The organism is Gemmatimonas sp. (assembly GCF_021298855.1).
Classification (GTDB): Bacteria; Gemmatimonadota; Gemmatimonadetes; order Gemmatimonadales; family Gemmatimonadaceae; genus Gemmatimonas.
Window position 1 is genome coordinate 1 of the sequence record NZ_JAJTHI010000022.1, and the last position, 57671, is coordinate 57671.

At 69.3% G+C, this 57671-nt stretch carries 43 protein-coding genes; 26 read left to right on the plus strand and 17 right to left on the minus strand.

From position 1 onward, the window contains the following. Positions 1 to 277 precede the first annotated feature (277 nt). Positions 278 to 676, plus strand: coding sequence for a four helix bundle protein (locus tag LW840_RS08110; protein WP_291267634.1), 399 nt, complete (start codon positions 278 to 280; stop codon positions 674 to 676). A gap of 154 nt (positions 677 to 830) precedes the next feature. Here the strand turns inward: LW840_RS08110 and LW840_RS08115 are convergent, their stop codons facing one another. From LW840_RS08115 to LW840_RS08150, 8 genes are all read right to left on the minus strand, one after another. Next, positions 831 to 4442, minus strand: a complete 3612-nt coding sequence (locus LW840_RS08115; protein ID WP_291276782.1) for a DUF4175 family protein — start codon at positions 4440 to 4442, stop codon at positions 831 to 833. A 46-nt stretch (positions 4443 to 4488) separates the two neighbouring features. After that, positions 4489 to 6549 carry a BatA domain-containing protein gene (locus tag LW840_RS08120; protein ID WP_291269520.1) on the minus strand — a complete coding sequence of 687 codons (2061 nt, stop codon included), beginning with the start codon at positions 6547 to 6549 and terminating at the stop codon, positions 4489 to 4491. Between the two features lie 10 nt (positions 6550 to 6559). Beyond that, positions 6560 to 7459 carry a DUF58 domain-containing protein gene (locus LW840_RS08125; RefSeq protein WP_291273240.1) on the minus strand — a complete coding sequence of 300 codons (900 nt, stop codon included), beginning with the start codon at positions 7457 to 7459 and terminating at the stop codon, positions 6560 to 6562. A 10-nt stretch (positions 7460 to 7469) separates the two neighbouring features. Beyond that, positions 7470 to 8498 (minus strand): MoxR family ATPase, encoded by a 1029-nt coding sequence (locus LW840_RS08130; protein WP_291269518.1) that lies wholly within the window; start codon positions 8496 to 8498, stop codon positions 7470 to 7472. Positions 8499 to 8522: 24 nt separating this feature from the next. After that, positions 8523 to 9311: a DUF4159 domain-containing protein gene (locus LW840_RS08135; protein WP_291269517.1), complete on the minus strand. Its 789-nt coding sequence runs from the start codon at positions 9309 to 9311 to the stop codon at positions 8523 to 8525. Further along, the gene (locus LW840_RS08140; protein WP_291276783.1) at positions 9308 to 11608 is read right to left on the minus strand and encodes a tetratricopeptide repeat protein; all 2301 of its coding nucleotides are present in this window, start codon (positions 11606 to 11608) and stop codon (positions 9308 to 9310) included. The genes LW840_RS08135 and LW840_RS08140 overlap by 4 nt, the downstream gene beginning before the upstream one ends. A 65-nt stretch (positions 11609 to 11673) precedes the next feature. After that, positions 11674 to 12609 carry a hypothetical protein gene (locus LW840_RS08145; RefSeq protein ID WP_291269515.1) on the minus strand — a complete coding sequence of 312 codons (936 nt, stop codon included), beginning with the start codon at positions 12607 to 12609 and terminating at the stop codon, positions 11674 to 11676. Then, positions 12606 to 14933: a glutamine amidotransferase gene (locus tag LW840_RS08150; RefSeq protein WP_291273238.1), complete on the minus strand. Its 2328-nt coding sequence runs from the start codon at positions 14931 to 14933 to the stop codon at positions 12606 to 12608. The genes LW840_RS08145 and LW840_RS08150 overlap by 4 nt, the downstream gene beginning before the upstream one ends. 288 nt (positions 14934 to 15221) lie before the next feature. Here LW840_RS08150 and LW840_RS08155 point away from each other — a divergent pair, with 288 nt between their 5' ends. Beyond that, positions 15222 to 15920, plus strand: a complete 699-nt coding sequence (locus LW840_RS08155; RefSeq protein WP_291269513.1) for a Spy/CpxP family protein refolding chaperone — start codon at positions 15222 to 15224, stop codon at positions 15918 to 15920. Positions 15921 to 16012: 92 nt separating this feature from the next. Here the strand turns inward: LW840_RS08155 and LW840_RS08160 are convergent, their stop codons facing one another. Both LW840_RS08160 and LW840_RS08165 read right to left on the minus strand, forming a co-directional pair. Continuing rightward, positions 16013 to 16681: a nucleotidyltransferase family protein gene (locus LW840_RS08160; RefSeq protein ID WP_291273237.1), complete on the minus strand. Its 669-nt coding sequence runs from the start codon at positions 16679 to 16681 to the stop codon at positions 16013 to 16015. Positions 16682 to 16692: 11 nt separating this feature from the next. Next, a complete protein-coding gene (locus LW840_RS08165; protein WP_291273236.1) occupies positions 16693 to 17925 on the minus strand; it encodes an XdhC/CoxI family protein in 1233 nt (410 codons plus the stop codon). Between the two features lie 238 nt (positions 17926 to 18163). Here LW840_RS08165 and LW840_RS08170 point away from each other — a divergent pair, with 238 nt between their 5' ends. From LW840_RS08170 to LW840_RS08190, 5 genes are read left to right on the plus strand one after another with little or no spacing between them, the layout of a single operon-like run. Continuing rightward, positions 18164 to 18817 (plus strand): TetR/AcrR family transcriptional regulator, encoded by a 654-nt coding sequence (locus tag LW840_RS08170; protein WP_291260371.1) that lies wholly within the window; start codon positions 18164 to 18166, stop codon positions 18815 to 18817. Continuing rightward, positions 18814 to 20370, plus strand: a complete 1557-nt coding sequence (locus LW840_RS08175) for a TolC family protein (RefSeq protein ID WP_291273235.1) — start codon at positions 18814 to 18816, stop codon at positions 20368 to 20370. Before LW840_RS08170 ends, LW840_RS08175 begins: the two co-directional genes overlap by 4 nt. Further along, positions 20367 to 21554, plus strand: a complete 1188-nt coding sequence (locus LW840_RS08180; RefSeq protein ID WP_291273234.1) for an efflux RND transporter periplasmic adaptor subunit — start codon at positions 20367 to 20369, stop codon at positions 21552 to 21554. The genes LW840_RS08175 and LW840_RS08180 overlap by 4 nt, the downstream gene beginning before the upstream one ends. A gap of 40 nt (positions 21555 to 21594) precedes the next feature. After that, positions 21595 to 24759: an efflux RND transporter permease subunit gene (locus tag LW840_RS08185; protein WP_291269508.1), complete on the plus strand. Its 3165-nt coding sequence runs from the start codon at positions 21595 to 21597 to the stop codon at positions 24757 to 24759. A gap of 60 nt (positions 24760 to 24819) precedes the next feature. Further along, positions 24820 to 25467, plus strand: coding sequence for a DedA family protein (locus LW840_RS08190; RefSeq protein ID WP_291260367.1), 648 nt, complete (start codon positions 24820 to 24822; stop codon positions 25465 to 25467). Between the two features lie 12 nt (positions 25468 to 25479). On the opposite strand, the gene LW840_RS08195 is transcribed toward LW840_RS08190, so the two are convergent. The 3 genes from LW840_RS08195 to LW840_RS08205 form a co-directional block, all read right to left on the minus strand. Then, positions 25480 to 26937 carry a pyridoxal-dependent decarboxylase gene (locus LW840_RS08195; protein ID WP_291276784.1) on the minus strand — a complete coding sequence of 486 codons (1458 nt, stop codon included), beginning with the start codon at positions 26935 to 26937 and terminating at the stop codon, positions 25480 to 25482. A gap of 252 nt (positions 26938 to 27189) precedes the next feature. Then, positions 27190 to 28521: an amidohydrolase gene (locus LW840_RS08200; RefSeq protein WP_291276785.1), complete on the minus strand. Its 1332-nt coding sequence runs from the start codon at positions 28519 to 28521 to the stop codon at positions 27190 to 27192. Continuing rightward, the gene (locus tag LW840_RS08205) at positions 28521 to 30089 is read right to left on the minus strand and encodes an amidohydrolase (protein WP_343213644.1); all 1569 of its coding nucleotides are present in this window, start codon (positions 30087 to 30089) and stop codon (positions 28521 to 28523) included. The genes LW840_RS08200 and LW840_RS08205 overlap by 1 nt, the downstream gene beginning before the upstream one ends. A gap of 253 nt (positions 30090 to 30342) precedes the next feature. Here LW840_RS08205 and LW840_RS08210 point away from each other — a divergent pair, with 253 nt between their 5' ends. Continuing rightward, positions 30343 to 33000: a hypothetical protein gene (locus tag LW840_RS08210; protein ID WP_291276786.1), complete on the plus strand. Its 2658-nt coding sequence runs from the start codon at positions 30343 to 30345 to the stop codon at positions 32998 to 33000. 55 nt (positions 33001 to 33055) lie between these two features. Here the strand turns inward: LW840_RS08210 and gltB are convergent, their stop codons facing one another. Further along, positions 33056 to 37633 carry a glutamate synthase large subunit gene (gene gltB, locus LW840_RS08215; RefSeq protein ID WP_291267019.1) on the minus strand — a complete coding sequence of 1526 codons (4578 nt, stop codon included), beginning with the start codon at positions 37631 to 37633 and terminating at the stop codon, positions 33056 to 33058. A 119-nt stretch (positions 37634 to 37752) separates the two neighbouring features. Here gltB and LW840_RS08220 point away from each other — a divergent pair, with 119 nt between their 5' ends. After that, positions 37753 to 39009 carry a GGDEF domain-containing protein gene (locus LW840_RS08220; RefSeq protein ID WP_291276787.1) on the plus strand — a complete coding sequence of 419 codons (1257 nt, stop codon included), beginning with the start codon at positions 37753 to 37755 and terminating at the stop codon, positions 39007 to 39009. 85 nt (positions 39010 to 39094) lie between these two features. Here the strand turns inward: LW840_RS08220 and LW840_RS08225 are convergent, their stop codons facing one another. Both LW840_RS08225 and pruA read right to left on the minus strand, forming a co-directional pair. Then, the gene (locus tag LW840_RS08225) at positions 39095 to 40051 is read right to left on the minus strand and encodes a PhzF family phenazine biosynthesis protein (protein WP_291260360.1); all 957 of its coding nucleotides are present in this window, start codon (positions 40049 to 40051) and stop codon (positions 39095 to 39097) included. Positions 40052 to 40232: 181 nt separating this feature from the next. Next, complete coding sequence (gene pruA, locus LW840_RS08230; protein ID WP_291276788.1) at positions 40233 to 41864, minus strand: L-glutamate gamma-semialdehyde dehydrogenase; 1632 nt, start codon at positions 41862 to 41864, stop codon at positions 40233 to 40235. 127 nt (positions 41865 to 41991) lie between these two features. On the opposite strand from pruA, the gene LW840_RS08235 reads away from it, so the two are divergent. From LW840_RS08235 to LW840_RS08260, 6 genes are all read left to right on the plus strand, one after another. Then, positions 41992 to 43020: a hypothetical protein gene (locus tag LW840_RS08235; RefSeq protein ID WP_291267021.1), complete on the plus strand. Its 1029-nt coding sequence runs from the start codon at positions 41992 to 41994 to the stop codon at positions 43018 to 43020. A gap of 44 nt (positions 43021 to 43064) precedes the next feature. Continuing rightward, on the plus strand, positions 43065 to 43964 hold the full coding sequence (locus LW840_RS08240; RefSeq protein ID WP_291267022.1) for a deoxyribonuclease IV: 900 nt from the start codon (positions 43065 to 43067) through the stop codon (positions 43962 to 43964). 11 nt (positions 43965 to 43975) lie between these two features. Beyond that, the gene (locus LW840_RS08245) at positions 43976 to 44941 is read left to right on the plus strand and encodes an alpha/beta fold hydrolase (RefSeq protein WP_291276789.1); all 966 of its coding nucleotides are present in this window, start codon (positions 43976 to 43978) and stop codon (positions 44939 to 44941) included. 264 nt (positions 44942 to 45205) lie between these two features. Further along, on the plus strand, positions 45206 to 45640 hold the full coding sequence (locus LW840_RS08250) for an SWIB/MDM2 domain-containing protein (protein ID WP_291260355.1): 435 nt from the start codon (positions 45206 to 45208) through the stop codon (positions 45638 to 45640). 125 nt (positions 45641 to 45765) lie between these two features. Then, positions 45766 to 46575, plus strand: coding sequence for a signal peptidase I (gene lepB / locus LW840_RS08255; protein ID WP_291260354.1), 810 nt, complete (start codon positions 45766 to 45768; stop codon positions 46573 to 46575). A gap of 7 nt (positions 46576 to 46582) precedes the next feature. After that, the gene (locus tag LW840_RS08260; protein WP_291267024.1) at positions 46583 to 47587 is read left to right on the plus strand and encodes an alpha/beta hydrolase family protein; all 1005 of its coding nucleotides are present in this window, start codon (positions 46583 to 46585) and stop codon (positions 47585 to 47587) included. 27 nt (positions 47588 to 47614) lie between these two features. Here LW840_RS08260 and LW840_RS08265 read toward each other — a convergent pair whose 3' ends face one another. Further along, positions 47615 to 47896 carry a hypothetical protein gene (locus tag LW840_RS08265; RefSeq protein ID WP_291276790.1) on the minus strand — a complete coding sequence of 94 codons (282 nt, stop codon included), beginning with the start codon at positions 47894 to 47896 and terminating at the stop codon, positions 47615 to 47617. A 119-nt stretch (positions 47897 to 48015) separates the two neighbouring features. Between LW840_RS08265 and LW840_RS08270 the strand changes: the two genes are divergently transcribed. The 11 genes from LW840_RS08270 to LW840_RS08320 all read left to right on the plus strand — a co-directional run bounded on the left by LW840_RS08270 (position 48016) and on the right by LW840_RS08320 (position 57620). After that, entirely contained in the window at positions 48016 to 48504 is a 489-nt protein-coding gene (locus LW840_RS08270; RefSeq protein WP_291267026.1) for a hypothetical protein, read from the plus strand. 51 nt (positions 48505 to 48555) lie between these two features. Beyond that, on the plus strand, positions 48556 to 49989 hold the full coding sequence (locus LW840_RS08275) for a M24 family metallopeptidase (RefSeq protein ID WP_291260350.1): 1434 nt from the start codon (positions 48556 to 48558) through the stop codon (positions 49987 to 49989). An 84-nt stretch (positions 49990 to 50073) separates the two neighbouring features. After that, positions 50074 to 51090, plus strand: a complete 1017-nt coding sequence (locus LW840_RS08280) for an SPFH domain-containing protein (protein WP_291270107.1) — start codon at positions 50074 to 50076, stop codon at positions 51088 to 51090. 33 nt (positions 51091 to 51123) lie between these two features. Then, complete coding sequence (locus LW840_RS08285) at positions 51124 to 51546, plus strand: S-adenosylmethionine decarboxylase (protein WP_291260348.1); 423 nt, start codon at positions 51124 to 51126, stop codon at positions 51544 to 51546. Next, positions 51543 to 52187: a DUF4178 domain-containing protein gene (locus LW840_RS08290; protein WP_291276791.1), complete on the plus strand. Its 645-nt coding sequence runs from the start codon at positions 51543 to 51545 to the stop codon at positions 52185 to 52187. The genes LW840_RS08285 and LW840_RS08290 overlap by 4 nt, the downstream gene beginning before the upstream one ends. 10 nt (positions 52188 to 52197) lie before the next feature. Then, a complete protein-coding gene (locus LW840_RS08295) occupies positions 52198 to 53520 on the plus strand; it encodes a DUF4178 domain-containing protein (RefSeq protein ID WP_291273229.1) in 1323 nt (440 codons plus the stop codon). A 2-nt stretch (positions 53521 to 53522) separates the two neighbouring features. Next, positions 53523 to 53708 (plus strand): hypothetical protein, encoded by a 186-nt coding sequence (locus LW840_RS08300; RefSeq protein ID WP_291267872.1) that lies wholly within the window; start codon positions 53523 to 53525, stop codon positions 53706 to 53708. Positions 53709 to 53732: 24 nt separating this feature from the next. Continuing rightward, positions 53733 to 53945 (plus strand): DUF350 domain-containing protein, encoded by a 213-nt coding sequence (locus tag LW840_RS08305; protein ID WP_291267873.1) that lies wholly within the window; start codon positions 53733 to 53735, stop codon positions 53943 to 53945. Then, the gene (locus LW840_RS08310) at positions 53942 to 55498 is read left to right on the plus strand and encodes a polyamine aminopropyltransferase (RefSeq protein WP_291276842.1); all 1557 of its coding nucleotides are present in this window, start codon (positions 53942 to 53944) and stop codon (positions 55496 to 55498) included. Before LW840_RS08305 ends, LW840_RS08310 begins: the two co-directional genes overlap by 4 nt. A gap of 21 nt (positions 55499 to 55519) precedes the next feature. Next, entirely contained in the window at positions 55520 to 57196 is a 1677-nt protein-coding gene (locus LW840_RS08315; RefSeq protein ID WP_291276792.1) for an NAD(P)-binding protein, read from the plus strand. Between the two features lie 40 nt (positions 57197 to 57236). Further along, complete coding sequence (locus LW840_RS08320; RefSeq protein WP_291267875.1) at positions 57237 to 57620, plus strand: protein kinase; 384 nt, start codon at positions 57237 to 57239, stop codon at positions 57618 to 57620. Positions 57621 to 57671: the final 51 nt, after the last annotated feature.

Here is a 57671-nt window from a genome sequence, read left to right on the forward strand (position 1 = left end):
AGACGGCGTCATGTGAGACGGCGTCATGTGAGACGGCGTCATGTGAGACGGCGTCATGTGAGACGGCGTCATGTGAGACGGCGTCAAGTGAGACGGCGTCAAGTGAGACGGCGTCAAGTGAGACGGCGTCAGGTGAGACGGCGTCAGGTGGGACGGCGTCATGGATGACGGCCGGACCGGTGACGGCGGGGAGCCACGGAAGACGGCCTGCGTTGTGGTGATGATGCGCGCGTAGGATGGATGACACCGGCCGGGAAGGGCGGGGCTATCGTGGTGCATGAGCGATCCACGAAACCTCAGGGTGCTGGAAGCGGCGCTGTACTTTGCCGACGCCGTACACCAGCGCATCGACCGTCACGACTTCACGCGGGCGCCGCGCCTCCGGGCGCAACTGCTTCGTGCCGTCGACTCGGTGCCGGCCAACATCGCCGAAGGGGCGCGTGGCACTCGCGCCCAGTTCGCCAATCACCTGCGTATTGCGCGCGGTTCGGCCGACGAGGTGGGCGTGCATCTGCGCGTCGCGCGCCACGCCGGTGCCATTGCCGAGTCGGAGTACTGGCGCTGCGAGAACAAGCGCGTGCTCGTGTGCAAGATGCTCACCCGCTTTCTCCGCACACTGGATGAGGAAGAGGCGCATGCTCACCATCGTGAGCACATGCGACGGTCCCCGCCGTAACCCGCCGTAACCCGCCGTACCCCGCCGTAACCCGCCGTTACCGGTCCGGCCGTCTTCCATGACGCCGTCCCACGTGACGCCCTTCCCATGACGCTGTTCCCGCCAGTCCCCGCCAGCCCCCGCCAGTCCCCGCCAGTCCCCGCCAGTCCCTCCCCTACCGCTTCCGCTTCCCTCCCGCCAGCGCCCGGTAGTATTCCTCCACCATCTGCCGGTATTCCGCTGGCGCCGTGGCTCGCGCCCCAACAGCCGGGCGCCCGTCGGCGCTTCCCGCGGCGGTGCGATACAGCGTGAACTCGAAGTCCTTGAGCCGGTCGAGCAGCGCCGTCTGCAGCTGCTCGAGCCCCTGCGGGTCCCCGAACGCCCCGGTGTTCTCCAGTTCTCGCATCGCCTGGATTGCGCGGTCGAGATCCTGTGTGTTCACCCCCTGCGCTGCCGCCTCGCGCCGCACCTCCTCGGCGGCCTGACGGCGCAGGCGGAACTCGCGCGCGAACTGCGTGGCCTCTCCGCGCGGTATCCCGCCACCACTGCGCGGCGCGCCTGCAGCCATTCCACCCTGTCCCGGCTCGTCGCCCGGCATACCACCGCCGCGCGCGGCGCCCTGCGCTGCGCCACCACGGTTCCCGCCTTGCTGCCCCTGCTGCCCCTGCTGCCCCTGCTGCCCCTGTTGCCCCTGTTGCCCCTGCTGCCCCTGCTGCCCCTGCTGTCCCTGCTGCCCCTGCTGTCCCTGCTGCCCCGGTCGGCCCTGTGCCCGATCTGCCACCCGGTCACGCAGCGATTCCATGCCCGCCACGAGCTCGCGCGTTCGCTCGAGCGTGCGCTCCTGCCCACGCGCCGCGCTCTCGCCCTGCAGCGCGCCACGCGCGGCGCGAAGCCGCTCCGCCACATCGCGAATGTTCTCGCCAATCTGATTCTCGAACGCGCCCGCGTACTCGCCGCTGCCGCTGCGCGCGACCTGCTTGGAAAACTCGATCTTGTCGGCCAGTCGCGTATCACGAATGGCATCGGCCGCCCCGCTCAACTGACCGGCAGCCTTGGGCTGATCCCGACGCGCCGATCGTGACAGGCGATCGGCCTCGCTCTCGAGGCGACGGACCTCGTCCGCCAGCCGGTCCTTCTGCTGCGACAGTTGCTGCAGGCGCTGCCCGCGTTCACTGGGTGAGGCCTCGGGCAACCCCTGAACCGCTTCCTGGATCTGCTGCTGCTCCTCCTCCAGCCGGCGCGCCTGGTCGGCCAACTGCTGCACGCCGCGTGAGGTACTCGAGGCCCGAGCCCCCTCCAGATTGCGCGCCGCGCGATTGAGCTCCTCGAGAGCGGCATTGCCCTGCGCCGCCGATCCGGTGGCGGCACGACGCATGTTGTCGGCCGCCTGCTGCAACTGTTCGGCCGCACGCTGCAGCTCCGGATTGCTCTGCTCGCGCGCCAGCCGCTCAAGACGGCGTGCTTCCTCCTCCGCCTGTCGCGCCAGCTCCCGCTGTGCGCCGCTTTGGCTGCTGTTGCCGTTCGCGCCGCCCGGTCGCGCGCCTCCGCTGGCGGAGCCGCCACTGGCACCGCCGGCCGCACCACCCGCGTCCGCCAACCGCTGCCGCATCGCCTCGGCCATGCGCTGCAACCGCTCGTTCTCCTGTTGCTGGCGGCTGGCGAGCTGTCGCAGCTTCTCGAGGGTCTCGTCGACCTGAGGCTGCGACGGATCCGCCGCGCGCTGCTGCTGCATGGTTTCGTACTGATTGCGCTGCTTGTCGTTCTCCAGTTCGAAGAGGTCGGCCAGATCTTCGGCACGCTGCTGTCCACCGCCGCCGCCGCCACCCCCCCCGCCGCCGCCCCCCATCTGGACCTGCACATCGCGATAGAGCGCCTCAGCGCGTTGCAGGCGCTGCAGCGCGCGCTGCTCCGGCGGCAGCGCGCCATTGCCGCGCACACGCCCGAGCTGCTCCTCGGCGGCCTTGAGTTCCACCGCGGCCTGCTGCAGTTCCCCGCGAATCTTCGCGAAGGTCGTGTCCTGCGCGGCCACGCCGCGCTCGGCCAGGCGCTTCACCAGCTGCTCCACATCCTCGCGCAAGCGCCCTTCGGCAATGGCCAGCGTCGTCATGTTCTCGCGGCGCACCTTGTCAGTGGTGCTCGCGCTGTCGCGCAGCCAGTTGAAGGTGCCGGCCACCACGTCCCGCTGGCGCGCCACGAATCCATCGGGTGAATCGCCCTGGGGCTGTCCGGCACCGCCTGGCTGCGGTGACTGCGCGCGCTGGTCCGACTGTCGGTAGTCCTTGCCGAAGGGACGCACCTCCAGGAAGTACACATCGCTGCTCCCCACCAGCCCGGCGCCGTCCCGGGCCACCGCGTGGTACGCCACCAGATCGCCAGGCTGCAGCGCGAGCTCCTCGAGGAACAGCGTGTGGGCGCCACGCGCATCCCGCGGGCGCCGTGTTCCCCCGGTCACCTGCACACGCCGTTCCTCGCCGCCGTTCACGCGGTAGCGAAGTTCCAATGCGGTCACACCCAGGTCATCGGTCGCCTGCAGGGCAATCGTGACCTCATCCGTGTTCAGGACCTTGGTGTCGCGCCCCGGCTCCTCGATGCGCACCACGGGGGCGCGATCGGGGATCGCATCCACGACATACTCCACGGCGCCGGCCACGGTCGTGCCGTCGGTCGTGGTGAGGTCCACGTGATAGAAGCCACTCCGGCGTACCGTGAACGCGCCCACGAGGGTGCTGTCGCCTTCACGCGTCATCGCCACCGTCCGTCCATCATCGAAGCGCAACGTGCCGCCACCCACCGTGCGGGTGACGCGCGCGCGAACGGTAACGGTCGTGCCCACCACCGCCGCGACATCGCCGGTGTCCTCGATCTTCTCCGGCGGCAGCCCGCTGTATGCCGGAAAGCGCAGGTCGAGCGACACACGCGACACGGCCGGCAGGTCGTTCACGGTCAGCGTAAAGACCGCCGATCGCACGTCGGCCGACTCCACGTAGTACTCGGTGCGCTGTACGATATCGAACAGGCGCGACCGGAACCGCGCCGAGTCGGCGTCGGACGCCATGGGCAGGCGTTGCCAGGCACCGGTGTCGTTGCCCGCACTATCGCTGCGGAACACGAGTTCGGCGCTCGAGGCCGCGAATCCCACCAGCCCCGCTTCCACCTCGATGGCGCCGCCGCGCGGCACACTCACGTTGCCGGGGGTAATGGCCAGCATGCGCACCGGCACGGCCGCCTGCGCCGTACCAAAGGGGACGAAGAGCACGCGGGCGCCATCCCGCACCGCCTGCGGCCCCAGCCAGAGCAGCGCCGCCGCGACGGCAACGATACCGCCGAAGGACTGCATGGCGCGCACGATGCGCGGACGCTCGAGCGCCATGCGGGACTCGAGTGGACGAATCGCTGCCACGGCCCGCTGCATCACGCGCGCCGACAGCGTGGGCGACGGACGCTGCGCTTCGGGGAGCTGCGCTTCCTGTACGGCGGCCAGCAGGGCCTGGCGCAACGACGGCTCGCGCTCTTCGACGTACAGTGCGAATCGTTCATCCGACGCGCGCCGCAGCAACGGCACGATCAGGCCGCGCACCAGCGCGACCGCGATCAGCAGGTAGCCCACCGCGCGCGCAATGGCCGGTCCCGTCTCATTGCCGGCAAAGAGCCGCAGCAGCCCCCATGCCGACACCACGGCAAGAAGCGTGGCGACCGCGAGCCACACCAGCGATTCGCACAGCACACGCAGGCGCCACTGCCTCCGCAGCGCGTGGAGTGTCACGAGCAACTGCCGGTCGGGACTCATAGGGGCTGCTCCGGAATGGGTGTCGCGGCGTGCGTTGGCTGGGCAATCACGTGGTGCGCTCCGCACCTGAGCGTGTCGACGGCTGCGCGACCACCCGTCGCGCCGTGCCGCGCCGGCCGCGCGTGGCCAGCACCGTTTCAAGCGTCAAGGCCAGCAGGGCCAGCAGCAGCAGCACGCGCCAGGGTGACTGCCGCCGCTCCAGTTCCTGGTCGGTCTGCGGACCGGCGCTGCGTTGCGCCGCGCTGTCCGAGGCTGCGGTGGCACCGCCCGCCTGCACACCAAGCAGGAGTTCGGCCGAGTCCATGGGCGTGAGCACCGATTCCGATGTCGGCACATTCACGGCCAGCAGCGCCGCCGGTTCTCCGCCCACCCGATTGGCAAACGCGCGATAAACACCGGCATCGGCCACTGGCACGGCCGCACCCAGCGAGTCGGCCGTTGGGCGGAGCAACGTACCGTCTGGTGACTCGACCACCGGGGCCGCGAGTGTGCCGGGGAGCGCCCACCGGTCTCCCGTGCCACGCCAGAGTGGCGCAGCATCGCGGCCGGACGCGTGCAGCACGAGCTGTCGCACGAACGGCAAGTAGGCGGGCTGGAGCGGGAAATCGCCGGCGGTGTTGTCGAGCGGCAGGGCGAGCAGCAGGAGACGGCCGTTGCCGACCCGCCGTTCGAGGATGGCCGGCAGGCCGTCATCGAACCGCGCGAGCACATCGGCGTCCGGTTCCGCGTCGAGTCGGGCATAGCGGAACATCCGCACCGCACCAAGCGCATCGGCATTCTCGCGGAAGGGAGCGAAGAGCGGATGTTCCGTGCGCAGGTCGCGCAGCGTTCCCCCGCGGTCGGACAGGCGATCGGCCGTGCCGGCCAACGAGGCCGGGAGGAGCGGTGACACCGACCCGCGACGCTCGGCCAGCCGACGTCCGACCACCACGATCGCGCCTCCGCCCTCCTCCAGCCACGGTGTGAGCGTGGCATCGGGGAGCATATCCCAGAAGACGCGCACCGCGGCCGGTCGCGCGGTGCCGCCGGGCATCCCGCCGGGGCGCGACACCAGCACCGACGGCGCGCGGCCAATGCCCAGCGCGCGCTCGAAGTACAGCGTTTCGCCACTACCCGACAGTTGCACCACCAGATCGTCATCACGCGGTACGACCGCGACGAGCGTGTCGTCGGCCGCGAGCGCATCGGGGCTCATGGCCACCTGTACGGCAACCGCGCCGTCCGGTGCGGGCACGGGATCGAACGTCACCACCGTTTCACCGCCCGCACTCACCTGGACCGTGCGCGTGGCGGCATCACGCCCGTTGATCACGAGGTGCACGGTGCGCTCCACGGGCGCGTCGCCGCCATGGCGGCGCACCCGCGCCTTGACCGCCAGCACCGTGCGGGCCTCCTGCACGACGCGGCGTGCGTCGAGGGCATGTACCGTGGCGTTCTCCCACGATGCCGGCCCCACGGGGATGCCGCGCACCATCACGCCCGCGGGCAGCTCCACTCCCGCCACGCCGATCGCCCCGGCCCGCTGCAGGTCGGAAACCACCAGGATCTCCGCGGCCGCGAAGGGGGCGTCGAGCAACAGCTGGCGCGCCGTACGCAACGCCGGTGCCAGCCGCGTGCCGCGACGGCGCGGCGACAGCCCGTTGAGCGACGCCAGCACCGCTGCCCGGTCCGTGGTGAGTCGCTGCCGGGTTTCCGCCTGGTCGTCGTAGGTCACCACCGCGATGCGATCACCGGCGTCCAGCCGCCCCACCACGGCGCGGACCGAGTCGAGTGCACGGGCCCAGGTGCCCTCGTACCCCATGCTCTGCGACCGGTCCAGGAGCAGCACCACGGCCCGCGAACGCGAGTCGGTCCCTGCGGCGCCCCGCGCGCGGAAGAGCGGGCGCGAGAACGCGAAGACGAGCAGCGTGAGCAGCAGCAGCCGGAGCAGCAGCAGCGGCCAATCGCTGACCCGCTGCCGTTGCTCCGTGCGGATGGTGATCTGCTCGAGAAACATGAGCGACGGGAATCGCTGCGGCCGGTCGCGATCACGGTGCCGCAAGTGCAGCACAAGCGGAACGACCAGCGAGGCGAGGCCGGCGAGAAAGGCGGGAACGAGGAAGTTCATCGCCGTCTGCTCATCGCACGCGGCCGCGCGAGAGCCGCGCGTCGAGGTACGCATGCAGGGCCCGGTCGAGTGGCTCGCTCGTGTCGAGCCTCACGTAGTCGGCGCCTGCCGCGGCCAGGCGGGTCTGCAGCGCCGCATGATGCGCCGTGACCAGTGCCTGGTACTGCTCGCGCAGCACGCGGGGCTTGAGCGGCAGCAGGGCGCCACTCTCCGCATCCTCGAAGGTCGTATCGTCGTCGCCTGGCAGGTCGCGTTCCGCCGGGTCGACCACATGGAAGACGATGCAGTCGTGGCCGTGCATGCGCAGCGCATCCACGGCGCGACCAAGGGCCGCCGGCTGCTCATAGCAGTCGGTCACCAGCACGATGATCCCGGCCCGTTGCGACAGCAGGCCGATCTTGGCCAGCGACGCCACCAGCTGACTGGGGCCGCCCGCGGTCGTGGTGGCCAGCGTATGCAGGAGGCGCTGGAGATGCCGCACCGACGGCGGGATGACCTCCTCCAGCTCCTGCGTGAAGGTGGCCAACCCCACCCGGTCTCCCTGGCCCTGCGACAGCCACGCCAGACTCGCCACGAGCATGCGGGCGTACGCGAACTTGGTCACGGCACCGCTGCCGTACTGCATGCTCCCCGACGTGTCCACGGCAAAGAGCACACTGGCGTTGGTGTCCGCGTCGTACTCCTTGATGTAGAACCGGTCGGTGCGTCCGTACACGCGCCAGTCGATGCGCCGGAGATCATCGCCGGGCTGATACGAGCGATGCTCGGCGAAGTCCAGTGACGAACCCTTGCGCAGGCTGCGATGCTGCCCGTGCATGAAGCCGTCCACGACGGTGCGCGCGAGCAGCGCGAGATCGGCGATCGTCGCGAGCAGCGCAGGGTCGAGGAATGCGGCGGGGGCGGCGGGCACGGTGCTGGGCTCAGAGGGAGGAGCGGGGCACGGACACCGAGTCGAGCAGGCGCGCCACCATGGCATCGGTGGTGAACTTCTCCGACTGCGCCTGGAAATTCACGAGCACGCGGTGCCGCAGCACGGGACGGGCCAGCGCCTTCACATCGTCGAATCCGGCACTGGCGCGCCCCTGCAGCAACGCGCGGGCCTTGGCCCCGAGGACCAGGGCCTGCGCCGCGCGCACCGACGCGCCGTAGCTCACGTACTGCTTCACGTAGTCGGGGGCGCCGCCCTCGCTGGGACGCGTGCAGCGCACCAGCTTCACGGCATAGCGCGTGACCGCATCGGCAATGGGCAGCCGGCGTACCACCCGCTGGTAGGCGAGGATTTCTTCCTTGGAGACCACCGGGTGTACCGCGTCCGGCGGCAGTGCCGTGGTCGCCTTCACCACCGCCACCTCGTCTTCCTCCGGCAGGTAATCCAGCATGACCTCCAGCATGAACCGGTCGAGCTGCGCCTCCGGCAGGGGATAGGTGCCCTCGAGCTCGATGGGGTTCTGCGTGGCGAAGACGAAGAACGGCTTGTCGAGCTCGTAGGTGCGTCCCTGCACGGTGACGCGCCGTTCCTGCATGGCTTCCAGCAGTGCCGCCTGAGTCTTGGGTGGAGTGCGATTGATCTCGTCGGCGAGCAGCACGTTGGCGAACACCGGCCCGGGCATGAAGGCCAATCGGCGCTGTCCGGTGGCCGGGTCATCCTGGATGACGTCGGTGCCGGTCACATCACTCGGCATGAGATCGGGCGTGAACTGGATGCGCGAGAACTTGAGGTCGAGCGCACGCGCCAGCGTGGAGATGAGCAGCGTCTTGGCCAGCCCAGGGACACCCACCAGCAGGCAGTTGCCGCCGGCAAACAGCGCCACGAGCGCCTGTTCCACCACGGCATCCTGCCCGACGATCACCTTGCGGAGTTCGCTGGCGATGCGCTGACCGGCACCCTGCAGACGGTCAGCGAGGGCGGCGTCGTCGAGGCGATCGAGTTCGGAAAGAGGGGCAGTCACGCAGGTCCTCGGTGGGGGGAAGAGTCAGCGGGTCAAGGCGTAGATCACGTAGTTCACGCCCAGCTTGTACGCTTCATTCGACATGTCGACAGGGAACATCCCCACGTCGGAGAACTCCCACATCTCCGACAGGTCGTTGTTGTAGTTGGCGATCGCCAGCAGCCGCTTGCGCGGATCGTTGTCCTCGAAGAATCCGTAGAACACCGCCTTGAGCCCGTAGTACGGGTGCGTGTAGTCGAGGGAGGTGATCTTGTAGAACGAATCGAAGATGGGGTGTGAGGCGTCCAGCGGGACGGCGCGCACGGTGGGGAGTACGCGCTGCATCTGGCTTTCGAAGTTGAACCAGTGCTGCCCGGCAAAGTCGTCGAAGATGATGAAGCCGCCCTTCGCGAGATAGTTGCGCAGCCCGAGCACTTCCTTGTCGTTGGGGCGCCAGAATCCCGGCTCGGCCATGTACGCCACGGGGTACTTGCCCAGCAGCGGATCATCGAGCGTGAGGATATTGCTCGCGCCCAGGCGGACGCGCGCCGTGGAGAGCTCACTCACGATCTTGGTGAAGTGACGCTCGCCCCGCGGATAGTCGTGTGACCACGGCAAGTCGCGCCCGCCGCGAAAGCCACTGCTGCTGCTGAAGTCGGGGAGAATGTACTTGACGCGGACCCAGGTAAGCCGTCCGTCGTACGGCACGTTCGGTTCGAATTCCGGCGCTCCGCGGCGCCGCTGGCCCTCGACCGCCACCAACGCCACCAGCGACAGCAGGGCGCCCGCCGTTGCGGTCCATCGGCGCCACCAGGTTGTCTCCCCTCTCCTCACGGCGTTCCTCCGCGTTTGCGCAGTTCGAGCAGCAGTTGCTGCGCGCCCTCATAGCTGGGCGCGTCCTCCAGCAGGCTCAGCAGCTCGCGTCGTGCCGCCGCCGTGTCGCCACCTGCCGCGAGCGCGCGGGCAAGTTCGAGCCGTGCGTCCATGAGATCCGGTGGCCGCAGGGCAATCACCGCGCGCCGTTCGCGAACCGCCCGCGCGTGATCTCCGGCCCGGGCGGCGAGCACCGCCAGGGCTTCATGGTCTCCCGCCGTATACGGCCAGATCCACAACAGCCTGTCGAGCGCCGCCATGGCGCCCGTCAGGTCGCCACGCCGTTCGCGCAACTCCGCTTCCAGCTTGTTGGCATCAAAGGCGGTTTCATCGCGTGTGGTGACCTGTTCCACCATGGCCAACGCTCCCGTGGTATCGTGCGCGTCGAGCGCCAGACGCGTGAGGTACCACGCGGGGCCGTCATCACCGGCGTAACTTGGAAACAGCCGGTGTGCCCGCTCGAAGAGCAGCCGCGCGGAATCGCGCTGGGTGTCCATGGCACGCACCGCCCGTTTCATGGTCTGCACGAACTCCCCGCCGCTGCTGTCCCGTCCGCCGGTCCCACCAATGGCCTGCAGCTCCGTGGCGAACCGCTGCCGCAGCCACCCATCGAACTGCGCGTCCACCTCCGGCAGGCGCAGGCCAAGCACACGTTCCATGGCGGCGGGCGTGTCCGCTCCCTCACGGAACGCCACGAGCAGCGCCGGAAGGGCGCCCGCTCCCTTGGTGCGTTCCACCCACTCGCAGAACAACGACGCCTGGTAGTAGCTGAACGAGGTCTCCTCAGGATACCGCGGACGCATGAAGCCATCATTCATCTGGCTGACCGGACGCAGGCGTCCGGCGTGGTACGCCAGAAGCCACGGCAACGTCGTGCGGGCGCCCCATCCCACATTCGCGCGCCGCTCCTCGAGCACCGAGAGCCCTTCCGACAGCCACCGGGGAACGCGATGCCCCGAGGCACCCAGCGTGAACGCGTGCGTGAGCTCGTGCCACGCCGTGCTCCCCCAGTTGAACGTCCCGCGCTCTCGTGCATTGGGGGTATCCATGGCCAGCAGGCTGCCAAAGCTCACGCCAAGCGCCCCCAGTCCCGTGAGCCCCACGGTGCGCACCGAGAAGTCGGCATGCTGCCGGAAGAACTCGAGACGCACCGGCGTGGGCGCCTGGTACCCATACCGGCGTGCGAGGGAGTCGTAGGCCTGCTCGAGCAGCGGCACGATGTACAACGCCAGCAGCGCGGCATCATCGGACGGTGCCACGACTTCGAATCGTCCCTGCCTGACGGTGCGGAACCCGCGCATCTTGTCCAGCAGGTCCAGCGTGTTCTTGTGCCACAGATTGAAAGGATCGAGCGCAAAGGCCCGCTCCACCGACAGCCGCCCGGCATCCAGCTGACCGATGCGCAGCTGATTGGTGCCCAGGACTCCGAGCGCCCGTGCCGAGAGGCTGTCGAATCGCACGGCCTGCTCCGCCAGACGCACCGCCTCCGCATAGCGGCGCTGCCGAACGGCGGCTTCGGCCAGGGCGGTGTAGAACTCGGCAGGGCGAGGCTGCAGCAGGGTGGCGGCCCGCAGGGCGCGCTGGTACGTGGCGGAGTCGCCGCGGAGCCACGCCTGTGCCCCCAGCACCGACCACGCCGACTGCAGCGTACTGTCCGCGCGCACGGCGCGTTCGGCCACGGCACGGGCCGAGTCGAACGCCTCGGCATCGAGGTGCAGGCGGGCCACGTACGACAGCACGCGCGCACTCGCGGGCGCCGCCGCGAGCGCCTGGCGTGCCGTGGCCATGGCCGTGCCCTTCCCCTCGAACTCTTCCACCATGGCAAGCCCCAGCAGCGCCTCCGCGTCGCCATCCGCGCGGGCGAGCACCGCCTCGAACGAGGCGCGCGCCTCGGGGCCGTTGTACGCGTCGAGAAAGAGCTGCCCAAGGCGCCGGCGCGCGTCGAGGTTGCCCGAATCGGCGGCCACGGCACGATCAAATGCGGCCAGCGCCGCGCGTGTCGCCGCGGCGTTCCCCGTGGCCAGCAGCGCGTACGCGCGACCGGCCTCGCTGTGGTCGGCGCTGCTGCGCGTGCCGGTCTGTTCGTAGGCGGTCGTGATGCGGCGCGCCCGGGCCATGGCGTCGGTGCGGTCACCGCGCTGCGCCGCCGCCTCGGCCGCGGCGATCTCGGCGCCGAACCGATCGGTGCGCGTTGGCACCTGTGCGCAGGCGGCGGAGAGCGGCACTTCGAGCAGCACACTCAGCAGGCTACCCGCCATCACCAGCCAGCGGGACGCCCTCCGGCGACGCACGCCTGGTTGCCTACGGAACTGCAGGCAACGGTTCACTTGCCGCCTCCCGCCGCCTTGATGGCGGCCGACTTCTCCGCCAGCGCGAGCAGCAACCGCTCGAGTTCGGCTTCGTAGGCCGCCGGTTCCATCGCCGCCTTGCGCGCCCGCAGCGCGGCCACCTGTGACTCGAGCGCCTGCCGTTCCTCCAGCAGGCGGGCCACGCGCGGATCCGTGGTGGCCGCGCGCGTGCCGAACGACATCCTGGCCGCCGCCGTGGAGTCGCTGAGCACGGCATGTTCGGTGAGCATGCGGTTGGTCGACTCGTACGACTTCGCCACCTCCGCGCGCGCAAAACGGAATGCCTCGAGCGCAGACAACCGTCCGTCCTTGTTCGCGTCGGCGTCGTCGGTGCTGAGGGCGCGGGCAAAATGCTGCAGAAACTCCGCATCGTTCTTTTCGACCGCCGAGCGCGTGGCGGTCACCACCACCCGGCCGCTGCCGGCAATGACCGGCACGAAATCCCCGCTCCCGGTGGCGGCGTTCACGAACACCACCTGTTGCGCGCCGAAGGGCGCCAGCCAGGCGGCGTACTCGCTGGCGGTGGCATCGGGGCCGGGCAGGTTGACCTTCGAGCCGGCGCCCTCACCACTCCCGTGGCCCACCAGGAGCACGAGCAGCACGTCGCCGGGGCGCGTCCGCCGCGACAGCGCGGCAAACGCGCGGGCGATATTGTCGCGGGTGGACCGCCCGTTGAAGGCCGTGGAATCCTCGGTGAGCACGATGAGACTGGAGTCGCTCACCCCCCATCGCGTCGCGGCGGCCGACCGCACGGCGCTCACGGCGCTGCCGAAGCGCGTCTTGAACGCCGGGTCCCCAGAGAGCCCCGAGACGATGAGAACGTGCGTGCTTTGTGCGGCCACGGCCCGCGGCGTTCCCGCTGCGGCCAGGCAGGCGAGCACGCCGGCCAGTCGTCGTCCCAGCGCCTTCATGCCAGTCCCCTCCAGCGACGGTAGCTCCACTCGGCCCCGAGCACGAAGGCCAGAAGAAGGAATACCGCCGGCATGTCCCACAGGTCCTTCGCCTCGCGCACGGTCACGCCGGCGTTCGTGTACACGGCGTCATCGGCGAGGGCGCCGGCCTCGGCGATCGGGTAGTAGCGCCCGCCGGTCTCGTCGGCAATGCGCCGCAGCAGCGGGGCCCGCAACTCGGCTTGCGCCACGTCGGCTCCCCGTTCGTCCACCAGCACCGTGGTGGTGACCGCCTGCACCGAATCGCGCCCCGTCACGGCCACCGCGTCCACGATGTAGCGTCCGGTGTCGCGGGGGGTGAAGCGGGCCGCGTAGCTGCCGTCGTCGCGCAGCGACCATTCGAGGGCCAGCGTCTCGCTGCCGCCTGTCGGTCCGGTCACGGTGGCCGTCACCTCCGCGTCGTTGATGTCTTCGAACTGGGGCGTGGCCACCTGCGCCCGCAGCACCACGGTCTCACCAGGGGCCACGCGGGCCGGAGTGGTGGTGACCTCGAAGGGCGACGGGGCGCCATCCACAAGCCAGCGCGTCATTTGGCGCCAGAACGTCTGGTGTGAGCGGTCTTCCACCGCGATGCTGGCGTCCATACGCCACAGCCATGAGTCCTGCGCCGTGAAGACCGCGCTCATGCCCCGCCCGTAGCGTTGCCATGCCAGCACGGGAACATCACTGCGTCCGTCTTCCGTGCGACCGGCAAGCAGCAGCGTGGCGCCGGCGCGCAGCGCGCCAACACGGTTCACCAATGTGAGCGGGGGCAGGGAGTCCCACCGCTGTCGCGAGGCGGCCAGGGTCTCCCGCAGCTGGAGGGCCGGGTGCACGTCACCGGCGCGCGTGGGGCGTACCTGCACCGAGGTGGCCGGCCCGTCCACGTTGATCTCGCCGCGCGTGAGGGTGAGGGGCAGGACGTCCGCGAGCGGCGTGCCGGCAAATCCGCCTTCACTGAGCGAGGCACGGCCACCCAGCACGAGCAGACCGCCACCACGAACGCTCACGAAGTCAGCCAGCATGCGCAGTTGTTCGCCGCTGAAGAAGGCTGCCTCGACGCTGCCGAGGATGATGGCGCGATAGCCGAAGAGCTCCTCGCGCGTGGTGGGAAATCCGTTGAGCAGGTCGAGACTGTCCCGCACACCGAGTCGCAGAAACTTGCGCTCGGCGCTGCGCATGAGTCCCACCACCTGCATGGCGCTGTCCTCGGCCACGGCGCGCCGCAGGAACGCGAATTCCGGGCGCGGTTCCCCTTCCACGTAGAGCACGCGCTCGGGGCCACTGCGCACCTCGAGACTGGTTTGCCACTCGTTGTTCTGCGTGACGACCTCGTTGGCGAGCGGACGCGCCCGCACGGCGAGGCGGTGTACGCCGGGCGGAAGCGGGGGAATGCGCATGCGCAGGGTGCCAAGATCCCCCTTGGCGGGTCGCGGCACAGTCTCCGTGGCGACCACGCGCCCGTCTGCTTCGAGCGTCACCGACACGCCGCGTTCGTCGAGGCCACGCATGCGGATGTCCGCTTCCACGACACCGGCCGCTCCGGCGAGCAGGCGCTGCGGCGCCTGCACCCGTTCCACCGCCACGTCGCGCGTGAAGCGCTCCGTGCCCACACCCACCGTGTAGACCGGCACCCGGCGGGCGCGCAGGCCGAGCAGCGCGTCGTCGAGGGAGGAGCGGCCGTTGTCGGCACCGTCGGTCACCAGCACGACGCCCGCGAGCGGCATTCCGTCGAGATCCTGTCGCACGTCGTCGAGCGTCTGCGCGAGGTCGGAGCGGGTCCCCGCTGCGCGTACCTCATCGGCGGCGCGCACCGGCGTGGCGCCGGCCGAAAAGCGGAAGCGGCGGATCGCGAAGCGGCCCCCCAGCGCGCGCATGAGCGCCGTGCTGTCATTGAAGGCGCGCTGCAGGACGGCGAGGCGCGATGCCGCGGCCGTGGTCGCGCTGTCTCCGCGCGCCATCGACGCACCGACATCGGTGATGCGCATGCTGCGCGAATCATCGAATACCACCGCGAGCACGTTGCGCTGCGGAACGGCCGCGGCAATCACCAGTCCGGGACGGAAGAGGCAGGCCAGTACCAGCAGTACGGCGGCCGTGCGCAACGCCGCGAGCAGCAGCCGATCACGCCAGGGCAGCGAGCGCAGGCGTACGTGACTGGCAACGATCAGCAGTACCAACACGATCGCGGCACCGACCAGCAGCGTGGCCGGTACGACCGGCGCCGTCACGAACTCCCCGCGGGCAAACGCGCGCGGGGAGTACTTGAAGAGCCAGGTGCCGATCGTGTCGAACCAGGATCCCACGTGAGAACGGCCGGTGAGGGACGGGAAGGGCAGGCGAACACGACATGGCACGGCACCCACACGGTGCGTCGGGCCCCCCGTGCATCCTAGGATGCACCCATGGACTCGCCCTGCACCAGCGCCACGCGGTCGTGCCGCGCGATGCATGAGCTAGACGCAACAGGGGCCCGCGACGTTGGCGCCGTCGTGACGACGCGACCAGCGCCTTAACGGTCAGGACCGACATGCGTCCAATGGGGTGAAGCGGGCGCCGGCAGGGCGACCGCCACACTCAACCGGAAGGCTTATATGACACATATCCGTTCCCGTCTGTTGCTGGCGACCGCGCTCGCCAGCCTGGCACTCGGCACCGTGGTTCAGGCACAGGCTGGTGCCGGGGCTCCCCGTCCGCGCGACGGCCAGGGGCCGGCCGGCACCATGCGTCGCGGTGGTCCGGCAGCTGGTCCCAACGCCGTGGCGGGTGACCGGCGCATGGGTCGTGCAGGACGTGGCAATCCGGCCGGCATGCTGTTGCGGATGCGGTCCGAACTGCAGCTGACCGATGAGCAGGTGAAGCGACTCGAAGCGCTGCAGGATGCGCCGGCCGTGCGGGCCAACGAGGCCGATCTGCTGCGGGCGCGTGCCGATCTGCTCGACGCCACTCAGGGCGATGGCAACCTGTCCAAGGCGCGTACCGCGCTCGATCGCATGAGTGCGCTGCGCAATGAACAGCTCATCGCCGGTCTCAAGCAGCGACAGGAGGTGCGTGGTGTGTTGACCACGCAACAGAAGACGCGCCTCGACAATCTGCGACGCGACATGCGGCAGCGCGGAGCCATGCGCGGACAGCGGGGCGCCGCGCGCGGCGGGCGAGGCATGCGGCGCGGTGCGTATGGGGGGCCGTTCCGCGGGCAGCGCGGTCCCGATGGAGCGATGCCGCCGGGGATGTACGGTGGCCGGGGACGGCGCGGCGCGCCCGAGGCACCAGTAGCGCCGGACAGCCAGTAACCGCAGCGCGCACCAGTGGGTTGCGAATGTCGCGTGCCCCCGATGCCTTAGGGTATCGGGGGCACGTGGCGGTTCGGCGTCCCGGTGGCGTGCTACGTGTTCGCCGATCGACCGCCGAGTCCCTGCGTCTGTCGCCACCGTGCCACGTCGGCAGGGGTATCCAGATCGAAGGCCCCGTCGCCGAGAGGCACGGCAATGGTGTCCTGCTGTAGCAGCGGCTTGGCACCCTGTTCACCAGACAGCATCTTCAGCCACGGCCAGTCGGCACGAGGGAGAATCGCGGGAATGCCGCGGGCAGGTGCCGTGGTTGCCGCTGCACTTGCGGCTGGCATAGACGCCCCCGCCACGTACGCCGCCGCCACGCGCTCCGTGCCAGTGAAGTGTGAGCGCAAGGCCACAAGGAACGGCGCGGTGACCGCAGGCATGTCACACGGCGCAATGAGCACGCCCTGTACGTCGTCGGTGGACGCGGTGAGGTCGATCAGCGCCCGCATCCCCGCGCCGATGGAGCTCCCCATGCCATGGGCCCATTCCGCATGCCGCACCACGTGCACCGATTCGTGCGCCAGACTGCGGGTTACCGCCTCGGCGGCGGCGCCAACAACGACGAGGAGCGGGGCGCACCCCGCATCGCGGAGCGCCCGCGCCATGCGCACGACCGCCGGAACGCCGGTCTCGTCCACCAGGAGTTGCTTGGGCTCGCCCAAGCGGCGCGACCCGCCTGCCGCCAACAGGAGCCCGGCGACGCTGCCTGGGGGCATGAGCGGGTCACTCAGCGGTCAGGAAACTCGGGGAGATCGCAGCGCAACGGCTGATCGGCCAACGCGCGCGCCGCGTCGCGAGCGAGGAGCTCGGGGGTCGGCGTGCGCGCATGAATGGGACTCTGACGCTCCCGCAGGAATCCCGCCGGGCGCGCGTGAATCACCGCCTCGATCTCGGCGATCGCCGCCAGCGCGATGGAGGCCGGCGTCTCCCCCCCAAGATCGAGGCCGATGGGCGCGTGGAGCTTGTGTCGCTGACGCGCCGTGAGCGGCGTGCCGCGCAGGGCGAGCTGCTGGGTGGCCTGCTCGGTGAGCTGCGTGGCGCGCTGCCGAGAACCCAGCACCCCCACGTAGCCGAACGGCAGCGGGAGCGTGGCGGTGAGCCACGCCACGTCGACGTCGAAGATGTGCGTCAGCAACGCAACGGCCGTGCGCTCGTCGTGCGGCAGTTGGGTCACCGCCTGCTGCACCGCCTCCATCTGTCCCACCCGACGCACCGCGACGCCCGCGGGCAGCTGCAGCCCGTCGAGCAGCGCCGGGCGGTGGTCGAGGACCGTGACCTGCCATCCCAACGTCGTGGCGATCTGCGCGAACGCCTCGGCGCCGCGCCCGGCCCCCACGCAGTGCAGCGCGACCGGTGCCACCAACGGCTCCACGAACACGGTGACGTCATCGGCGATCGCCTGCAGCACGGCCTGCCCGGTACGCCGCGTCGCCTGCACCAGCGGCGCGATCTCGGCATTTGGAACAAGCCGCGACTCATCGTGGAGGCGATGCCACCGACCATTGCTCACGTCGCCGTCGAGCAGCGCGCAGGTGGCCCCACTTCCCCGGGCATCGAGGACGGTCACCACCGCGCCCCCCTGCCGGCGGTTTCGCACCGATTCGGCTTGTACCATCCAGCGCCAATCGGGGAGTGGCTCCAGCAACAGATGCGCGATGCCGTCGCACCGGGCGCCGAAGCCCCAGATTGTCTCGAGGTCAGCCCGCAAGTCGTACCTGAGGCGCAAGGCCCGCCCGCTGGCACACACCTCGCTGGCGCGCGCCGCGACATCGCCCTCCAGACAGCCGCCGCTCACAGCCCCCGCCAGCACCCGCGCCTCGGCGTCGACCAGCAAGCGCGCCCCAGGCTGTCGGTATGACGAGCCGTCCACCTGCACGAGGGTGGCGAGCGCCAGCGGGACGTCGGGCCGTGCCAGACGCGCGGCCTGGGCGGCACGCGCAAGATCGACGAAGCCGGACACGATCGCTCCTGGGGGGAAGGCAGGGATGACGGGCTGCCGCGCACAGCGGCACGCAACGGCGTACACCGATGGGCAAAGAATAGACCGCGCAGGACGGCTTCGCCAACGCCGCGTGCGCCGTGAAACCCCCGCGTTCCGGTTTCCGTTACGTCTCTCGGGTGGAGACCTAACGCTGTTCCACAATACGGCAAGCAAGTGCCTGCTTGCACGCAAGCATGTACTTGCATAACGTGTCGGTATGACTGAAGACCATCGGCAGCGGATCCTCCAGGCAGCGGGGCGCGTCTACACCCAGCATGGCTGGCGCGGGGCAACCACGCGCCGCATCGCCGAGGAGGCAGGCGTGAACGAAGTCACGCTGTTCCGGCACTTCGGTTCCAAGGACGCGCTGCTCGAGCAGATGATGCGCGACCTCGCGGCGGCCAAGGAGCAGGAGCGGCTCCCGGACGACCCGCGGGAGCCGGAGGCCGAGCTGTACGCCTGGGCGCGCGCGCATCACTCCGAGACCTGCGGCATGCGGCCGCTCATCCGGCAGATGATGTCCGACCTCGAGGAGCGGCCCGACCTCGCGCCGTGCGCCGTCAGTGGGCCGCACGGCGCAATGATGCAGCTGCGCCGCTACGTGCACCAGCTGTACGTGGCCGGCTACATCGATCACGACAAGGTGGCCACGCCCACCGAAATCGACGCGGCCGTCACGATGTTCATGGGCGCGGTCTTCGCCGACGGCATGAACCGCGACGTGATGCCCATGATGTTCACCCAGCCGGTGGAGGACTCGCTGCGTGCGTACGTACGCCTCTTCCTCCGCGGGTTGCATGTGTTGTCTCAACCGGCCGTACGCGCGCCGCTGATGGCGCCCGAGTCGACCCTTACCGCGATCCCCGAATGATGGTGACTCTCCGTGTCCGCGCGCATCGCGCGGCACTTGCTCCCTTGGCGGTGGCCGCCCTGCTGGCTGCGGCGTCGCCGTTGTCGGCGCAGCGGCCAACAGCCGCCCCGCGACCACTCTCGCTGACTGACGCCCTGCGCCTGGCCGGGGCCACGAGCGAAGCCGTGGAACTTGCCCGTGCCGGCGCGCAGCGCGCGCGTGGCCAGCAGGCGCAGGCGCGCTCTGCCGGGTTGCCGCAAGTGAACACCACCTTGAACTGGCAGCGGCAGCTGCAGAACCAGTTCGCCGCCGTGGCCAATCGTGGTGGAGGGGGCGGGGCTGGTACCGGGGGAGGGGCCGACTCGTCGCAGGCGGACAATCCCATCACCCGCATCTTCGCGTCGCCGTACAACTTCAATTTCGGGCTCATTGCTTCGCAGCCGCTCTACACGGGCGGACGCGTCGCCGCCGGCATGCGCGGCGCGCGCTATGCACGCGAGTCGGCCGACCTTGCGATAACCAGCGCCGAAGCACAGGTACAGCTCGATGTCACGTCGGCCTACTACGATGCGCTGCTTGCCGAGCGGCTGGCCATCATTGCCGACTCGGCCTTCGTCCAGGCTGAGCGGACCCTGCGGCAGGTGCAGCTCACCCGCAATGTGGGGTCCACGTCGGAGTTCGAGCTCATTCGTGCGCGCGTGACACGCGACAACCAGCGTCCGGCGCTGCTGCAGGCGCGGACCACGCGCGAAACGGCCCTCATTCGGCTGCGGCAACTGCTCGACTTGCCTGCCGATCAGCCGCTCCAGCTCACCGACAGCATCGCGGAACTGCCCGTGCCAGCGTCCGCCCCGGCTGGCGCCATCGCGACCATCAATGTGAACGCCGACTCGGTGCTGGCCGCGGACCCGCGTGTGCAGGGCGAGGTGTCGCGGCTGGTGGCCGCCAGCGATACCGCGGCGCGCGCACGCGCCGCCGTGCGTCAGGCCGCTTACGGGGTGAATGTGGCCGAGCAGCAGTTGCGTGCCACCAAGGCGCAGCGTCTGCCGCAGCTCTCGGCCACGACCAACTACCAGCGACTGGCGCCGACGCCCACCGTCCTGCCGCGCAGCCTCTCCGACTTCCTCCCCAACTGGACCGTGGGTATCGGGCTGTCCTATCCGCTCTTCACCGGCGGCAACGTGCGCGGGCAGATCACCGCCGCAGAGGCCGGCGTGGTGGAAGCACGACAGCGCCTCAAGCAGGCCGAAGAAGGCGCCACGCTCGATGCGCGTCTGGCCGCCCTGCAGCTCACCGAAGCGGAGACCAACTGGCAGGCCAGCATCGGCACGGCGGAGCAGGCCCAGCGTGCCTACGCCATTGCCGAGGTGCGCTTCCGCGAAGGCATCTCCACGCAACTCGAACTGTCGGAAACCCGTGTGCAGCTGCAGCAGGCGCTCGCCAACCGGGCGCGGGCTGCGCGCGACCTGCAAGTGGCCCGCAAGCGCCTTGAACTTCTCCCGTATCTCCCGTTGTCGGCTGGCGGCGCGTCCGTTCCGATGTCGGCTTCCATGAACATGGGTATCTCCCGATGACCACCGCTTCGCGCCGATCGGCGCATTACACGATGCTCGCCGTCACGACGCTGTCGCTCGCTCCGCTCGCTGCCTGCGGCAGCAAGGCGGAGGCACCCGCCGACCAGGCGGCCGCCGTCCAGACCATCGGTCCCGACAACATGGCCGTGGCCATCTCCGACACGCTGAGCAGCGGCCCCAGTATCTCGGGTACGCTCGCGGCCGACCGTGAGGCGCGGCTGCGCGCCGAGGTGGCCGGCGCCGTGCTGCAGACATACGCCGACGCCGGGCAGCGCGTGAACGCGGGCACGGTGCTCGCCCGCATCGACGACTCCGCGGTGCGTGATGCCGCCCTGTCCGCGCGTTCGGGCGTGACGCAGGCCTCGGTCGCGGCGCAGCAGGCCGAACGCGAACTGCAGCGCGCCCGCACGCTCGCGGCGGCGGGAGCCATCGCCGACCGTGACGTGGAGGGCGCCGAGCGCGCCAACCTCTCGGCGCAGGCCGGGCTCGCCGAGGCACAGGCGCGGCTCTCATCGGCGGAAAAGAATCTGCGCAACACGGTTGTGCGTGCCCCCTTCGCCGGCATCGTCGCGGAGAAGGCGGTGAGCCCGGGCGACATCGTGACGCCGGGGAGCGCGATGTTCACGGTGATCGATCCGCGCAGCCTGCGCGTGGAGGCCTCGGTGCCCGCCGTATCCCTTGGCGAGGTCCGGGTGGGCGCCCCGGTCACCTTCACGGTGAACGGCGCCGATCGCGCGCTCACGGGGCGCGTCACGCGCATCGCGCCCATGGTGAACGCGCAGACCAAGCAGGTGGCCATTCAGGCCTCCGTGCCCAACAACGCCGGGGTGCTGGTGGCGGGCCTCTTCGTCGAAGGCCGCGTCTCGTCGCAGAAGCGCGTCGGGGTGCTCGTCCCGGAGCAGGCCGTGGACCAGACCGGCATCACGCCCAGCGTGATGCGCCTCAAGGGCGGCAAGGTGGAAAAGGTGGACGTACTGCTCGGCTTGCGTGACGAGGTGGCCGAGCGGGTAGAAGTGACCACCGGGCTGGCCAGCGGCGACACGGTGCTGCTGGGTGCCGCGCGCGGCATCTCGGTGGGCGTGCCCGTCACGGTGTCGGCGCCGAGCGACGCGCCGGGCCAGCGGGCGACCACCAGGGGCATCGCGCCGGCGACCGACTCGGCCCGGCCGATCTCGAAGAACTGAGCACCCTCCGCGACTCTCCGCAGCTCATCCCAAGGCACCCATGTTCATTTCCGATTTCGCGATCAAGCGGCCACTGATCACCGTGGTGGCCATGCTGGCCCTCGTGGGGTTCGGGCTGGTCGCGCTGTTCCAGCTGCAGACCGACGAGTTCCCCGAGGTGCAGCCGCCGGTCGTGCTCACGACGGTCATCTATCCCGGCGCCTCGCCGGAGCAGGTGGAACGTGAGGTCCTCGAGCCGATCGAGGAAGCCATCCAGTCCATCTCCGGCGTGAAGAAGATGGAGGGCGAGGCGCGCGACGGCTTTGCGCAGATCATCACCACCTTCGTGTACTCGAAGGATCTGCAGGAGGCCTCGCAGGAGATCCGCGACGCCATCGGCACCAAGCGACAGGACCTGCCGCAGGAAATCGAAGAACCGATCCTGCGCAAGTTCAATCCCACGGACGCTCCCATCGTGACGCTGGGGCTCTCGTCCACCACGCTGTCACCCGCGCAGCTCACGCTGCTGGCCGACCCCGGCATCACGCGGGAACTGCGCGCCATTCCCGGCGTGGCCGACGTGTCGGTGACCGGTTCGGTGAAGCGGGAACTCACCGTCAATCTCGACCCGCAGCGGCTGCTGTCGGCCGGGATCTCGGTGCCGCAGGTGGTGTTGGCGCTGCAGCAGGGAAACCTCGCGGTGCCGGTGGGACGGGTGAACGGCGCGCTGGATGAGCGCACCATCCGCCTGCGCGGTCGCCTCGATGGTCCGCAGGACTTCATGGCCCTCGTGGTCGCCGAGAAGGGCGGGCGGGTCGTGCGCCTCGGCGACGTGGCAACGGCCGAGGACGGGATCGAGGAGCAGCGGACGCTCGCGCTCTACAACGGCAAGGATGCCGTCGGCATCGAGATCAAGAAGACCAAGGGGTACAGCACCACCGCGGTCGCCGAAGCGATTCTCGCGAAGGTGGGCACCCTGGAGAAGGTCATGGCGCAGCAGGGTGCCACGCTGGCCGTGATCAAGAACAAGGGGCAGCGTGTCACCAACTCCGTGAACAACGTGCAGAGCGCCCTCATCGAAGGGGCCGTGCTCACGGTGCTCGTGGTGTTCCTGTTCCTCAACTCGTGGCGCTCCACGGTCATTACGGGGCTTGCCCTGCCGGTGTCGGTGCTGGCCAGCTTCGTGGCGGTGTGGGCCTTCGGCTTCACGCTCAACACGATGTCGCTGCTCGGGCTGTCGCTCGCCATCGGCATTCTCATCGACGACGCCATCGTCGTGCGAGAGAACATCGTGCGGCACGTGGAGATGGGGAAGGATCATTACACCGCCGCGCGGGAGGGCACCGACGAAATCGGCCTCGCGGTGGCCGCGACCACGTTCTCCATCGTGGCGGTGTTCGTCCCCATCGCCTTCCTCGAAGGAGAGTCGGGGCAATGGTTCAAGCCGTTCGCGCTCACCATCGCCTGTTCGGTGCTCGTGTCGCTCTTCGTGTCCTTCTCGCTCGACCCCATGCTGTCGGCCTACTGGCCCGATCCGCATCTCGAGGAGCACCAGAAGAGCTGGATCACGAAGCAGCTGGACAAGTTCAACCACTGGTTCAACGGTCTGGCCGCCGGCTATCGGCGCCTCATCGGCTGGGCCCTCGATCATCCCAAGAGCATGGTGTCGCTGGCGGTGGGGACCTTCCTGTTTGCCCTCGCCATGCCGGCGCTCGGTTTCGTGGGGGGCGGCTTCTTCCCGCTCGAGGACAACGCCGAACTCAACATGACGGTGGAAACCCCGCCGGGCGCCAACGTGGACTACCTGCGGCAGAAGGTCTCGGAGGCCATTCGCCTGGCCGATCCGTCCCGGCATCCGGAAGTGCTGTACAGCTTCGTGACGGCCGGCGGGGCGAGCGGCGCCGTGGACAAGGCCAGCGTGTATCTCAAGCTCCGTCCCAAGGGCGAGCGCCTCAAGGACGGACAGCTCTCGGCCGAGGCGCTGGGCGACGTGATGCGCAAGGAAGTGGCGGGGATCGGCGGTGCGTCCGTCTCGCTGTACACCAACGACTTCGCGGGCCAGCAGAAGCAGATCTCGCTGGAGCTGCGCGGCAACAACAAGGACGCGCTGCAGAAGACCGCCGATCAATACCTGGCGGTCATGAAGGGAACCCCGGGGGCGGTCGACGTGGCGCTCAGCACCAAGGGGCAGAAGCCGGAACTCACCGTGCAGGTGGATCGCGGCCTCGCCGGCGCCCTGGGCGTGAGTGTGGGGCAGGTGGCCACCGCCATTCGTCCGGCGTTCGCCGGCCTCGATGCCGGTGACTGGGTGGATCCCACCAACGAAACGCGCAAGGTCATGGTGCGGCTCGCCCCGGAAGCGCGTGCGCGTGGCGCCGATCTCGCGCAGTTGCCGATTGCCGTGGGGCAGGGGGCCAATGGGGCGCTCATTCCGCTGCAGCAGGTGGCGCGCATCAAGAGCGAACTCGGGCCGGCCATCGTGAACCACCTCAATCGCGACAACGTGATCAAGGTGGAGGCGAACATCGCCGGGCGTTCGCTCAGCGAAGTGCAGGCCGACATCGAGAAGGGGCTGGCGAACATCACCCTGCCGCCGGGCATCTCGGTGTCGAGCGGAGGCCAGGTGGAGCAGCAGCAGGAGGTCTTCAGCAGCATCTTCATCGCGCTTGGCGTGGCGGTGACGCTCATGTACCTCATTCTGGTGGTGCAGTTCGGCTCCTTTCTGGATCCGATCTCCATCCTCATTTCCCTGCCGCTCTCGCTCATCGGCGTCATGGGAGCGCTGGCGCTCACCGGCAACACGATCAACCTCATGAGCCTCATCGGGGTGATCCTGTTGTGCGGCATCGTGGCCAAGAACGCCATCCTGCTCATCGACTTCGCCAAGTGGGCGCGCGAAAAGAACGGCATGCCCCTGCGCGAGGCACTCATCGAGGCAGGCGCCATTCGGCTGCGCCCCATCCTCATGACGACCTTCGCGCTCATCGCCGGCATGGTACCGGTCGCACTGGGACGGGGAGAAGGCGCGCAATTCCGTGCCCCACTGGGGGTCGCCGTGATCGGCGGCGTGATCACCAGCACCGTGCTCACGCTGCTCGTGATCCCCACCTTCTACGAGATCTTCGATCGCTGGCGCACGCGCCTGTCGCGCATGGTCGGGCTCACGCCGCCACGCACCGGGGAGTTCCGCACCTTCGAAATGCCGGTGCCCGAAGCCGGTGACTGACTCGAGGGCCACGGCGTGACGAGAGCAGACCGGTGCGCGTTAGATTAGCAACGTATGCGCGTGCCGGTTTCTCTCCTCGTTGCTGAAGCCTCCTGGCTTTCCATGCTGACCGACGCGCCGTGGACGTACATCGTCCTCGGCGCGTCGGCGATTCTCACGGAGGAGTTGGCGCCGATCTTCGGTGGCATCGCCGTGCACGAGAAGGAACTGCGCCTCGTGCCGCTGCTCCTGGCGATCACGCTGGGCGGATGGATTGCCACCGCGCTGCTGTACACGGTCGGGCGCCTCAAGTGGGAGGCCATTCGGCGACGCTTTCCGCGCACACGCGCCACCGGTACCGTGGCACTGCGCGTGGTACGCCGCAATCCGGTCACCGCGTCGTTCCTGGTTCGCTTCGCCTTCGGGCTGCGCATCGTGCTGCCCATGGCGTGCGGGGCGGCGCGCATGCCCCTGTACCTGTATCTCCCGATATCACTGCTCGGGTCCATCGCCTGGACCGCGGTGTTCACCGCCGTGGGCTATGTGGCCGGGGAAGCGGCTGTGCAGGCCATTGGGCATCTCAGCAAGGTGGGCGAGATCGTCGGCGCGGTGATCGTGACCGTGGCCGTCTTCGCCTTCCTGCGCTGGCAGCGCCGGCGGCGAGAGCGGAAGGCCGAGCGGCGCGCCATGGTACAGCGCGCGCTCGACGCGTCCCGCCACGACGCGTAGCGCCACAGGGCGCTATGCGCCCCCTTCGATTTCCGCGGCTGCGGCCCGCAGCTCGCGCCACGCCAGCGCGATGTGCTGGCGATCGGTGCGGATGTTGCCAATGGCCAGACGCAACGTGTACTGCTCGCCAAGCTTGGTGTGTGACAGGTAGACCGCTCCGCGCGCGTTGACCCGTTCCATGATGCGGGCGTTGAGCCCGGCGATCGCCGCTTCGTCGGCACCGGGTGGCACGCGCCGAAAGCAGACCAGCGACAACGTCACCGGGGCCATCAGCTCCCAGCCACCCTCGAAGTGCACCATGCCGGCGAACTCGCGCGCCAGCTCGCACTGGTGCCGGATCCGCTCGGCGAGTCCGTCGCGGCCGTAGGCCCGCAGCACCATCCACAGCTTGAGTGAGCGGAAGCGCCGCCCCAACTGTATGCCATAGTCCATCAGGTTCACGGTCTCACTCGTCGTGGCGGTGACGAGATACTCCGGCAACAGCGCGAACGCCTGCTTGAGGGACTGTGGATCGCGCGTGTACAGCACCGAGCAGTCCATCGGGGTGAACAGCCACTTGTGCGGGTTCACCACCAGCGAGTCGGCGCCGTCCACACCGTCGAGCACATAGCGCAGCTCCGGCACGATGGCGGCCACGCCGGCGTAGGCAGCGTCCACATGCACCCAGCACCCGAAGCGCCGGGCCGTGCGTACCACCTCGGGCACCGGATCGATGCTGGTCATGCCGGTGGTCCCCACACAGGGCACCACGGCCATGGGGCGATAGCCGGCCGCCACGTCGGCCGCGAGCGCCGCCTCCAGGGCGTCGGCACGCAGGCGGAACTGTGTGTCGGTGGCGATCTTGACCAGGTTGTCGTGCCCGAGCCCCAGCGCGATGACCGCCTTGTCGATCGACGAGTGCGCGTGCTCGCTGCAGTAAACCCGCAGGCGCGGCAGGTCGGAGCGGGCCGCCATGCCTTTGCTGCGCACGTCCAGGCCGGTGCGTTCCCGGGCCGCCGCCAGTGCGTAGAAGGTGCTCACGCTCGCCGTGTCGGTGATCTCACCGAACCACCCGTCGCCCAACCCCATGAGCTGCCGCAGCCAGTCGAGTGTGACCTGCTCGAGCTCCGTGACGGCCGGACTGGTGATCCAGAGCATACCGTTGGCGTTCAGGCCGGCGGCCAGCAGTTCGCCAAGGATACCCGGGTACGCGCCCGAGTTGGCGAAGTAGGCGAAGAACGCCGGGTGATTCCAATGGGTGATACCGGGGACGATGGTGCTGATGAAGTCGCGCAGCATCGCCTCGAGTGGCTCCCCACGCACGGGAGGCGATGGGGGGAGCGCCTCCCGGATGTCGCCGGGGCGCACGCGGCTGCGCACCGGATACTGACCGCTCGATTCGAGGTACTCGGCAATCCATTCGATCGCGGCGTGGGCGGCGGTGCGAAACTCCGCGGGGGACAGGTCCCCGGTCAGTGGTGGCGTGGACATGCCTCAACTTAGCAGGAACTGCCCGGATTCATCGGAGGTCGGATGGATGCCGGAAATCGGCGTCGGGACTGCTGTCGGAGGTCCGAGGTGGGATGGCTACCCGCAAGGCCCCAACCGATGACTCGCGTGCGTCGGTAGCCCAAACACCTCCGACTTCCGATCTCGGACAACCGTCCCACGTCCGGCTTCGGGCATCGGTCCGACATCCGAACGCATCCGACATCCGAACGCATCCGACATCCGAGCCCTTGGTCAGGGGATGCGGGGGACTCCGCCTGACACCAGAAACTCCACCGCCAGCGTGCTCATGGCGCGCACGCCCACGGGCAGCGCGTTGTCGTCACCCTGGAAGAGCGGGGAATGGTTGCTTGCCACGCCGAACAGGTCCACCGAGGGCGGGGTGACGGACAAGTTGAAGAAGAACCCGGGGGCTTTCTCGGCGAAACGCGAGAAGTCCTCACCAGCCATGCTCCCCGACTTGTTCTCGAAGACCCCGGCCGGGGTCCCCACGCGCTTGAGCGTCTGCGAAAAGCGTGACACCATGGCGGTGTTGTTGATCGTGCTGCCGTAGCCCAACACCACATCCACCTGCGCGGTGGCACCGTGCGCTTCGGCGATGTTCTGCGCCAGCTGCTTCATGCGCTGCCCCACCAGCTCCCGTGCCTTGGGATCGAAGGTGCGGATGGTGCCGATCATCCACACCGAATCGGGGATGATGTTCTCGCGCAGGCCGCCGTGAATGGCCCCCACGGTCACGACGGCCGGACCAGTCGTGAGGTCGAGTGAACGCGACACAATGGTTTGCAGCGCCGACACGATCTCGGCGCTCACCACGATCGGGTCAACGGTGGTGGAGGGAAACGCACCATGTCCCTGCTTGCCGCGCACGATGATCTTCCAGCTGTCGGAGGCGGCGCTGATCGACCCGCTGCGGAAGCTCATGGCCCCCAGCGGCCCCGGCCCCACGTGCAGCCCGAAGACGCCATCGACGCCGTTCATCACGCCGGCCTCGATCATGGGCTGGGCACCGCCGCGCGGCGGCACTTCCTCGGCCGGCTGGAAGAGAAACTTCACCGTGCCCGGCAGCTGCGCCCGAAGGCCCGCAAGGACTTCGGCAGTCCCCATGAGCATGGCGGTGTGCATGTCGTGGCCGCAGGCGTGCATGACGCCGGTCTCAACGCCGTTGTACACCGTGCGCACCATGCTCTTGTACGGCACATCCACCGCCTCGGTGACCGGCAGCGCATCCATGTCGGCGCGCAGCGCCACCGTGGGGCCAGGCTTGCCACCCTTGAGGATGCCCACGACGCCGGGAATCCCGCCCACGTTCTCCTGTACCTCCATGCCCAGCGACTTGAGGTGGGCAGCCACCAGCGCCGCCGTGCGCTTTTCCTGATACCCGAGTTCGGGGTGCTGGTGAATGTCGTGCCGCCATGCCGTGACCTTGCCGGCGATGGCGGTGGTGCGACGGTCGATCTCCGCCTGCAGGGCGGCATTGAACGGGGGCTGCTGCGCCGCCGCGGCAGGGAGCGGCAGCAACAGCAGCAGGACAGCTGTCGCGGTACGCCGCGTGGTCCGACGCATCAGTTGTTCCCCTTCGGCTTGGCTTCGATGGGGCGTACCGTGGGATACTCGATCCCCAGCTGCTCGAGATAGGTTTTGTACTTGGAGGGATCGTAGTAGAACTTCTGCAGCTGCGGCTTGTACTTCGCCATGATGTCGGCGTTGAGCCAGATGGGCGGCTGGTCCGACGGGCGGATGAACGGCTGGTACTTCACCGTCTTGGTCTGCACGTTCTTGAAGTAGTCCCACGCGTCCGTCACCACCTTGGGGGTGAGCAGGATGTCGAGCAGCGTGAGCGCCTGCACCTTGGCGCCGGCCAGGGCTCCCTTGTGCGCAATGGGCGTGGCCATGGAGATGGCGTTCGCCCAGTTGTGCCCAGGCAGCGACGGAATGTTGGAGGGGAAGCGCAGCGTGACCGTGGGCACGTTCCACGCAATGTCGCCGATGTCGTCGGAGCCACCGCCCATCCAGTTCTGCGGCGTCTCCGATCCACGCAGCTGCTTGTTCACTTCGCTCGACAGGCCGAAGTCCGGCTGACCCAGTTCCCGCTGGATCCCCTTGGCGAGGGTCTGGTCCTTGTCGTCCCACACCGGCATGCCCACCGTCTGGATGTTCTGGTGCATGGCCTCCGCCACCGGCTTGCTGAAGTGCGCCGACCAGCCGGAACCCAGGATCATCACCGTGTCGAGCTTCGTGTCGGTCATCATCGCGGCGCCCTGCGCGATGCGCTTGCCCGTGTCGAACAGCTCCATCGTGCGCGGGTAGTCCTGCTCACGGAAGTAGAACCAGATGCTGGCAGTGCTCGGCACGACGTTCGGCTGATCACCGCCATCCTTGATCACGTAGTGCGAGCGCTGCTGCAGGCGCAGGTGTTCACGGCGGTACTCCCATCCCTGCGCCATGAGCATCACGGCATCCAGCGCCGACTGGCCGCGCCAGGGTGCGCCGGCCGCGTGCGCGCTGGACCCCTTGAAGCGGAACTCAGCGGAAATGAGGGCGCTCGATCCGCTCGCGCCCCACTGCACGCCGAGGTCGTTGCTCACGTGCGTGAACAGCGTGACATCGGTGTTCTTGAAGATGCCGGCGCGCACCAGGAACGCCTTGCCCGCCATCTGCTCCTCGGCAATGCCGGGCCAGAGCAACAGGGTGCCGTTGATCTTGTCGCGCTGCATGAGCTGCTTCACCACGATCGCGGCCACGACATTGAGCGCCTGCCCCGCGTTGTGTCCTTCACCGTGGCCGGGGCCCTGCACGACCATGGGGTCCTTGTAGCCCACCCCGGGCTTGTTGCTGGCCTGGGGAATGCCATCCACGTCGGAGCCCAGCGAAATCTCCGGCTTGCCGGTGCCGTAGCTCCACTTGGCGGTCCACGCCGTGGGAATGCCGGCGACCCCCTTCTCGATCTTGAAGCCTTCCTTCTCGAGCAGCGTGGTCAGGTACTTCTGCGACTCCCATTCCTGGAATCCGAGCTCCTGGAAGGAGAAGAGCATGTCCACGATTTCCTGCACCTGCTTGGCGCGCCCCTGCACCATCTGCAGGGCCTCTTCCTTGAGCTTGGCCAGGCGCGGGTCGGCGGCGGCCACCTGCATGGTGGCGGGAGCGGGCGACGGCTCCTGTGCGCCAGCGGCGCCTGGCAGTGCCGCCAGGGCAGCGAGGGAGGAGAGCGCGGCCACGGCCGCGTGCTGTCGGGACGAACGAACCAATTGCGGGCGGAAGCGCACGGGAGATCTCCTGAAACGAAAGGCGTCGAGCCGGGGTCCAACTGTCCGAAGTTACGTTTCGGGGAAGGAAACCGCTCGCGGGAAGCGCCCGTAGTCCTCGTTGGGCCATTCACCCGGCGGCGTGCGCCAGCTGTTCGGACTCTCCCCGTATCTCCTCTCCGTTCCCATGTACCGCCCTTTCCTTGCCGGACTGCTGTTCGCCGTCGCTCTGCTGCCCGCCGGTCTGCGTGCGCAGGCTTCCCCGAGGCGGCCGGCCGGCCGTGACAGTACTGCCCGCGGCGACACGCTGACGGACGCGCAGCGACGGGCGGTGCGCGAGGTCGTGCGCGATGCCCGCGCGATCAACCGGCAACGGCTCGGTGGGGACAGCGCCACACGGGCCCGGCTCGCGGCGGAGGCTGCCTTGTCGGCCTTCGGCAGCCCCGATGCCCGTGCCGTGTTCGATCGCGCCCGCGACGCCCGCGAGCGGCAGGACAGCGCGCTGCGCTCCTACCGCGCCACGACCACCCAGCGCATGTCGGTGCATCTGGGGGCCCGGCGGCTCGGGCTCGAAAAACTCCTCTTCCGTGGGGACAACGTCGCCGAGATTTCCTGGCGCCGTGACGTGGGGGTGCGGGTCCGCCCCGTCGGGTCCCGCATGACCGTGCCGATGGCCAGCGAGGTCGCCGGAGATTTCGTTTCGGCCGTGTCCATTCCGTACTTCCCCGGGCGTGAGCAGCTCTGGTTCCCCTCATCCGACTTCGGTCGCGTGAAGACCGAGGTGGATGATCGCGACATCATTCACCCGCTCGCGCGCGGCGCGGAGCGATACTATCGCTACGACATCGGTGATTCGGCCGACATCACGCTGCCGGACGGACGGGTGATCAAGTTGCGCGAGCTGCGCATCACGGCCCGCAAACCCGACTGGCGCACCTTCGTGGGGTCGTTCTGGTTCGACCGCGACGGCGGGCAGCTCGTGCGCGCCGCCTATCGCCTCGCCACCGACATCGACATCTGGGGGGTGGCAAACGAGGAGATCAAGAAGGATCTGCAGGAGAACGCCACCCTCGACCCGGTCCGGGATTCCGTGCTGCGGGCCCGCCTGCCGCGCGACCTGTACGTCAAGGACAGCCTGCAGCGGGCCCGGGTGCAGGCGTCCGCCAGCCGTGGCGGAGGAGAGGACGGCGACGACGAGGAAGTGCCGGCGTGGGTGAGCGCCACCATGCGCCCCATGCGCGCCAAGCTCGATGCCAGCACCGTGGAGTACGCCCTCTACAAGGGCAAGTTCTGGCTGCCGCGCGCGCACAGCGCCACGGCCAGCGCGGACGTGATGTTCATGCGGATGCCGTTCCGCATCGACGAGAAGTTCACGTACGAGGACGTGGACGGGGACTTCACCCTCGCGACCCTGCCACCGGCGCGCAATCCTTTCGAGGCAACCCCGAGCCCCGACTCCATCGACGTCGACCTCGACAACGACGTGGAGGTGACCATCGCGGCCGGTGGGGGGCGCCGTCGGCCCCCCACCGATTCGGCCGCGCGCGACTCGGTCGAACAGCGCAAGTATGGCCGCGGCAAGGTGACCCAGTGTCGTACCGACAGCACGTGGACCAGGGTCGAGGAGCGGTACGAGCGCTCACTGCGTATCGCCTACGACCTGCCTTGCGACATGGACCGGCTGGCCACGTCCGCGGCGCTTCCGGCGGCAACGGCCAGTGACGAAGCGCTGTTCGACCTCCGCAGCGCCGAACAGCTGGCCCGTGCGCTCAGTATGGACCTGCAGGTGCCGTGGGCGCCGCAGCGCCCCACCATTCGTACCGGCAGTGACCTGTTCCGCTACAACCGCATCGAAGGGCTGTCGGGTGGTGTGGAAGTGAAGCAGGTGCTGGGGGCGGGGTACGCCTTGCGCGGCGTGGGACGCATTGGGCACGCCGACCTGCATGTCAACGGCGAGCTCGCGCTCAGTCGCACCAACGGGGCGCGCACCATCACCGCCGGGGTCTATCACCGGTTGTCGGCGCTCAATCCCGAATGGGCCGGTGCCCTCACCTTCGGGACGTCGCTGCCGGCACTGCTCTACGGGCGTGACGAAGGCTTCTACTATCGCAACTACGGCATCGAACTGGGCGAGCGGCGCGAGCAGCGTCGCGGGGCACTCGAGTACCGGCTGTTCGTCGAGCGGCAGTGGACAGCGGGCGACAGCTCGGTGGTCAACACCTTCTCGTTCGCGCGTGCCTTGAACGGGCGGCGCTTCGCCAGCTTCCTGCAGGCGGAGCCGGGCGATTTCGCCGGGGTGAGTGCGACCTGGTCGCGGGCGTTTCTCGACCGGCCAGGCGGGGTGCGGCTTGTCGGCACCACGCGGGCCGAGGCCGCAACGGGCACCTTCGAGTACGCGCGCGGGTCGTTCGAGAGCACCATCTCCCGTCCGCTGTTCGGCCGTGCGGCCGCGGCCCTCACCGGGGCCATCGGCAGTTCCATGGGGCGGGTGCCCTTCCAGCGCGGGTATGCCGTGGGCGGTCTGCGCACGGTGCGTGGGCAGCTGCCGGGCACGCAAACCGGGGATGCCTTCTGGTACAGCCGCGCCGAATTGGGCACGCGGGGTGGCGCCATCCGGCCCGTCGCCTTCTTCGACGTGGGCTGGGCCGGCAGTCGCAGGACGTTTGGGCAGGTCCAGCCGCAGCGGGGGGCGGGCCTCGGCTTCGGCGCGCTCGATGGTCTCATGCGCTTCGACATCGCGCGGGGGCTCTATCCCAACAGGGGCTGGCGGCTCGACCTCTACCTCGACGCGCCGATCTGACCCCGGCCCCAGCCTCCCCCGCGCGCGCCGTGCGGGCGAACGCGGGGGAATGCCGCTACGCCGGTACGCCCCCGGCGGGGGCCAGCGCCGCCACGCGCGCCAGCCACGTGGCGCGAACCCGCGCCACATGTTCACCCGCCCCGCGCGGCTTCACCTTGCGCCAGCGTCCGTGCTGGTGCTCCCAGTCGTTCAGAATCCAGCGGGCGCGGGCACTGCCCGTGCCCGCGATGTGCAACCGCAGCAGCTGCGTGACCAGTAGCGTGTCGTCACCATCCAGGTCGGCCAGCAGCACCATCTCATGATTCAGCCGGCTCGCGAACGTGTCCGACTCGTCGAACACATAAGCCACGCCGTTCGACATTCCCGCGCCGAAGTTGCGCCCGGCGCGACCCAAAACCGTGACCACGCCCCCCGTCATGTACTCGCACGCGTGGTTGCCCACCCCTTCCACCACGGCGCACGCCCCGGAATTGCGCACCGCGAACCGATCGCCCGCCTGACCGGCGGCGCAGAGCAGGCCATCGGTCGCGCCGTACAGCACCGTATTGCCGAGGATCATGTTGAGATGGCTGGCCCCCCGATAGCGGGCATTGCGGAAGGGGCGCACGGTGATCTCCGCGCCGTTGAGCCCCTTGCCCACGTAGTCGTTGGCTTCGCCCTCGAGCTCGAAACGCATGCCCCGTATGCCGAAGGCCCCGAAGCTCTGTCCGGCGCTCCCCTGAAACGCGAGGTGGACCGTACCCGGCGGCAACCCCGCGTCGCCGAACCGCTCCGCCAGCGCCCCCGACACCCGTGCTCCCACCGTGAGATGGTGATTGCGAATGTCATAGCTGCCGCGGAAGGAGGCCCCGTTCACGAGGCCGTCGCCCAGATCGGCGAGGATCCGCTCGTCCAACTCCACCGTACCCGGACGCACGTTGCGCTCGGTCGTGCGCACGCGTGCCTCGTCGGTCCGGCGGGGTGAACCCAGCACCAGCGACAGGTCGAGCATGGTCGAGCGCGGCAGTTCGGGACGCTCCGCGCGCTGCAGTCGTTCCACCTGCCCGATGATCTCCGACAGCGCGCGCGCACCCAACAGCGCGAGCTCCGTGCGCACATCCTCCGCGATGCGGGAGAAATACGCGATGACCTGCTCGGGCGTGCCACGGAACTTGGCGCGCAGGTCTTCCCGCTGGGTGGCGATGCCGGTGGGACAGGTATTGAGATGGCACTGACGCGCCATGTCACAGCCCATGGCCACCAGCGGCGCGGTGCCGAATCCGTACGACTCCGCGCCCAGGAGTGCGGCAATGATCACGTCACGGGCCGTCTTGAGCCCGCCGTCGACCCGGACTTCGACACGATGCCGCAGGCCGTTCGCCACCAGCACCTGCTGCGCTTCGGCCAGTCCCAGCTCCCACGGCGAGCCCGCGTGCTTGATACTCGAAAGCGGACTCGCGCCGGTGCCGCCGTTGTGCCCGGCAATGAGCACGTAGTCGGCAAAGGCTTTGGCCACACCGGCCGCCACCGTGCCCACGCCACTCTCCGCGACGAGCTTCACCCCCACGCGCGCGCGGGGATTGACGGTCTTGAGGTCGTGCACCAGCTGGGCGAGATCCTCGATGCTGTAAATGTCGTGATGGGGCGGCGGCGAGATGAGGCCGACTCCCGGCGTGCTGTGGCGCAGTCGCGCGATGAGCGCCGTGACCTTGTGTCCCGGCAGCTGTCCGCCTTCGCCGGGCTTGGCCCCCTGCACGATCTTGATCTCGATCTCCTCGGCACGCACGAGATACTCGGTGGTCACGCCAAACCGGGCCGAGGCGACCTGCTTGATGCGACTGTCCCGGCGATCGGGACCGGTGTCGCGGTAGAAGGCCGGGTCCTCCCCACCTTCGCCGCTGTTCGACCGCGCCCGCATGCGGTTCATGGCCATCGTGAGCGTTTCGTGCGCCTCGGGGGATAGCGCCCCCAACGACATGGCGCTCGAGATGAAGCGCGCACGGATCGCTTCCATCGGCTCCACCTCCTCGATGGGGATGGGCGTTCCGGCACGAATGGCGAGCAGGTCGCGCACAGTGGCCGGCGCACCGCCGTCCGCATGCGTGGCAAAGCGGCGCCATGCGTCGTCGGGGTTGGTGCCGGCCCTCGCGGCGCGAGCGCTGCCCACGGCCTGTTGCAGCGCGAGCACGTGCGGCGGCGCCCAGGCGTGCGCCTCCCCTTCCTTGCGGAATCGCACGCGCCCGTGATCGGGCAGCGCGGCCTGCGGCGCGCCATCGGCCGTGAAGGCCCGGCGGTGCCGCTGCAGCACATCCTCGCTCAGCTCGCGCAGCGACAGGCCGCCAATGGGGGAGGCCGTACCGGCGAAGCAGCGGTCGATCACGTCGGCCCCGAGACCGAGGGCGTCGAAGGTCTGGGCGCCGCAATACGACGAGAGGGTGGAGATGCCCATCTTGGCGAGCACCTTGAGCAGCCCCTTCTCGACGGCGGCCCGATAGCGGGACTGCGCCAGCGCCGGCCCGGGGCGCTCGGTATCGGCGTCGGCTTTGCCGTGGGCTTCGGAGAACAGCGTGGCCACGGTTTCCATGGCCAGCCACGGGTGCACCGCCTCGGCGCCGTAGCCGAAGAGCGCCGCCATGTGGTGCTGCTCCATGGCGTCACCCACCTCCACCACCAGCCCCACACGGGCGCGCAGCCCGGTACGGACGAGATGCTGACGCACCGCCCCGAGCGCCAGCAGCGCCGGGATGGGTGCGCGGTCGGCGCTCACCTTGCGATCGCTGATGATGAGCAGGCGGGCGCCCTTGCGCGCTGCCACCTCGGCGCGGCGGCACAGGGAATCGAGCGCCGCCTCCAGCGCCTCCGACCGCGAGCGGGCGTTGTACGTGGCGTCGAGCGTGGCACTCGGAAACTGCGGGAAGGCCCGCAGGGCGGCCATTTCATCCGGGAGCAGCACCGGATGCTCGATGCGCAGCATGCGCGCGTACGCGGGCTTCTCCACCAGCGGTGACCCACGTCGCCCCAGGTGCATGCGCAGTGACATCACCATGCTCTCCCGCAGCGAGTCCATGGGCGGGTTGGTCACCTGCGCGAACCGCTGCCGGAAGAAGGCGTACAACGGCGGCGTGTTGGTGCTCAACACCGCCAACGGCGCGTCGTCGCCCATGCTCCACACCACTTCCGCGGCCGTACTGGCCATGGGCTCGAGCACCAGGCGCAGGTCCTCGTGGCCATAGCCGAAGGCCATCTGCGTGGCGCGCAGCTGGTCGCTCGACCGCACGAGCGGCTCGGCGCCGTCGCTGGGCGGGAGCGTGGCCATGTGGGCGGCAATCCACTTGGCGTAGGGGCGGCGCGTGGCCACCTCACGCTTGGCCGCCATGTTGCGCACGATACGCTGCCCCACGGTATCCACGAGGAACACGCCGCCCGGCCCGAGCTTGCCGGTTTCCACCACGTCGCGCGGGTCGAAGTCCACGATGCCTACTTCCGATCCCGCGACCACCATGCCATCCGCACGGATCTTGTACCGGCACGGGCGCAGGCCGTTGCGATCGAGCGACACGGCCACGGTCACGCCGTCGCTGAAGGCCAGCGCCGCCGGCCCATCCCACGGCTCGATCACGCACTGGTGGTACTCGTAGAACGCCTTCACGGCGGGCTCCACGTCGGGGAACTTCTCCCACGCCTGCGGCACCAGCATCATCGTGGCGTGCACCGGCGAGCGGCCGGCGCGCGTCAGCAGTTCGAGCGCGTTGTCGAGACTGGCCGAGTCGCTGCCACGCGGCCGGATCGGGTCGCGCACCCGATCGGCGCGCTCCCCGAAGGCGGGCGCGTCCAGCAGGGTGCCGCGCATGGCCATGGCGTTGCGGTTGCCCCACAGCGTGTTGATCTCGCCGTTGTGCGCCAGCATGCGAAACGGCTGCGCCAACTCCCAGCGCGGCATCGTGTTGGTCGCGTAGCGCTCATGGAACACGGCAATCGCCGACTCGAAGGCGGGGTCGCGCAGGTCGGGGAAGAATGCGCCCAGCTGCCCGCCATTGAGCAGGCCCTTGTAGACCACCGTGCGGCAGGACAACGAGCAGAGGTAGAACGGCTCGAGTGCCCGCGCCAGCGCCCGGTGCTCCATCTCGCGGCGGGCCAGATACAGCTGCCGCTCCCAGGTGTCGTCATCGGCGCCGGCAGGGCGCCCCACGAGCACCTGCTGGATCATCGGCATCGCGGCCCGTGCCGACGCGCCCAGCACCTCGGGGCGGATGGGTACCTCGCGCCAGCCCAGCACCGGAATGCCATCGCCAAGCAGCACATCGGTCACGAGCCTCATCGCGTCCTCGCGCGCCTGCGTCTCGGTGGGCAGGAAGCACATCCCCACGCCAATGGAGGCATCGGCGGGGAGGTGAATGCCCAGACGCGAGGTCGCCAGGATGAACAGACGACGGGGGATCTGCGTCAGCAGGCCGGCACCGTCGGCGGAGTGGTCGGTGGCGGAGGCGCCACGGTGCGCCAGGCGCGCCGCGGCCTCGAGCGCCAGGCTCACCACTTCATGGGTGCGCTCGCCACTTTGGCGGGCGATGAAGCCCACGCCGCAGGCGTCGCGCGGGGCGTACGGCGAACCAACCTCGTCATCGAAGTACGAACCAACGGCGTCGTGCAGGGGCATCGGCAGCGGGCTAAGGGTCCCTGGACCAAGCATACTGCGAACCGTCCCGTTCCATCCGGTGGTCGTCCGCGACCAGCCGTCCATTTCGCCAACTGCCGTTTGGCAGTACGATTGCCCGTATGGACACGGAGCGATCGCGCACGGAGGCGGCCACCGCCGATATCCTGATCTGGCAGACCGGCTATCGGCTGGCGCTGGCCGCGGTCACGGGGCTCGTCACGATTGCGCTGCGCGTCAGCGGTTCGCTGCCGCTCTCGCCGGTCGCCGATCTCGCCATCGGGCGGGGGCACGTGGACTGGGTGCTGGCGATCGCCACGGCGCTCTACGCCGGGCTGGTGCTTGGCATTCGCGCCGTCGTGCGCCGCGCGCGCCGCGCCGACCGCACGCTCTCCACGCTCATGGTGGCCGCCGACCTGACCGTCGTGTTCTGGCTCGTGTTCCTGCTCGCGCAGCCCGACGACTACTCCATCGGTCTGTTCCTGGCGTTCGTCTCGCTGCAACTCACGCACGTGTACTTCGGGCGCGCGCCGGCGCTGCTCATGCTCGTGGCCACGGCGGTCTCGTATCTGCTGCTCAACGACGTCGCCGCGCGTCACGGCAGCCCGGTCAGTTGGGGCCGGGTGTTCGTCACGCTCTCGATCTTCAGTACGGGCGCCCTCCTGCTCACGCGGGTGCAAAGCAACCTGCAGGAACGACTCGCCACGCTGGTGTCGATCTTTCAGAAGGCCGAAGAGGGTGACTTCTCCGAGAGCTACGATGTGGCCGCCGACGAGCGGCCCGATGCGATCACCTCCGTGGGCCGGGCCTACAATCGCATGCGCACGCAGCTGGCCAGCATCGTGCTCACCGATCCCCTGTCGGGGTGCTTCAATCGCCGCGGCTTCGAACAGCAGTTCCGCCGGGAACTCGCGCGGGCGGTGCGCGCCAACACCGACGTCGCGCTGCTCGCCATCGACCTCGATCACTTCAAGGTGGTCAACGACACCCATGGCCACCTGGTGGGCGACCGGGTCATCGCCGAAGTGGGTGAACTGCTGCGCGCCAACGCGCGGACCGACGATGTGGTGGCACGGACGGGTGGCGAGGAGTTCATGATCCTCGCCCCCAGCACTTCGATGGACGGGGCGCAGCACCTCGCGCTGCGCATCGTGGAAGCGTTCCGGCGGCGGGCCTTCGTGGAGCCAACGCCGCGCGTGATGCTCACCGTGAGCATCGGGGTCGTGGCCGACGCCGTGCCCAACGACGACATTGCCGAAGACCTGCGCGCACGCGCCGACGAAGCGCTCTATGCCGCGAAGCGCAGTGGGCGCAACCGCGTGGTGCTCTGGTCACGCGGGCTCGACGCGCTCAAGCTCGGACACCCCGGTCCCACGTAACGTCGCGCCTGCGGCGCGAGCGGTCGCACCCCGCACACGGCCGAACGGCCGTCTCCGTACCGCCGTGCCCGTCAGTCGGGCACCGTCAGTCGGGCACCGTCATGGTGCCCTGTGCCATGACGACGCTGGCCCCCCCTACGCGCACCGCGGTGATGCCCCCCTGCCGCTTTTCCGCTTCAATGGACAGGCGGCTCGGGCGGCCCATCTCCACACCCTGAGCCACCTCCCAGCGCAACGTGCCCTCACGCGGTGTTCGTGCGGCCAGATACCCGGCCAGTGCGGCGTTGGCCGATCCCGTGGCCGGATCCTCCGGCACGCCGCCGCTGGGCACGAACACACGAGCCCGCACGTCGCACCCGCGCACATGCGGCGCGAGGTCCGGCGTGTCCCGGCCGTCGGTCATCGCGAACACCATGGGCCACTCCGCCCACGTCCCGCCAAGCACCCGCTCCCACGCCTCCACGCGCAATCGCGCACGGGACACCGCGTCCACGCTGGCAAGTGGAATCATCTGAAAGGGTAAGCCGCAGCTCACGCCGGCAGGGGCGTAGTCGCCGTCCAGCAGGTCGGTCACTTCCAGCGAGAGCATGTGCGCGATCGCGTCGCGGTCGGTGACCTCCACCCGCTCCTCCGGCAACAGCGCCGTGGTGAGCTGCGCCCACGTGGGCGCGCCCGCATCCAGTCGGATACGTACCGGTACCGGCCCCACATTCTCTCCCAGCACGACCGTCATCTCGCCTGCCGCCAGCGCGTCGGCCGTGGGCTGCACCTCGCCGGTGGCCACGAGCACGTGCGCCGTGCCAATCGTGGGGTGCCCGGCGAACGGCACTTCCATGCCGGGTGTAAAGATGCGGACGCGCCGCGTGGTGCCCGCCGACTCCGGCGCGAACACGAACGTGGTCTCGGAGTAATTGAACTCCCGCGTGATGGATTGCAGCGTGTCTGTCGACAGGCCTTCCGCGCCGAACACGACGGCGAGCTGATTGCCGGTGAATGGCTGCGACGTGAAGACGTCGGCGGTGACGTAGCGGAGGGTGCGCATGGCGATGAGGTTGACGGCGCGCGCTGCGCGCGCGCCCCTGTATGACAAGGGAGGGAGCAGGGTGAAGGCACTCAGGGGGAAGGACGTCGGGGCGCGCCTTCCTCCTGCGCCCTGACAGCTTTCCCCCTGCTTCCTTCCTCGTAAACCGCAGCGGGCCGGCCACCGGCCGGCCCGCGGTCCATCATCCGAGGAAGGGGTACGTCCAGTCGAGTGGCGGCGAGAACGTCTCCTTGATCGTCCGCGTGCTCACCCAGCGCATGAGGTTGGACTTGCTGCCGGCCTTGTCGTTCGTGCCCGAGCCGCGCGCCCCGCCGAAGGGCTGCTGGCCCACGACGGCCCCGGTGGGCTTGTCGTTGATGTAGAAGTTGCCCGCGGCGTTGCGCAGGTGCGTCATGGCTTCCCGCACCGCCTGCCGGTCGCGCGAGAACACGGCACCCGTCAGCGCATAGGGCGACGTGCCATCGACCAGCGCGAGCGTCTCCAGCCACTGCGCATCGTCGTATACGTACACCGTGAGCAGCGGGCCGAACAGCTCTTCGCACAGCGAGCGGTAGTTCGGGTCCCGCGTTTCCACGATCGTGGGCTGGATGAACCACCCCTTCGACTTGTCGTAGCTCCCGCCGGCCACGATCGTCGCGTTGGCCTTCGCCTCGTCGATCGCCCCGGCGAGCCGGTCGAACGCGCGCTCATCGATCACCGCCGCCACGAAGTTGGAGAAGTCGCGCGTGTCCCCCTGCTTCATCTCCGCCATCATCGCGATGCACCGCTCCTTCACCGTTGGCCACAGCGACGCAGGAACATAGGCCCGGCTCGCCGCCGAGCACTTCTGCCCCTGGTACTCGAAGGCGCCACGCACCATGCCCACCGCCACGGCCTGCGGCTCGGCGCTGGGGTGCACCACGATGAAATCCTTGCCGCCCGTTTCCCCCACGATGCGCGGATACGACCGGTACTTGCCCATGTTCTTGCCCACCGTCTCCCACATGCTGCTGAAGACGCCGGTGGAGCCGGTGAAGTGCACGCCGGCGAGATCGCGGTGCGTGAGCGCGATGTCGGAGATCATGGCCGCGTCGCCGGGGAGGAAGTTGATCACGCCCTTCGGCAGCCCCGCTTCCTCGAGCAGGAGGTACGTGTACCAGCTCGAGAGCAGCGCCGTCGCCGAGGGCTTCCAGAGCACCACGTTGCCCATCAGCGCCGGGGCCCCGGGGAGGTTGCCGCCAATGGCCGTGAAGTTGAAGGGCGTGACGGCGTACACGAAGCCCTCGAGCGGCCGGTAGTCCAGCTGATTCCACATCGTGTGGTCGCTGAGCGGCTGCTCCGCGTACAGCTCCTGGGCGAACTGCACGTTGAAGCGCCAGAAGTCGATCAGTTCGCAGGTGGCATCGATCTCGGCCTGATGCACCGTCTTGGCCTGCCCCAGCATGGTGGCAGCCAGCAGCGTGTTGCGCCATGTGGTGGTGAGCAGCTCGGCCGCCCGCAGGAAGACGGCGGCCCGCTCCTCCCAGCGCCAGCTGGCCCATTCCGCGCGCGCCGCGGCGGCCGCGGCAATGGCCTCGTGGACCAGCTCGGGCGTGGCCTTGTGATACGTGGCCAGCACGTGCTGGTGATCGCAGGGCATGCGGACCGTGCCGGTGAGGCCGGTGTGAATGCGGCGACCACCGATCACCACCGGAATTTCGGCCACCTCGGCGGCCATCTGCTCGAGGCGCGTCTGCAGGGAGGCACGTTCGGCGGATCCCGGCGCGTAGGCGCGCACCGGCTCGTTGACCGCAGGCGGTACGCGACGCGTACCGTCGAAGGCAGCAAAGGACATCGTGAGTCTCCGATGGGCAAAAGGCCGCGAGCCCGGCGGCCAAGTGGGGCGGGGTCGCAAGCGAGAGGATGAGGCCAAAGCTAGCAGACGCGCTGGCGTCGCGCCGTTCTTGCACTACCGTTCGCGCATGTCCCGTCCGCTGCCACCTCTCCGCCCCGCCACTCTGCTCGCGGGTGCCACGCTCGGGCTCGTCCTCACCGCCTGCGAGGAGCCCCCGGCGCGGTGGCTGGACCCGGCGCCCGTGGCGACCACGAAACCGTCGCCTCTGCGCTACCCGCCGTTCGCGCCCCACGACAGTACCCTCGCCGACGGCTCCGCAACGGCGGCGTTCCTGCTGACGGAGGATCAGCTGCGCGAGGCGGGCGCCGTGACCCTGCTCGCGGGGGCACTCGATTCCCTCGCGGAGGCGGGGCAGCGGCTCGCCGCGTCGGCGACGCTGCCGTCCATGGACATGGCCTCGGCGCCCACGACCTCGTTGGGTGACGGGGAGGTGCCGATCGACGCCGCCCGCTGTGCCCGCTCGCTGCGGCTGGCGGTGGCACCGGCGCGCGGCCTGGTGGCCGTGTGGTGGACGCGCGCGACGGGCGGACGTGTCCACCTCGCCGCCGCCTGGCGCGATTCCGTTCGCAGCGAAGGGCGTCTCGGCGCTTGGCGCGGGCCCATCATGGTGGACACGCTCGATCAGGGGCCGCGCGATGCGCAGGCCGCCGATCGCGGCGCATACGGGTGCGCGCGTCCCGCGCCGAGTCTGGCGGTGGATCGCCTCAACGGATACGTGCATGTGGCCTACGCCCTCACCGGCCCCGAGGGGCCGGGGGTGTTCTACGCGCACCAGATGGATCCGCGCGCCGCCTTCGAACCGCCGGTCGCCGTGCTCTACGGCGAGCGGCTGGGGCAGGCGCGCGTGGCGTCGCATGGCGAACTGGTGGCGGTGGCCTACGAGGACCCCAACAGCCGTGCGCGGGTGACGACGGCGGTGGCGATTTCCCGCACGGCCGGCCATCTCTTCGAGGAGCGCCTCACGGCGAGCGGCGGGACCACGGCGCGCGATCCGTACGTGGCGGTGCGCGGCAAGGCGGTGGTGGTCGGGTGGAGCGACTTCGCCTCACCCGATGCGGAACCCGTGTTCAAGATTCGTCGCGCCGTGGTGAAGTGATCTGCGTCCTGCTCCCTGAACGCCCCCTCCCTGCTTCCTGAGCCATGCTCCTTTTGGGCGCCCACTGCATCGACACCGGCGGCATTCCCATGGCCGCCCGCCGCGCCGGCACGGCGGGCATGCACGCGCTGCAGATCTTCAGTGCCATTCCCAAGTACTACAACGACAAGGTGGGGGTGAAGCCCGACCGGGTCGCCCGCTTCCACGACGCCCTCGCCGCCGCCGGCATTCAGCCGGCACATGTCATCGTGCACGCCGCGTACGTACTCAACTGCGCCACGCCGGACGCCGAGAAGTGGGCGCGTGCCGCTGCGGGGCTCGCCAAGGAGTTCGAGCGCTCGACGGCGCTGGGCGTTGGCGGGGTCTGTTTTCATCCGGGGGCGGCGACCACCGGTGACCGCCAGGAGGCGTGCGAACGGGTAGCGGACGCCATGCGCCGCGCGCTGGCCTTGGTCCCCGAGGGCCCGACCCGCCTGTTGATCGAGAACACGGCCGGCGCCGGCACGACGGTGGGGCGCACACCCGACGAGGTGGCGCTCATGCTGGCCGGCATTCCCCAGGATCAGCGGCACCGGACCGGGTATGGGCTCGACACCTGTCACCTCTTTGCGTCGGGCTTTCCGCTCGCCGAGTCGCGGGAAGCGCTGACGGGCGTGCTGGACGCCTTCGAAGCGGCTACCGGCGAACCGCCGGCTTTCCTGCACCTCAACGACAGTGAAGGGGCGATGGGGTCGAACAAGGATCGGCACGCGCTCATTGGCGAGGGGCTCATTGGCGCCGAGCCGTTCGGCTGGCTGTTGCAGGACCGGCGTGCGCAGGGGATCCCGCTCATTCTCGAGACACCGCAGCAGCGTCCCGACGTCGCCGAAGACGACGCGACGCCCGATCCCTGGGACGTCCAGTGCCTCACGCGCCTGCGCGCGCTCGCCGCCGCGGCGCGCTGACGCGGCGCCTGGTGTCGTGCGCGTGGCTGGGGATCGCCGCGTGCACGACCCCCGCCCCGACCGGCGCGTGGCGCGAGGAGCGCGCCGTGGTGGTGGTCGACGACAGTACCACCCTCGTGGGGGCGCTCATGCGGCCGGCGTCATCCGCCCCGGCCGCGGCGGTGGAGCCGCGCGTCCCGGGGGTACTGCTCATTGGTGGCTCCGGGCCGCAGGATCGTGACGGCACGCGGGTGGAACTGTCGGGCTACGCTCCGTGGCGTGAACTGAGCGAATCGCTGGCCGCGGCGGGGATGGCCGTGCTGCGCCTCGATGATCGTGGCACCGGCGAGTCGGGCGGACGGTTCGCGGGCGCGACCACGGATGACTTTGCCCGCGACGCGGCCGCAGCCGTGCGCTGGCTGCGCGCGCAGCCGGCCATCGACCGCGCGCGCATTGGGCTGGTGGGGCACAGCGAGGGCGCGGTGGTGGCGCTGCTCGCGGCACGGGCCGATCCGGCCCTTGCGGCCCTCGTGCTGCTGGGCGCCCCGTCCCGACCCGGGCGCGACATCGCACGCTGGCAGCGGCAACAGCTCGTGAGCAGCGATCTCGCACGGTGGCCTGGCGAGGCGCATACGACGGTGCTCGCGGCGGCCGATGCCGAGGCGGAGCTGCTGGCCGCCGCGGACCCGTGGCTGCGCCGCTGGTTTGCGCTGGATCCGCGCGAGGTGGCGGCCACGGTACGCCAGCCGGTCCTGCTGCTGCACGGGGACACCGATCGCCAGGTACCGCCGGCGCAGGCCGACGAGCTCGCACGCGCGTTGCGCCGCGGGGGAACACGACCGGTGGAGGTGCGACGGTTTCGCGACACCGACCACTTGTTGCTCCCCGATCACGACGGCGAGCCCGAGGGGTACGTGCGCCTCGGCGACCGGCGGGTGCGCCGCGAGATTCTCGCCGCCACCACACATTTTCTCTCTGTTCACATGCCGCCGCGCTGAGCGGGCGGTGCGCCGCGAGCGCGCGTTTCAGAGGGGAAACGGGGCGCGCCGCGACGAAAAAATCCGCGCGTCAGAGGGGAAAACGGAGAAAAACGGCAAATATTCGACGTTTTTCAGAGGGAAAACGACAAATCCACTATTGCGCGACCAAGGTGTGATTGTAGTTTGTGCGCGTCCGCGAAGCGCGTCCCGCCTTCGCGCGATCTGTCGAGATCATCCGGTTGCTCGACGCGACCTACACGGTCACCACTCTCAGGAGACGACATGGCCGCTGCGAAGAAGTCCGCGAAGAAGGCTGCTCCCAAGAAGGCCGCCAAGAAGGCTGCCCCGAAGAAGGCCGCGCCCAAGAAGGCGGCCGCGAAGAAGGCTCCGGCCAAGAAGGCCGCGACCAAGGCGGCGCCCAAGAAGGCGGCCGCGAAGAAGGCCCCGGCCAAGAAGGCCGCCAAGCGCGCGCCGAACCCGGCCTTCATGAAGCCCCTCACGCCGAGCGCCGAGCTCGCGGCGATCGTCGGTGACAAGGGCCTGCCGCGCACCGAAGTCGTGAAGAAGCTCTGGGCCTACATCAAGAAGAACGGCCTCCAGGATCAGAAGAACAAGCGCCAGATCAACGCCGACGACAAGCTCAAGAAGGTGTTCGGCGGCAAGAGCTCGGTCAGCATGTTCGACATGACCAAGCTCGTTTCGAAGCACCTGTCGTAACCCACGACCGGCTGCACTCGTACGACCAAGGGGCGCGTCCGGATCCGGACGCGCCCCTTGTACATTTCGGTTGGTTCGCCGTCCGCCCCGCCGGGCGCCTCCGTGGAACACCTACCCGCACACCCGTGGCCTCGAAGAAGTCCGCCTCCTCCCGCAGTGGCAGCGCCGTCTCGGCGCTTCGCGCCGGCAAGTCCGCCGGCAAGTCCGCCGGCGGGTCCGGCCACGGCCCCTCCCTGTGGGAGAACACCAAGGCCGTCCTGTTCACGGTGGCGGTCTTCCTCGTGGTGCGCACGTTCCTGCTCGAGGCCTATCGCATCCCCTCGGGCTCCATGATCCCGACGCTGCTCATCGGCGACTGGCTGTTCGTGAACAAGCTGGCGTACGGCCCGCACGTGCCATTCACCGCCATCAATCTGCCGGGCTACGACGACCCCGAGCGTGGCGATGTCGTGGTGTTCGTGTCGCCCAATCAGGTGGACCAGCCGGACGACCCCACCCCCACGCTCGTGAAGCGCCTGGTCGCCGTGGGAGGTGATACCGTGTGGATGCGCGGCGGCCTGTTCTATCTCAACGGCCTCCCCCAGCGACAGGGATTCGCCGCGTCGCAGAACCCCAAGGGGGATGGCGGATTCTCGCACCCGCTGTTCCTGTGGCAGAAGCCGTTCGAGGTGAAGGGCACCGCGGCCGGCGATCCGCCCGCTCAGCCGACACTCGACGATTGGGGGCCGCTCGTCGTGCCACCGGGGATGCTGTTCATGCTCGGCGACAATCGCTACGACTCGAAGGACGGCCGCTACTGGGGGTTCGTGCCGCGCGAGAATGTGCGCGGGCGCCCGGTCTTCGTGTACTACTCGTATCGTGCCGACGAAAGCGATCGACCGCTCCCCTTCCTCACCGACATTCGGTGGGGACGCATTGGCGACATCATCCGGTGATGCGCGCGTGACCAGCCCGTGGGGCCGCCTGCGGGGCGTGTGCCAGGTCGTGGCAGCGCTCCTGGCAGCCGGGGCGGCGGCCCTGCCGGCGCAGTCCACACCGGGAACCGTCGTCACGGATACGCTGTGGGCGCAGTCCCTCGGCACCCGCAAGGCGCTCACGGTGTACCTGCCGCCGTCGTATGGACGCAGCGCGGCCACCCGCTACCCGCTGCTGGTGTACCTGCACGGGCTGGGCGGCAGCGAGCGCGACTGGGTCACGGCGGGACGGTTGCCGCAGGTGATGGATTCACTCATTGCCGTCGGCTTCCCGGAAGCGATCGTCGCCATGCCCGACGGGGACGACGGCTGGTATACCACATGGGCGTCGCTCCCCGACGCGGGGTGTGCGGCCGATACGGCGCGCCGGGAGCCGGCTGCCAGTTACTGCGTGCCGTGGCCACACTACGACGACTACATCGCGCGCGATCTCGTGGCGCACCTGGATCGTCGCTACCGCACCCGGGGCACCCCCGACAGCCGCGGCATTGCCGGGCTCAGCATGGGCGGCTACGGTGCCCTGACGCTCGCCCTGTCGTACCCCGACGTGTTTCGCGCTGCGGCCAGCCACTCGGGTGTCCTGTCGCCGCGGCTGCGGGTCGGTGCCGTGCCGACCGACTCCGCGCGCTACGCCACCACGCTCGCCGAACTCGCAGCCGCGGCGCGCCAGCTGTGGCCCTCGCAGCGCCCGGCGTTCGGCACCGACACCCTCTCGTGGCGGGCCCGTGACCCGCAGCAGCTGGCGGCCCGCCTGCGGGCCCGCGTGGAACGCGGTGACGCGCGCTATCCCGCGCTCCAGTTCGACAGCGGCGTGGACGACGTCTGGGCGCCACACAACCGCGACTTCGCCGCCTCCCTTGCCCGCCTGGGGGTGCCGCACCGGTACACGGAGTACCCGGGCGCGCACACCTGGAGCTACTGGCGCACGCACGTGCCGGAGAGCCTGGTGTTCCTGCTGGGAGCGGTGCGATAACGACGCGGGGGACCCACGCGCGATCGCCTACGCGCTGGCACGGACGCGCTGGCAGGGACGCACTGGCAACCACGCGTTGGCACGGACGCTGAGGGGACGCAGGCGCCCACGCGGGCCTGTACGCGGGGCAACGACGGGCGACGAGCCTTCGGCCGTCGCGGCGTTGGTGCCCGCGTTGGTGCCCGCGTTGGTGCCCGCGTTGGTGCCCACGTTGGTGCCCGCGTTGGTGCCCGCGTTGGTGTCGGCGTCGGTGTCGGCGTCGGTGCCCGCGTCGGTGCCAACGCGTCCCCGCCAACGCGTCCCCGCCAACGCGTCCCCGCCAACGCGTCCCCGATCGCGCGTAGTCCCCCCGCGTAGTCCCCCCGCGTAGTCCTCCCCGCGCCCGAGAGGGCCTAGCGCCCCCCCTCCCCGCACGTAGCTTCACCCGAATGTCCCGTTTTTTTCCGCGCGACGTGATCCACTGGGGTGAGGAAAAGCTTCACCCCCTGCGCGCCTTCGCCATCCGCACCGTGGAACCAGCCGGCATTACCGGGCTGGTGCTGCGCGGGTGGCGTGCCGTCATCCTCGGCAGCGGGAGCTGGCTGTTCTTCATCATCGGCCTGACGCTGGGCGTGCTCTTCCTCTGCGGCATGCTCACCTGGCACCTCGGCAACTATCCGGTACGCCGCTGGCCGCTGCGCGCCCTGGCCTTTTTCGTCATCGAGTTCGCCGTGGAAATGGGGATGAGCTCCGTGCTCATCGTCCTCGGACGCGAGCGCTATGGCTCCCAACTCGCCGGCTGGGGGGACTGGTGGGCCATGGCCGGCCAGACGCTCTGGCAACGCGGCCTCACCATCGCGCTCTTCGCCCTCATCCTCGCGGTCGTCGTGCAGATGGTGCGGAAGGCGGTCGACCAGCGGTCGCCGGCCACTGGTTGAAAGCAAGCCCTGCTGTTGAACCAACTCCATCGCCACACGGACCTCGTGACCATGCGCTCCATCGTCGTCGCCCTCGCGCTGCTCGCTCCGCTCGCCGCGCACGCCCAGCCCATCGCCTTCCCCGCCACGCCCGGCGCGCGCACCAGCGGGTCGCCGGCGGCCGACTCGCTGCGCCCGTTCGGGTTGCTGCGCGACCAGGCGATGCAGCAGCAGAAGTGGTTCGAACTGCGCATGGAGCGGACGCTGCCCCTGCTCATGCGCCGCGAGGGCGTCGACATGTGGGTCGTCCCCATGCGCGAGTACAACGAGGACCCGCTCTTCAAGGCCATCACGTCGCCCACCACCTTCGCCGCGCGTCGGCGCACCATCTACGTCTTTTTCGATCGTGGCCCGCAGCAGGGCATCGAACGCATCGCGCTGGGCGGCACGTCGCAGGGGAACGTCTTCAAGGCCGTGCGCAGCATGAAGCCGGTGGCGCAGCCTGCGGCCGGCAGTCGTGAGAACTCACGGCAGGCCGAACTGTGGGGTGATGAGCAATGGACCGTGCTCAAGCAGGTCATCGAGGAGCGCAAGCCACGGAAGATCGCCATCAACACGTCACGTACCTTCGCCTTCGCCGACGGGCTCTCGAGCGGGGAGAAGGAGGGGATGCTGGAGGCGCTCGGCGCGCCGTGGACCTCGCGCATCGTGAACGCCGAAGCGCTCGCGGTAGACCTCATCGCCGCGCGTCAGCCGGAAGAGGAGGCGGCCTTCCGTGAGCTCAATCGCGTGGCGTGGGAGATCATCACCGAGGCGTTCTCGAACAAGGTCATCACCCCCGGGGTCACCAGGACCGATGACGTGGTCTGGTGGATGCGCCAGCGTCTGGCCGACCTTGGGCTCTCCACCTGGTTCCAGCCCAGCGTGGAGATCCAACGGGCCTTCGGGAGCCCGGAGCTCGTGGGGGTCAACCCCACCATCCTGCCGGGCGACATGCTGCACTGCGACTTCGGCGTCACGGCGATGGGGCTCAACACCGACACCCAGCACAATGGGTACGTGCTCAAGCCGGGCGAGACCGACGTGCCGGCGGGGCTCAAGAAGGCGCTCGCCAACTCCAACCGGCTGCAGGATATCACCGTGGAGGAGCTCAAGCCCGGGCGCACGGGGAACGAGGTCCTCAAGGCGGTGCTCACTCGCATGAAGGCGGAGGGGATCGACGGCACCGAGTACTCGCACCCGATCGGGTTGCACGGACACGGGGCGGGCGCGCTGATCGGTCTCTGGGACTACCAGGACGGCGTCCCCGGTCGCGGCGACCACAAGATCATCCCCGGCATGTGGTACTCCATCGAGCTGCAGGCCACCACCCCGGTGCCGGAGTGGAACAATCAGCAGGTGCGGTCGGCGCAGGAGGAGGACGTGATCATCGACGCGAGCGGCAAGGTGCGGTGGGCGTTCGGGCGTCAGGCCACGTATCATCTGGTCAGGCCGCCGCTCAAGTAACCGGCCGGTGGTGCGCCGGGTGTCATCCTGACACTTTCCGGCGGCGTTGTCGTAGGGGCTGCTACACCTGAACCAGGAGCTTCCGTGGCGCTGGGCGATTTCCTCCGCAAGCAATTCATCGATGTCATCCAGTGGACCGAATCCGGTCCCGGGGTGCTCATGTACCGCTTCCCCATGCGGGACATGGAAATCCAGAGCGGTGCCCAGCTCACGGTGCGGGAATCGCAGTTGGCGCTCTTCGTGAATGAGGGGCGTGCCGCCGACGCCTTCGGTCCCGGGCTGCACACGCTGGTGACGCAGAACCTGCCGCTGCTCACGAACCTCATGAACTGGGACAAGATGTTCCAGTCACCGTTCAAGAGCGACGTCTACTTCTTCTCCACCCGTCAGCAGACCGGACAGCGGTGGGGAACGCAGCAGCCCATCACCATTCGCGATCGCGAGTTCGGCGCGGTGCGCCTGCGCGCGTTCGGCATGTATGCGTTCCGCGTGGCCAATCCCGCCGTGTTCCAGCAGACGGTGGGTGCCACCGATGCGGAGTACACGGTGGCGCAGATCGAGCCCCAGCTGCGGAACGCCATCATTGCCGGCTTCACCACGGCGTTCGCCAGCGCAAACGTGCCGTTCCTCGACATGGCCGCCAATCAGGCGCAGCTCGCCACGCAGATTGCGAGCGGCGTGGCGCCCGCCTTCGAGCAGTTGGGCCTCCGGCTCGAGTCGTTCACCGTCGAGAACCTGTCGCTTCCGGAAGAGCTGCAGAAGCGTCTCGATGAACGCATCTCGATGAACATGATCGGCGACATGCGCACCTACGCTGCGTATCAGGCGGCGCAGAGCATTCCCATTGCGGCGGCCAACGAAGGGGGCATGGCGGGGCTGGCCGCCGGCATGGGCGCCGGTGTCGGGCTCGGCGGGGCGATTGCCGGCGCCATCGTGGGCGGAATGCAGGCCCCCGGTGCGCCAGGTGGTGCGGCCCCGCCCACGCGCATGGCCACTCCCGTCGAGCCGTCGGCCGACAGCAAGTTCTGCATCAACTGCGGCACTCGGCTGCCGTCCATCGCCAAGTTCTGCTCCGCCTGCGGCACCGCGCAGGGAAGCTGAGCGCACGGCCAGCCTCCCTTGCTGCCGTTCAGCATGACGACCTCTCCTGTGGGTGAAGAGTGGATCGTGGAGGCGCTCGGCTGTGTGCCCGAGCGCCTGGCCGATCCCGCCACGCTGCGCGCGCTCTTCGGCGCCATCGTGGCCGATCTGGCATTGCATCCGGTGGGCGAGGCGCTGTGGCACCAGTTCCCGGCGCCCACCGCCACGGCCGACGGTGATGCCGGGGAGGCCGGGGGGATCACCGGGCTCCTCATGCTCGCCGAGTCACACCTGACGGTGCACACGTTCCCGGAGCACGGGTCGGCCTGCCTCAACCTGTTCTGCTGCACCCCGCGTGCGGCGTGGGATTGGGAGGCGCGGCTGCAGGCGCGGCTGGGCGCCACGGTCGTTCACGTGCGCCATGTGGCGCGCGCGTACGCGCCGGAGCCTGGCGCCGCCGGCCTGACGCGCTCGTGACGGCACCGCAGGCGCACAGCGCCACCTGCCCCAACTGCGGCGCACCCGTGCGCTTTCTGTGGGCGCAGGCCGTGCAGACCACGTGTCCCTACTGCCGCAGCCTGCTCGTGCGCCGCGACCTCGCGCTCGAGCGCGTGGGACTGCAGGCCGACTTTCCCGTGACGGGCTCGCCCATTCAGATCGGCACCGCGGGGCGCTGGCGTGGCCAGTCGTTCGTGGTGGTGGGGCGTCTCACGTATGGGTGGGAGCGGGGACGCTGGAACGAATGGCACTGTCTGCGCGACGACGGATCGAGCGCGTGGCTTTCCGATGCGCAGCTGGAGTACGCCATGACCGTGCAGGTGCACCCCGACGGCCGCATGCCGGAGCAGCGCAATGTGCTCGTTGGCGATGCCTTCACGTGGGGGGATGGGCGATACGAGGTGGCCAATATCCTCGAGGCGCACTATCTGGGCACCGAGGGTGAACTGCCCTTCACCACGTTCGCCAAAGGCAACAGCACGTTCGTCGACCTGGTCAGCGACGATGGGCGCTTTGCCACCGTTGATGGTACGGAAGTGCCGCCGCTGCTGTATCTGGGGGAGTACGTGTCCTTCGACGACCTCGCCATGACGCAGTTGCGCGACTTCGAAGGCTGGTGAGCGCCCCACCATGACACGGCCCACCACATCGCCCGTGGCCCGCAGCGTGGTGCCGCGCGTGGCATCCCTGTCGTGCCCCTCGTGCGGCGCCGCCATCGAGATGCGGGCCCAGGGATGGGCCGAGAGCGTCGTGTGTGCCGCCTGTGGCGCGCAGCTCGATGCCGCCAACGACACCCTGCGTGTCCTGCAGTACGGGGAGGCCGTACGCCTCAAGCCGCGCATTCCGTTGGGCACGCGCGGGGTGTTGCGGCGTGTCACCTGGGAAGTGATCGGCTGCCAGGTGGTCACCATTACCGTCGAAGGGACCGACTACTCGTGGACGGAGTACGTCTGCTTCAATCCGTATCGCGGGTTTCTGTACCTGTCGGAATACGACGGCCACTGGAACGTCATCGAGAAGCTCAAGTGGCGCCCCCGCGGCGGCGTGAGCGACGGGCAGCTGACCCTCACCCACGATGGCCGTCGCTACAAGCACTTCCAGACGGCGCTGGCGCGAACCACGGCCGCGCTCGGCGAATTCCCGTGGGAGCTGCGCGTGGGCGACTCCGTGGTGAGCCGGGATTTCGTCGACCCGCCCTTCATCCTCAGTGCCGAGGAGTCGGCGGGTGAGGTCACCTTCTCCCGTGGCACCTACACGCCGCCGGAGGAGATCGCCCGGGCCTTCGGCATCCCCTCGCTCCTCACGCCGATCGGCGTTTTCGCCAACCAGCCCAACCCGTACGGCGACCTCCCCAAGCGCATGGGGCAACGGTTCCTCATCGGCCTGCTGGTGCTGTTCATGATGCTCTTCGCGAACCTCATCTTCTCCAGCAAGCGCACCGTCTTCTCGCAGGCGTCCACCTTCGATCGCACCACCGGGGTCAGCGGCGCCTTCGTGACGCCGCCGTTCACCCTCGACGGGCGCCCCTCGGGCGTGGCGATCGATGTCGCCGCGGCACTCGACAACGACTGGGTGTTCTTCACGCTGTCGCTCATCAACGAGCAGACCGGCGAGACGCGCGAGGTCACGCGCCAGCTCGCGTACTATTCCGGCCAGGACAGTGACGGCTCGTGGTCGGAGGGGGATCGCTCCGAGACGGTGCGTCTGTCGGCCGTCCCTGCGGGCCGCTATTTCCTGCGCGTCGAACCCGAAGGGGGCGAGGTCGGACGACCGCGTGTCGGATACACCATCGCGGTTCGTCGCGACGTGCCGCACTACGGCTTCTACGCGGTGGCGTTCCTCGCACTCCTCACACCCATGGTGTTCGCGCTCTTCCCGTCTGCCGCCTTCGAGAACCGGCGCTGGGCCGAGAGCGATCATCCCATCGGCGGCACCTCCAGCAGCGAAGAGTGAACATGGGCCCTCGCCTCTACACCGTCTGGCTCGCCCTGGTGCTCGCCCTGCTCGGCATGGCGCAGTATCGCGGCTGGACGCTCACGCGCGCCAACGAAACGCGCAACGATCCGCGTTCGGTGCGCGACAATCCGGGCGCGTATCGCTCGTCGTACTACATCCCCGGGCGCACGCTCCGTGGCAAGTGACACCCCACGCATGAGGATTCAGGCATGAACGGACAGTTCGTGGAGAACGTCGTCAACTCCGCCGCTTTTGCGCTCATCGGCATCGTGATGTTCGTGGCGGCCTTCTTCATCCTCGATGCCCTCACCCCCGGCAAGCTCTGGGACGAGATCAGCGAGAAGCAGAACACCGCGGCAGCCATTCTCATGGGGTCGGTCGCCATCGCCCTCGGCATCATCGTCGCGGCCGCCATTCACTGACGCGCGCGGCATCGCGCGCGGGGCATCGCGCCGACGACCGCGTCACCAGGGTTCCCGTGCAACTCGCGCTGTTCCTATCCGTCTGCCTCATCGCGGCGTGCGGGCTCATCTACGAGCTCGTCGCGGGAGCGCTCGCGTCGTATCTGCTGGGCGACAGCGTCACGCAGTTCTCCACGATCATCGGCACCTATCTCTTCGCCATGGGCATCGGGAGCTGGCTGTCCCGCTTCGTGGTGCGCGGGGTCGTGACCCGCTTCGTCATCATCGAACTGCTCGTCGGCGTGGTGGGGGGGCTGTCGTCGCTCGCGCTCTTCCTCGCGTTCGCGTATACCGAGGCGTTTCGCCCCACGCTGTATGCGCTGGTGCTGCTCATCGGCATCCTGGTGGGACTCGAGGTGCCGCTGCTCATGCGCATCCTCAAGGATCGCTATTCGTTCAAGGACGTCGTGGCGAACGTGCTCACGTTCGACTACATCGGCGCCCTCGTGGCCTCGCTGCTGTTCCCGCTGCTGCTGGTGCCTCGGCTGGGCCTCGTGCGCTCCGCGCTGCTGTTCGGGGTGATCAACGTGGCCGTGGGGCTGTGGAGTACCTGGCTCTTCCGTGATGTGCTGCCGCGACGGCGCTGGCTGCAGGGCGCCGGCATGCTGGCGCTCCTCGTGCTGGGTGGCGGCCTCTGGAAGGGGCAGGCCATTACCACGTTGGCCGAGGAGGGGATGTATGCCGATCCCATCATCCTGGCGAAGGACACCCGCTATCAGCGCCTCGTGCTCACCAGCTGGAAGGACGACCTGCGCCTCTACCTCAACGGGCATCTGCAGTTCGCGTCGCGCGACGAGTATCGCTATCACGAGGCGCTGGTGCACCCCGGGCTCGCCGCCGCGCGAGCCCGCGGGCGGGTGCTGGTGCTGGGCGGCGGCGATGGCCTCGCGGTGCGCGAGATCCTCCGGTACCCCGACGTGCAGCGGGTCACGCTGGTGGATCTGGACGAGGGCATGACCCGCTTGTTTCAGTCGCATCCGCGGCTCACGCGGCTCAATGCGGACGCGCTCAACGATCCACGCGTGACGGTGGTCAATGCCGACGCCTTCACCTGGCTCGCCGCCAATGCGGCGCAGTTCGATTTCGTGATCGTCGACTTTCCCGATCCGTCCAACTATCACGTAGGCAAGCTGTACACGAGTGCCTTCTATCGCCTCGTGCGGCAGCACCTCGCGCCGGGCGCGTTCATTGCGGTGCAAAGCACGTCGCCCATGTTTGCGCGGCAGTCGTACTGGAGCATCGTGGCCACGCTCGAGGGCGCAGGCCTTCGCACCTGGCCGTACCATGTGTACGTGCCAAGCTTCGGCGAGTGGGGGTTCGTGATTGCGGGGGTCGACAGCTATGCGCCCCCGGCCCAGCTGCCTGCGGGCTTGCGCTATCTCACGGCCCGGGCCGTCCCGACGCTCTTCGATTTCCCGGCAGACATGCAGCGCGTGCCCGCCGAGGCCAACCGGCTCAACGATCAGGTGCTCGTGCGCTATTACGAGCACGAGTTCGATGCCATCAATCGCTAGACGCGCGACGCGAGGCGGCGCGTGATTACGCGGCGGGCGTTGCTGCAGCGTGCGGCGCAGGCGGCAGCGCAGGTTGCAGCGCAGGCGGCGGCGGGGGCGGCGGCCCTCACCGTGGTGGCGCCGCCGGTGGTCGGCGCCGCTCCCGCCCTGGTGGGGCTCACGCAGAAGGGGCGCGTCATTGGCGGAGGCTTCGTGGACGACGATGCCGCGGCGGGGCATGCCTTGCGGGATGGGGGCGTCACGCCCACCCACGCACGCACCGAGCGCACCGTGGCCGTGGCCATCGTGGGGGGTGGCATTGGTGGGCTGAGCGCCGCCTGGCGACTCGATGCGCGCGGGCTCACCGACTGGACGCTACTCGAGCTTGGTGCCCAGCTGGGCGGCAATGCCCGCTCGGCAGAGTACCCCGGACTCGACGGGTTGCGTGCACCGTGGGGCGCGCACTACCTCCCCGTTCCCGCCACCCATGCCGTGCATGTGCGCGAACTCTGTCGCGAACTGGGGCTGCTCTCACCAACCGGCGAGTGGGACGAGACGGTGCTCTGCCACGCGCCGCAGGAGCGCATCTGGCACCACGGCCGCTGGCGCGAAGGACTCGATCCCCTCGATGCGGCCACTGCGGCCGAGCGGCGGCAGTTTGCCCAGTTCGAATCGCTGGTCGCAGAGTGGCGCGCGAGCGGCATGTTCAGCGTGCCGTCGGCGCAGGGCCATGCGGTGCGCGAGGAGGCCAGGCGGCGCGGCGGCCTGGCGGCGAGGCGCGCACGCGACGTGGAGGCGCTCGATCGGGTGACGGCCGATCAGTGGCTACGGTCGCTCCGGCTCGATGCCCCGGCGCTGCGCTGGTGGGTGGAGTACGGCACGCGCGACGACTATGGCGCGTCGCTGCAGCAGGCCAGCGCCTGGGCGGCGATGCACTACTTTGCGGCAAGGGGGGAGGAGGAGCTGGGTCCGCTCACCTGGCCGGAGGGCAACGACTATCTCGTCCGCGCCCTGACGCGCCGGTTGTCGCGTCGCGGCGACGCGCGCGGGCGCCCGCGCCTGCAGGCCGCAGCGCCCGTGCTGCAGCTCGAGCGCCGTGGCACCGCATGGCAGCTCGATACGCCCCGCGAGCGCATCATCGCCGAGGCCGTGGTGTGGGCCGCTCCGTTGTTCGTGCTTCCCCGCGTGTTGCGCACCGCGGTGCTCCCGGTGAGCCTCGAGTACGCGCCGTGGATGGTGGCCAACCTCGTGCTCGACCGGCCTCCGGCAGAGCGCGGCGCGCCCATGGCGTGGGACAACGTGATCTACGGCAGTAGCGCACTGGGGTACGTGAATGCGCAGCATCAGCAACTTGGCACCCCGCGAACGACGCAGCTGTGGACCTGGTATCACGCGCTCACCGATCGTTCTGCGGTGGAGGCGCGGCAGCAGCTGCGCGACACGCCGTGGAGTGCGTGGCGTGACCATATCATTGCCGACCTGCAGCGTGCCCACCCCGACATCGCGCAACGGCTGGTGCGTATCGACATCAGGCGCTGGGGGCACGCAATGGCCCGCCCCGTCCCCGGGGCGCTGGCGCGCGTCCAGGCGCTGCAGGCGTGGCAGCCTGGACCGCGATTGTTCATGGCCCACGCAGACCTCAGTAACTTGAGTCTCTTCGAGGAAGCGCAGTGGCATGGCGTGGCGGCGGCCGATCGGGTCGTGCGCGCACTGCAATGATGCGCCTCCCCGTTTGCGGTGCCTCCTCCGACCATCGCCCATGAACACACACGCCTTTGCCTGGCCTGAGCCGGCACCATCCCTGGCCCGAGCCGTGGGGGCCGACTTCCTGCTCCAGCGTGAAATCGGGCGCGGGGGCATGGGCGTGGTGTATCTGGCCGAGGATACGCAGCTGCACCGGCAGGTGGCCATCAAGACACTCCCGCCGCACCTCGCCGCCGATCCGGCGGTGCGCGAGCGCTTCCTGCGAGAGGCGCGCACGGCCGCCGCGCTGTCGCATCCCAACATCGTGCCCATCTACTCCGCCGCCGAGCGCGACGCGGTGGTCTACTTCACCATGGGGTACGTGAAGGGCGAGTCGCTCGCCGAACGGCTCGCGCAGACGGGCCCCTTCGACGTGCCGAGCGCGGTCGCGGTCATGTGACAGCTGGCGCTGGCCCTCGAGGCCGCGCACGCGCTCGGGGTGCTGCTCTTC

Coding starts and splice junctions, on each gene's coding strand:
- LW840_RS08110 (WP_291267634.1), top strand. CDS start 278: ATGAGCGATCCACGAAACCTCAGGGTGCTGGAAGCGGCGCTGTACTTT.
- LW840_RS08115 (WP_291276782.1), bottom strand. CDS start 4,442: ATGAGTCCCGACCGGCAGTTGCTCGTGACACTCCACGCGCTGCGGAGG.
- LW840_RS08120 (WP_291269520.1), bottom strand. CDS start 6,549: ATGAACTTCCTCGTTCCCGCCTTTCTCGCCGGCCTCGCCTCGCTGGTC.
- LW840_RS08140 (WP_291276783.1), bottom strand. CDS start 11,608: ATGGCGGGTAGCCTGCTGAGTGTGCTGCTCGAAGTGCCGCTCTCCGCC.
- LW840_RS08145 (WP_291269515.1), bottom strand. CDS start 12,609: ATGAAGGCGCTGGGACGACGACTGGCCGGCGTGCTCGCCTGCCTGGCC.
- LW840_RS08155 (WP_291269513.1), top strand. CDS start 15,222: ATGACACATATCCGTTCCCGTCTGTTGCTGGCGACCGCGCTCGCCAGC.
- LW840_RS08160 (WP_291273237.1), bottom strand. CDS start 16,681: ATGCCCCCAGGCAGCGTCGCCGGGCTCCTGTTGGCGGCAGGCGGGTCG.
- LW840_RS08170 (WP_291260371.1), top strand. CDS start 18,164: ATGACTGAAGACCATCGGCAGCGGATCCTCCAGGCAGCGGGGCGCGTC.
- LW840_RS08175 (WP_291273235.1), top strand. CDS start 18,814: ATGATGGTGACTCTCCGTGTCCGCGCGCATCGCGCGGCACTTGCTCCC.
- LW840_RS08180 (WP_291273234.1), top strand. CDS start 20,367: ATGACCACCGCTTCGCGCCGATCGGCGCATTACACGATGCTCGCCGTC.
- LW840_RS08185 (WP_291269508.1), top strand. CDS start 21,595: ATGTTCATTTCCGATTTCGCGATCAAGCGGCCACTGATCACCGTGGTG.
- LW840_RS08195 (WP_291276784.1), bottom strand. CDS start 26,937: ATGTCCACGCCACCACTGACCGGGGACCTGTCCCCCGCGGAGTTTCGC.
- LW840_RS08200 (WP_291276785.1), bottom strand. CDS start 28,521: ATGCGTCGGACCACGCGGCGTACCGCGACAGCTGTCCTGCTGCTGTTG.
- LW840_RS08205 (WP_343213644.1), bottom strand. CDS start 30,089: ATGCAGGTGGCCGCCGCCGACCCGCGCCTGGCCAAGCTCAAGGAAGAG.
- gltB (WP_291267019.1), bottom strand. CDS start 37,633: ATGCCCCTGCACGACGCCGTTGGTTCGTACTTCGATGACGAGGTTGGT.
- LW840_RS08220 (WP_291276787.1), top strand. CDS start 37,753: ATGGACACGGAGCGATCGCGCACGGAGGCGGCCACCGCCGATATCCTG.
- LW840_RS08225 (WP_291260360.1), bottom strand. CDS start 40,051: ATGCGCACCCTCCGCTACGTCACCGCCGACGTCTTCACGTCGCAGCCA.
- pruA (WP_291276788.1), bottom strand. CDS start 41,864: ATGTCCTTTGCTGCCTTCGACGGTACGCGTCGCGTACCGCCTGCGGTC.
- LW840_RS08235 (WP_291267021.1), top strand. CDS start 41,992: ATGTCCCGTCCGCTGCCACCTCTCCGCCCCGCCACTCTGCTCGCGGGT.
- LW840_RS08240 (WP_291267022.1), top strand. CDS start 43,065: ATGCTCCTTTTGGGCGCCCACTGCATCGACACCGGCGGCATTCCCATG.
- LW840_RS08250 (WP_291260355.1), top strand. CDS start 45,206: ATGGCCGCTGCGAAGAAGTCCGCGAAGAAGGCTGCTCCCAAGAAGGCC.
- LW840_RS08270 (WP_291267026.1), top strand. CDS start 48,016: ATGTCCCGTTTTTTTCCGCGCGACGTGATCCACTGGGGTGAGGAAAAG.
- LW840_RS08275 (WP_291260350.1), top strand. CDS start 48,556: ATGCGCTCCATCGTCGTCGCCCTCGCGCTGCTCGCTCCGCTCGCCGCG.
- LW840_RS08285 (WP_291260348.1), top strand. CDS start 51,124: ATGACGACCTCTCCTGTGGGTGAAGAGTGGATCGTGGAGGCGCTCGGC.
- LW840_RS08295 (WP_291273229.1), top strand. CDS start 52,198: ATGACACGGCCCACCACATCGCCCGTGGCCCGCAGCGTGGTGCCGCGC.
- LW840_RS08300 (WP_291267872.1), top strand. CDS start 53,523: ATGGGCCCTCGCCTCTACACCGTCTGGCTCGCCCTGGTGCTCGCCCTG.
- LW840_RS08305 (WP_291267873.1), top strand. CDS start 53,733: ATGAACGGACAGTTCGTGGAGAACGTCGTCAACTCCGCCGCTTTTGCG.
- LW840_RS08320 (WP_291267875.1), top strand. CDS start 57,237: ATGAACACACACGCCTTTGCCTGGCCTGAGCCGGCACCATCCCTGGCC.